A 57,076-nucleotide genomic window follows, 5' to 3' on the forward strand; every position below is an offset into this window, starting at 1 on the left:
CCGGACGCGTCGGCGCAGGGAAGCGGCGGTAACTTGTCGAACGGCAATACGGCGGCGCCGCCGCCCGCGACCCGCATGCAGGCGCCGCGCGGCACGGGTTCGCGCCGTCAACCGGACGTGCGCACCAAGCCCGGCGGCACGACCGGCGGCATGACAGGCGCCGGGACCGGCAGCATGGGCGGCGGCGCGACCGGCGGCACCGGAATGGGTAGCACAGGCAGCGGTACCGGTAGCACCGGAATGGGCACCCCCGGTACCGGCAGCACCGGTACGAGCGGTGCCGGCGGCAGCGCGGGCATGGGCGGTGCCGGTGCGGCCCCGGGCGGAACCGGCGCGGGCACCGGCACTAGCCGCTTGCCGGGGGCGACCGGCTCGGGCGGCGGCACGGGCAGCGCAGGTTCCAGCAGCTATTGACGATCACGGCGCCGCGCCGGCGCCCGGCGCGGCGCGCTGGCGGACGCCGCGCGCGAGGCCGGCCTGTCGCCACCACGCAGGAGGACAACATGCAATCGAATTCCCGGATCTCGCTCGACGACGATGCGCTGGACGCCGACGCCGCCGAGACCGAGGGTCTCGATACGACGGTTCATGTCGACGTCGCGACCGGCAGGATCATGTTTCATGCGGCGTGGGCGCTCGCGCCCGATGCGCCGCGCGATACCGCGCGGCACGCGGTCGTGCTCGCGCTCGACTGCGACACGATGGAGCGCTATGCGGACCTCGACGAGGCCGCGCGGATGCGCGTGCACGCGATGCTGCACGACAGCGTGCAGGCCACGCTCGACGCGCTGCCCGACGTCACCGAGGACCTGACGCTGACGATCGAGCTGACCGACGCGATGCTCGACGCCGCGCGGCACCTGCAGTGAGCGCGGGGCCGGCACCGGCCGGCGGCGGGTACGGCCCCGCATGCAGGCCACCGGGCGGCTGCCGCCAATAGTCGCGGGTATTGCCGGCGTCACGTTACATCCGTCGTTGAAATCTTTGCAGGCGCCGCGCGGCGCTGTCCAATAGGCGCACGCATCACGCCGCGACGCGCATGCGCGCCGCCGATCGCCGATCGCCGATCGCGGGTCGCGCCCCATCAAGGCGGCACCGCGCCGGCCGCCATCCCGACGGGCGCGGCACGCCCATTGCTGCGTCGATGGATACAGCAGGGTACGGCACACCCGGTGCCACAACACGAAAGGGAGCGATTCATGATCGGCAAGCTGGATCATTGCAAGGTAGCGATACTCGCGGTCGACGGCTTCGAGGAAGCCGAGCTCGTCGAACCGCAGCGGGCACTGACGGCGGAGGGCGCGCAGGTCGACGTGATTTCGCAGAAGCGCGGCGAGATCCAGGGGTTCAGGCACGTCGACAAGGGCGATCGCGTGAAGGTCGACCGCACGTTCGACGATGCGCGCGAAGGCGATTACGACGCGGTCGTGCTGCCGGGCGGCGTGGTCAACGGCGACGCGATCCGGATGCTGCCGGCCGCGCGCGAATTCGTGACCGCGGCCGTCGGCGCGGGCAAGCCAATTGCCGCGATCTGTCACGGCGGCTGGCTGCTCGTGTCGTCCGGGCTGGTGGACGGCCGCACGATGACGAGCTGGCCGAGCCTGCAGGACGACATCCGCAATGCGGGCGGCAAGTGGGTCGACCAGGAGGTCGTGCGCGACGGCAACCTGATCACGAGCCGCAAGCCGGCCGACCTGCCCGCATTCAACGGCGCGCTGGTGCAGTGCCTCGCGTCGCGGGGGCCATGAGCGATGCCGGCCGAACCCGTTCGCCACGTGACGCTGACCGACGCGCCGCCCGAGTTCGACGGCGCGGCGCTGCTGATGCGTTTCGTCGTCGAGGTCGACGGGAAGCCGCAAACCTGCACGATCACGGTCGAAGCGCTCGAGGATCATTTCGGCGCGCGCTCCGCGCTCGAAGCCGACTTGCGCGACGCGTTCGAGCGCGGCCGTGCGCGCATCGAGGCCGCGTGCGCGGACGTGCTGGTCGACGGCAAGGGCGGCGTGGAACTCCACAGCGGCTACTTCCGCGTGCGCGACAAGGCGGCGCGCAAAACGGCCCGCGCCGGAATGTTCCGTTCGCGGAAGTCGTGAGTCCGTGGGGCATGCGGCGCGTGCCGCTGCCGTGCCGCAGTGCGCCCGTGCCGTTCCATTCGCACCATTGGGCGCCATTACACGCCGTTGAAAACTTTGCAGCGGCCCCCGAGCGCCTTGAAGTGACACATCACGCCGCGCGCCGGCCGGGCGCCGGGCCGCTCCGTCCCAGATACTGGCACACTCCCTGCATGTCTCCTCAGATCGCGGCGCACGATTCGCGCCTGCGCCGGCGCGATGCCATCGTCGTATCGCGCCAAGCCGTCAAATGGGGGAGACAACATGCTGACCGCACATGAATTTGCCGCACTGTTCCTGGTCCATCGCGCGCCGGAACAGATCCAGGCCGACCGCGAAGATATCGTCGCGTTGGTGGAACAACACCTGATCGAGATGCGCGCCGACGCATCGGGCGCGAGCCGGCTCGCGCTGACGCCGGACGGGCTGTCGATCGTGCAGCGCATGCTGCGGCACGCCGGGCGCGAGTTCGGCAGTGCCGACGCGTGATGCCGAACCGCGCGGCTCAGTGCGCGATCGCGACCGGCGCGTTGACCTGCACGGCCGGCGTATCGCCGTCGAACGGCGGCGCGCACTGGAAGCGGTCGATCACACCCGGCTCGAACAGCAGGCAGCAGGTCGAGCCGCCGTACTGGAAATAGCCGATCTCGTCGCCCTTGTCGATCCGCTGCCCCGGCACGACCTCGATCACGCACGACGACACGTCGCCCATCCCGACGAACACCGCGGCGACCGTCCCGATCCCCGGGTCGTCGCAGTCGATCGAGACCACCGCGCGCGCGGCGACGGCCGTCATGTAGCCCTGCGAGTCGTTGAGCCCGGCCGGGTCCGGGCCTTCCGCTTCCGCGACCGAGTAGTAGGTGCCGTCGACCCGGTACGCGTGCGTGACGGTGCCGCGCACCGGCGCGTGCCAGCGGTGATAGTTGTACGCGCTCAGATACGCCTGGTAGAGGTCGCCGCCGACGAAGCGCTCGGCAAGCGGCAGCCGCGCGGGCGTGAAGATGTCGCGCAGCGAATACGGCTGCCCCTTGATCCAGAACCTGTCGCGGATCTTCACGCTGGATTCGGTGTGATACGGCGCGGCCTCGCACGCGCTGACGATCACGTGCGGATCGTCCGGCGCCGCGACCGGCCGCGCACCCGCGCGAAAGCGCCGCGTGAAGAAGTCGTTCCACGAGTCGAAGCCCCAGTACGGCTGGTCCTCGCGATACTGGAACTGCGACAGGCCGACGCGCGTGCGCGCGGCATCGCAGAACCAGCCGTCGGGCGGCGACGTGTCGAGATGCGCGCGCGAATGCGGGCCGCCGAGGAAGTCGCACCACACGTTCAGCACCTGCTTCAGGTGCGCGTTGACCGCCGCGTCGCGAAACACCGCGTGGCCCGACGGCATGCACATCGGCCAGTCGAGAAACGCGTTCAGCGGGCACACGACCAGGCTCGTTTCGCTGAACGGCGGCGTGTAGGTCATCAGGTGGTCGATCACGGTCATCAGTTCGCCGATCGATGCGTAGCCGAGCATGCGGCCCGCTTCGAGCGCCTCGTCGATCGCGCGGGTGAGGCTCATGCGCAGCACCGCGTTGTCGTCGAACAGCCGCGCGAGCGCCTGCACGGCCGGCGTGCGCAGCTGTTCGCCGGCCTGCGCGCGCGCTGCGTTCGCGATGTTCGCGCGGTACCCGGCCATCTGCGATTCCTCGCGGGCCATCCATTCGCCGAGACGGTGACGCGTTGCGGGCGGCGTGCTGCGGTCGATCGGCATGGTCGGCTCCGGAAAGGGTTGCGGTACGAAACGGGGGAGCAAGGCGCTTGCCCGACAGGCGGCACCCGAATTGCTGCGGGTTTCAACGAAGTCTCTTTCAATGAGCCGGGAGGGCACACATGAACGCAGCTTCGAATGCGCGACAGATCCAGGACGCGGCGTCGACCGACGAGCGCCGCGGCAGCGAACAGCGGACCGTCGCACCGACCCGCACGCGGGCGCGCGTGCGCGCGGCGACGTCCCGCGACACGCGGCGAAACGAACGCAGCAGCGGGAACGGGCCGGTGGCGCCGACCCGCAAGGAAGGGGCGGGCGAGCCGCAGTGGGAGGATGACGGCGGCGCGATGCCGCCCGAAGAATGGTCGTGACGGTGTGACGCGCGGCGGCGGGACGCGATGCATTCCTGCCTTCGTTTCCACATTTCGAGTATTATCGAAACATGGAAACGAACCAGACCATCACCGCGCTGGCGGCACTCGCGCATGAGTCGCGCCTCGCCGTCTTTCGCGCGCTCGTGCAGGCCGGCCCGTCGGGCTTGCCGGCCGGCCAAATCGCGACGCTGCTCGACGTGCCGCCGTCGTCGCTGTCGTTTCATCTGAAGGAACTGGCCCATGCGCAGCTCGTCACGAGCCGCCAGGAAGGCCGCTTCGTGTTCTATTGCGCGAACTTCGCGACGATGAACGGGCTGATCGGCTACCTCACCGAGAACTGCTGCGGCGGCAATCCGTGCACGCCGGCGTCCGCCTGTTCGACTTCCTGCTCCGACCAAACCTGAGCATGCATTCACCCGCCCGCCGATGACCACCAACGTCCTGATTCTCTGTACCCACAACTCCGCGCGCAGCGTGCTCGCGGAGGGAATGCTCAACCACTGGGCCGGGAAACTCGGCCGCGACGTGCGCGCCTACAGCGCCGGCAGCGCGCCGAGCGGCCGGCTCAATCCGTTCGCGCTGGATGCGCTCACGCGCGCCGGTGTCGACGTCACCGGATACCGCAGCAAGAGCTGGGACGAATTCGTCGGCGACGGCGCGCCGCACCTGCGCATCGTCATCACGGTATGCGACAGCGCGGCCGCGGAGGCCTGCCCGTACTGGCCCGGCAGCCCGGTGAAAGTGCATTGGGGCTACGCCGATCCGTCGAACGCCGAGGGCGGCGATGCCGGCAAGCGGCTCGCGTTCGAACTGACGCGCGAGGCGCTCGGCTACCGGATGCTGCAACTGCTGGCGCTGCCGCTCGAGCGCATGAGCGATGCCAAACTGCAGGCGGCGTTGACCGCCATCTCGCGAAACTGAGCACTCGCACGGCGGCGCGCGTGAAACGGCGTGCCGCGTGCGTTGCTCCCGCACGGAATTCTCTTCGATGAACACGTCCAACGCGATCCCGCCTCGCCATGCCATTGCGAAGCCCGCGATCAATTTCTTCGAACGCTACCTGACGGTCTGGGTCGCGCTGTGCATCGTCGCCGGCATCGCGCTCGGCCAGATGCTGCCCGGCGTGTTCCAGCAGATCGGCCGCATGGAGTACGCGCAGGTCAATCTGCCGGTCGGGCTGCTGATCTGGGTGATGATCATCCCGATGCTGGTCAAGGTCGACTTCGGGGCGTTGCATGAAGTGCGTCAGCACGTCAAAGGCATCGGCGTCACGCTCGTCGTGAACTGGCTGGTCAAGCCGTTCTCGATGGCGTTTCTCGGCTGGCTGTTCATCCGGCATCTGTTCGCGCCGATGCTGCCGGCGGACCAGCTCGACAGCTACATCGCCGGTTTGATCCTGCTGGCCGCCGCGCCGTGCACGGCGATGGTGTTCGTGTGGAGCCGGCTGACCGGCGGCGATCCGCTGTTCACGCTGTCGCAGGTCGCGCTGAACGACAGCATCATGGTGATCGCGTTCGCGCCGCTGGTCGGGCTGTTGCTGGGGATGTCCGCGATTACCGTGCCGTGGGCGACGCTGCTCACGTCGGTCGTGCTCTACATCGTGATTCCGGTGATCCTCGCGCAGATCTGGCGCAAGGTGTTGCTCGCGAACGGGCAAGCTGCGTTCGACGCCGCGATGACGAAAATCGGCCCGTGGTCGATCGCCGCGCTGCTGGCCACGCTCGTGCTGCTGTTCGCGTTCCAGGGCGAAGCGATCCTGAAGCAGCCGCTGGTGATCGCGCTGCTCGCGGTGCCGATCCTGATCCAGGTGTTCTTCAACGCCGCGCTCGCATACTGGCTCAATCGTGCCGTGGGCGAGAAGCACAACATTGCATGCCCGTCGGCGCTGATCGGCGCGTCCAACTTCTTCGAGCTGGCCGTCGCGGCCGCGATCAGCCTGTTCGGTTTCCATTCCGGCGCGGCGCTCGCGACCGTCGTCGGCGTGCTGATCGAAGTGCCGGTCATGCTGCTGGTGGTGCGCATCGTGAACCGGTCGAAGGGCTGGTACGAGCGCGCTTGAGCAAACCACGGAATCCATCCATGACCGACCGACTGACCGACCTGCCGCAACTCGACGCTGAACTCTTTCGCGTACCGGACGCGAGCCGCTTGCGGCCGGCGTCGCCGTCGACGCATCCGCCGCGTTTCCTGCTGCTTTACGGCTCGCTGCGCGAGCGTTCGTTCAGTCGCCTGCTGGTCGAGGAGGCCGAGCGCCTGCTCACGGCGATGGGCGCCGAGGTGCGCGTGTTCAATCCGAGCGGCCTGCCGCTGCCCGACGATGCGCCCGAAAGTCACCCGAAGGTGGTCGAATTGCGCGAGCTGGTGATGTGGTCGGAGGGGATGGTCTGGTGCTCGCCGGAACGACATGGCGCGATGACCGGCATCATGAAGTCGCAGATCGACTGGATTCCGCTGTCGGTCGGCGCGGTGCGGCCGACGCAGGGCAAGACGCTCGCGGTGATGCAGGTCAGCGGCGGATCGCAGTCGTTCAATGCGGTAAACCAGATGCGCGTGCTCGGACGCTGGATGCGCATGCTGACGATCCCGAACCAGTCGTCGGTGGCCAAGGCGTTCATGGAATTCGACGAAGCGGGGCGGATGAAGCCGTCGGCCTATTTCGATCGCGTCGTCGACGTGATGGAGGAACTGGTCAAGTTCACGCTGCTGACGCGCGACATCGGCCCGTATCTGGTCGACCGGTACAGCGAACGGAAGGAAAGCGCGGAGGCGTTGTCGAAGCGGGTGAATCAGCGGGGGATTTGAACCGTACGGGTACCGCTCATCCAATCGGGAATCGATGTCATGCAACTTCGTTCTGCAGTGTTATCCGACCTGGCCGCGATCGAGGCATTGCTTCGCGCGTCGAACCTGCCGACTGCGGGTGTCGTGGAGCATCTGGAAAACTTCATCGTGCTCGCCGATCCGCCCGCGTTGACCGGATGCGGCGGTATGGAATACCACGGAGACTTCGCGCTGATCCGGTCGATCGCCGTCGCACCGCGCGCGCAAGGGAGCGGCGTCGGCCGCGCGATCGTTGCGCGGCTGATCGCGACGTGCCGCGCACGCTCGGTCCATGCGATCGGGTTGCTGACGACGACCGCGGAGGACTATTTCGCCGGTTTTGGTTTCGTGCGCGTCGCCCGCGAGGATGTACCGCGCGCGTTGCTGGCGTCCAGCCAGTTTCAAGGCGTGTGTCCGGACGCTGCCACTGCCATGTTGTTGGCGTGTTGAGCGGAAATGCTGGAACGCGGGGAGATGGTTCACCTCGGGGCGCCGACCGTCTTTGCACAAATCCGATTACCGCTACCGGCTCATCGTATCGGCTGCCACCAGCGCCGCCACCGGCAACGCGGCAAGACAGCGATCGAGCCGCAGCATGCCGTCCGGCGCCTCGATTTCGCTCCCGCCGTTCAGCCAGTCGATCCACCGCTCGCTCGCGCCGCGCGGCAACACGATCGCGGTATCGCCCCATTCCGCAGGCGCGATGCGCGGCACCCCCGGCACTTCGCCGAGCAACCGGCATGCGAGCCGCGTCACGACGACCACGACCGTCGCCGTCGCATCGCAGCGCGCGAACGCGAGCGCATGCCGCCCGAGCCTGCCGCGCACGCGCAGCGGCACATATGCACCATCCGAGAACGTTGCCGGCCAGCGGGCGCGCAGCGCGAGCATCCGCTCGACAAGTGCGCGCTTCACGCGTGCGTCGGGCCAGTCCCGCAGGTACGCGGCGACCGGTTCGTCGACCCGCTCGGCCGCGAGCTGTGCGAACGGCACGTCGCGCCGGTTGTCCGGATCGACGAGCGAGTGATCCCATGACTCGGTACCTTGATACAGATCGGGCACACCCGGCGACGCGATCCGCAGCGCCGCCTGCGCGAGGCTGTTGACGACACCGGCCGGCGCGATCCGCGCGACGAACCCGTGCAGCCGGTGCACGAAATCGCCCGCGCCATGCGGCGTCAGGATCGCGCGGACGAACCGTTCGCAGTCGCGCTCGTAGTCCGCGTCGGGTGCGAGCCAGTCCGTATGCTGTTTCGCTTCGCGCAGCGCCTTCGTCTGCCAGCGCACCACGCGCTCGGCAAGCGTCGCCAGCCCGTCCGCATCGTCGGGCGCGAGCGCCGGCGGCCAGCAGCCGACGAGCGTCTGGTACAGCAGCGCTTCCGCAGCCGGCCCCGGCGCCCACGCGAGATCGCGATGCGCGCCGCCGCGCCGCGGCTGATTCAGCGCGGACCAGTCGAGCGACACCGCGCGCCACAGGTCCGGCACTTCGCTGAGCACCGCGAGCCGCGCGCGCGCATCTTCGCCGCGCTTGTGATCGTGGGTCGCGGTCGCGACGAGCGTATGCGGAACGGTGCGCGCGCGGCGGCGGTTGCGCGCATGGAACGCCCCGCGCGACAGACTGAAATCGCCCGCATCGGCGCCGACCTCGTTGCGCGACAGCAGCCGGCCGTAGCGATAGTTGGCGGTATCCTCGACGCCCTTCGCGGCGAGCGGCGCGGTGAGCTGCGCGAACGCGACGCGCGCCGCGTGCAGCGCCTCGGCATCCGCACGCGGCGCGCGCAGGCCCGGCAGCCCGAGCCAGCCGGCGACGCGATCGAGCGCGTAGCGGTCGGACGGATCGATCGTCGCGCACGCCGCGTCGTACGCGTGCGCCAGCACGCGACGATCGGCGCCGGTCGGCTCGTTGCCGGGTATCGGGTACATCCGGTACACGGGAAGGTGCACGGCGAGTTCGCCCAGCACGCGATGAATCGCGATCCGGCTGAGGTCGCGCGTCGCGGGTGCCGCGCGCGCAATGCGGTGCAACGCCCGCGCGACGCGTTCGTGCTCGCCGGCGAGCTGCCGCTTCAGCACGCGCCGCTTGCCGTCCACCGCCTCCTGCGCGAACGACCGCGCCGATCCCGACACGGCCGCCCAGTGCGCGGCGAGCGGCGCCGCGCCAGCCGGATCGTGCAGCAGCGCGGCGACGTCGTTCATGAAGTCGTAGCCGGTCGTGCCGTCGACGCGCCAGTCTTCACGCAGCGTCTCGCCCGGCGCGAGGATCTTCTCGACGACGAGATACGGCCGCTCGTCGCGCTGCGCGGCGAGCCGCGCCTGCAGGCGGCGGCAGTACGCGCCCGGGTCGGCGAGGCCGTCGACGTGATCGACGCGCAGGCCGTCGAGGCAGCCGGCCGCATGGAGCGCCAGCGGCAGCGCGTGCACCGCGTCGAACACCGCTTCGTCCTCGACGCGCACGGCCGCGAGGGTCGCGATGTCGAAGAAGCGCCGCCAGTTCAGCTCGTCGGCGGCCGTGCGCCACCACGCGAGCCGGTAGTGCTGGCGTTCGAGCAATCGATGCAGGCACGCGCGCGAGCGTGCGCGGCGCGGATCGGCGCCGCGCAGTATCGCGTCGAACGCATGCGGGCCCTGTGCGGCGGCGTATTCGCGCAGTGCCGTATGCGCGTCCGCGAGGCGCGTGCTGCCGCGCACCGGCGCGGCGGCGAACTGTTCGGCGAGCGCGTTCAGGTCCGCACGGTTGGCGATGCGCAGGATCTCGGCGTAGGTCGCGGCGGCGAGCGGCAGCGTCCTGCCCGGGCATGCGATGAAGAAACGCCCGCTCGACGGCTCGGCGCCGAGCGCGACGTCGCCTGCGGCGAGCGCGTCGCCGTAGGGCGCGCCGAGGCAGGGCAGCAGCACCTTGCCGTGGAGCGTCGCGTCAGGCGGATGCCAGTCGATGTCGAAGTAGCGCGCGTACGGGCTCGCCGGCCCCCATTCGAGCACGTCGTTCCACCAGCCGTTCGATGCGCCGCCGACGCCCATGTGGTTCGGCACGATGTCGGCGATCACGCCGAGGCCGCGCGCGCGCAACGCGTCGATGAGGCGGCGGAAGCCGGCTGCGCCGCCGAGTTCCGCGCTGATCGTGTGATGGTCGACGATGTCGTATCCGTGCAGCGAACCGGGCTCGGCCGTCGTGATCGGCGACAGGTACAGGTGGCTCACACCGAGCCGCGCGAAATAGTCGGCGTGCGCGGCCGCGTCGTCGAACGTGAAGCCGGCGTGCAGTTGCAGTCGCAGGGTCGCGCGCGGTGTCATGTGTCCTTCTCCCGGGCGCGGCGTGCGCGCTCGAGCGCCGCGATGCGTTTGCGTACGTCGGCGTCGAACAGCGCGTCGACCGCGCGCGGCAGCCGGCGCAGCCAGTTCGGATGGCCGCGCGGCGGGCCGGGAAGATTCGGTTGGGCGTCCAGTGCAAGCAGATCCTCGAGCGGCACGATCGCGAGCGGCGACGGGCTGCGCGCGACATACGCGAGGATTGCACCGACGGGTGGCGTGTCGGCAGGCGGTACCGGATCGCCGGGCGGCGCGCAGCCCGCTTGCTGCAACGCGCGCCATAGTGCCGCGCGCTCGGTCGCGCGTTCGGCCCGGGCCGCAGTGAGGGCGAGGTCAGGGGTGGGCGGCGGCGTGTCGCGATTGGCGGGCGCGCCGTGACCGACATCCTTGGCGGGATGCTCGTCACGCAAAGCAGGTTTGTTTCGTTCGTAACGTCCCGCTCCGTGTGCGGCCGCGGCGCGACCGATGTCGTCACCGACATTACGCGCACTCGCGGTGCGTTGCGTTTGGCCACTCCCGTCGTCGGTGCGTGCATCCTCGGAGGCATCTGCATCTGCATCTGCATCTGCATCTGCATCACCTAACCTCCGCCGCCACTCGAGATCGACACCACGCCACCAACCCGCCACGGTCGGCAGGTCGTGCGTCGACGTCATCGCGATCGTGTCGCGATCCCACGCCGACGGCGGCCGAAACGCGCCGTCCGCCTCACGCTCGAACCACAACACGCGCATTCCCGCGATCCCCCGCGCGCCGAGCCGCTCGCGAAACCCGGCCGGCACCGTGCCGAGATCCTCGCCGATCGCGACCGCGCGATGCCGTGCCGCCTCCAGCGCGACCAGCCGCACGAGATCGTCGAGCGGATAGTGCAAGTACGCGCCGTCGCGCGGCGATCCGCCGTCCGGCACGATCCACATCCGCGCGAAGCCGAGCACGTGGTCGATACGGACCCCGCCCGCCCGCGCGAAGGCGGCGCGCAACAGGTCGACGAACGGCGCGAAGCCGGTCGCGCGCAGCGCGGCGGGCGTCCACGTCGTCACGCCCCAGGCCTGGCCGTCCGCATTGAACAGGTCGGGCGGCGCGCCGACCGACACGCCGCGCAGCAGCGTCGTGCCGTGCGCCCACGCGTCGCTGCCCGCGCGATCGGCGCCGACCGCGAGATCGGCGATCAATCCGATCACCATCCCGGCCTCGCGCGCCGCATGCTGTGCGTTGCCGAGCGCGTCCGACGCGCACCATTGCAGGAACGCATGGAACGCGATCGTCTCGGCATGCGCGTGCGCGAACGCGTCGACCTCGGCCGAAGCCGGCATGCGCCACGGCGCGGGCCATTGCCGCCAGTCCGCGCCGATTCCGTGTTCGATGCAGAACGCCTGCAGCGCGTCGAAGCGCGCGTGTGCGTCGAGCGCCGCGCCGCCTGCCGTACGGAATTGCTCGAACGCGTCGCGCAACGGCCCGCCGTTCGCGCGCCACGCATCGAAGCACGCGCGCAAGCGGCGCAGCTTCAGCGGCAGCACGTGCGGCCAGTCGATCAGCGGCGTATCGGGTGCGGCAGTGCCATGTGCCGCCGCGCCATGCATTCGCCGCGCGATATCGGCGCCCGGCACCGCGTCGCAGTCGAGATACGCGACGTTGTGCCAGCGCCGCGACGACGGCGAATACGGGCTGTCGTGCTCGGGCAGTGCCGGATAGCCGGCATGCGTCGGGCTGATCGCGACCGCGTGCGCGCCGTGCCGCGCCGCATGCGCGGCGAGGCCGGCGAGCGCGGTGTAGTCGCCCGCGCCATCGTCGCCCGTGCGGCGCAGGCTGTACAACTGGGCCGCGATGCCCCAGCGGCGCTGCGCACCCGTCACGCCGTCGTCGGCGGTGAACGGCCGCGCACGCGGCGGCGCGATCGCGAGCCCGATGCGTTGCTCGCCGATCTCGAGCGCGTGATAGCCGGGCACCGCGAGCGGCGGCAGTGCGCCGGATTCACCCGCGTCGGCCACGCGAGCGTCGACGTGCTCGCCCGTTTCGAGCGCGATCCGCAAGCGCGCGCCCGGCGGCGCGACGCTGCGCGGGAGCGTCAGCGGCACGCCGGCGTCGCCGGTGACGACCTGCGGCGTTGCGTCCCGGCCATCGGTCAGCGCGGCCGCGCTGTCGACCCGCTCGATCGGCGTGCCGCATGGCCAGCCGAGTGCATCGACGAGCGCGACGAGCGCGTCGTCGCCCACCCGCCGCGCGACGCCGCCCGAGTCGATCCAGTCGGGCGCCAGCCCGGCCGCACGCGCGAGGTCGGCGATCGGCACGTCGGTCGTCATTGTCGTGTGTGCCCGTTCGTGCGGTGATGGAGCGCATCGCGGTTGACCGCACCGTCGCGCCATGCGATGCAGGTGCGCGCGGGCAGCCGCCGCTCGGCCAGCCGGTCGCGCGCGCGCGGCGGCGTCTCGAACACGATCTTGCCGACCGGCAGCATCGGCAGCAGCGCGTCGCGCGAGCCGGGATTGAATGCGAGCGTGAGCGTGCTGCCGTCGCCGAGCCGCCAGCGCGCGACGAGCGCCTCCGCGCTGCCGTCACCGTCGCGGTTGCCGCTGCCGGCGGCGGACAGCAGCTCGACGCCGAGCGCGCGGGCGCCCGGCAGGTGCGGCGTCACGAGCGCCGCGCGCACGGCCAGCGCGCTGCGGTAGAAGCGCCGCCACGCGTCGGCGTCGGGCCACGTGTCCGCACCGGCATGACCGGGCGACGAGCGCATGAACGTGCCGATGTCGTTCGGATCGGGAATCGCGTCGCGATGCGCGGGATCGGCGAACGCGGAAAACGCGGCGAACTCGCGGCGCCGGCCTTCGCGCACCGCGTCGGCGAGCGCGCCGCGATAGTCGGTGAAGAACTGGAACGGCTGCGTGCTGCCGACTTCCTCGCCCATGAACAGCAGCGGCACCTGCGGCGCGAGCAGCATCAGGGCGGTCGCCGCGCGCACCGCGTCGTCGTTCGCGAGCGCGCGCAGCCGCTCGCCGAAGGCGCGGTTGCCGATCTGGTCGTGGTTCTGCAGGAACGTGACGAACGCGGTCGGCGGCAGGTGCGCGCTCGGCTCGCCGCGCGGCGCGCCGTCGTGCAGCGGCGACGGCTCGCCCTGGTACGCGAACCCTTCGCCGAGCGTGCGCGCGAGATGGCGCAGCGGCGCATCGGCGTACGCGCGGTAGTAGCCTTCGCGCTCGCCGGTGAGCAGCACGTGCGCGCTGTTGTGGAAGTCGTCGTTCCACTGCGCGTCGAAACCGCCGGGGCCGAGCAGGTTCGCCCGATTGCGCTCGTCCTCGAGCACCAGATGCACGTGGCGCGCGTCGCCCGCATACGCGCGCACGCGGCGGGCGAGCTCGCGCAGCCATGCATCGTCGTCGATCGCATGCGCGGCGTCGATGCGCAGGCCGTCGAAGCGGAATTCGTCGAGCCAGTACAGCGCGTTGTCGATGAAGAACGCGCTCGTCTGCGCACACGAGAAGTCGATCGCGGGCCCCCAGGCGGTCTGCCGGTCCGCGCGGAAAAATCCCGGTGCATAGCGCGGCAGCAGGTTACCTTCGGGGCCGAAGTGGTTGTAGACGACGTCGAGCAACACCTGCAGCCCGAGCCCGTGCGCGGCGTCGACGAGTGCCTTCAGTTCCTCGGGCCGTCCGTACGACGCAGCGGGCGCGAACGGCAGCACGCCGTCGTAGCCCCAGTTGCGCGCGCCCGGGAACGCATTGACGGGCATCAGCTCGATCGCGGTCACGCCGAGCGCGGCAAGCTCGGCCAGGCGCCGCTCGACGTTCGCATAGCCGCCGCATGCGCCGACGTGCAGTTCGTACAGCACCGTCTCGTGCCACGGCCGCCCGCGCCACGCGTCGTTGCGCCAGCGGTACGCGGCCGGGTCGACGACCTGGCTCGGGCCGTGCACGTCATGCGGCTGGAAGCGCGATGCGGGATCGGGTGCCACGAGACCGTCGTCGAGCAGGAAGCGGTACAGCGTGCCGGGACCGCACGGCGCGACGACCTCGAACCAGCCGTCCCCGGCCGGCAGCATCGCGACGCGCCGTTCGCCGTGCAGTTCGACCGCGGCCGTGCGGCTCGCGGGCGCCCACAACCGGAAGCGCGTGTGTTCCGTGTCGAGGCAGGTCGCGCCGAACGACGACGCGAATGCGTGCGTGCCGGGCGGATGGGCGGTGCGTGACGTCATGGCGGCTCCTCACGAGTGCGGGGCGGGTGGCACGGCCGCGACGGCGATCACGGCCGCGTGCGCGGCGACGTCGAGGCCGGCGTCGGGCCAGCCGCGCGGGCCGCCGTCGGGCGACGCGGTGTCGAGCAGCACGCGATAGTCGAGCACGGGGGCGGGCAGCTTGAACGTGACGACGTGGGCCGACGCATTCAGCATCACGAGCAACGCCTCGGTGCGCCCGGTGCGGCCGGTGCCGACGCGCCGCATCGTCAGCGCGCGACGCTCGCCGTCCTCCCACGCGGGCACGCTCAGCGGGTCGCCGCGCTCGTCGAACCAGTCGATCTCGCGCATGCCCGGCGCACCGTCGCGGTCGCCGGACGGATAGCGCGGCGCCGACATCAGCGGATACATGCGGCGCAGCGCGGCGAGCCGCGACACGAAGCGCGTCATCTGCGCGCCTTCGTCGCTGCGCGCGAGATCCCAGTCGAGCCAGGACAGTTCGTTGTCCTGGCAATATGCGTTGTTGTTGCCGTGCTGCGTCCTGCCGAATTCGTCGCCGGCCACGATCATCGGCGTGCCGAGCGCGGTAAACAGCGTGGCGAGCATCGAGCGGGCGACCCGCGCGCGCAGGTCGCGGATCGACGCGTCGTCGGTGGCGCCTTCGACGCCCCAGTTCGCGCTGCAGTTGTCGCCGTGGCCGTCGTGGTTGTCCTCGCCGTTCGCTTCGTTGTGCTTGTCCGCATACGACACGAGATCGGCGAGCGTGAAGCCGTCGTGCGCGGTGATGAAGTTGACCGACGCCCACGTGCGGCGCCGGTGATGATTGAACAGGTCGGCCGAGCCCGCGAGCCGCGCGGCGAGTTCCGGGCGCTGCCCGGCGTCGCCGCGCCAGAAGCGCCGCACGGTGTCGCGAAAGCGGTCGTTCCATTCGGCGAAGCCGGGCGGGTGGCGGCCCAGCTGATAGCCGCCGGGGCCGAGATCCCACGGCTCGGTGATCAGCTTGCGCTGCGCGAGCAGCGGGTCCTGCCGCAGCGCGTCGAAGAATCCCGCGCCCGGCTCGAAGCCGTGATCCTCGCGGCCGAGCGTCACGCCGAGATCGAAGCGAAAGCCGTCGACGTTGAACGCGCTCGCCCAGTAGCGCAGCGAATCCATCACCATCTGCACGACGCGCGGATGCGACAGGTTCAGCGTGTTGCCGCAGCCGGTCTCGTCGACGTGGTAGCGCGGGTCGTCCGGCCGCAGCCGGTAGTAGCTCGCGTTGTCGAGGCCGCGCCACGACAGCGTCGGGCCGAGCTCGTTGCCTTCGCACGTGTGGTTGTAGACGACGTCGAGCACGACTTCGATGCCGGCCGCGTGCAGCTGCCGGATCGCGATGCGCATCTCGTCGAGCCGCCGCGTCGACAGGTAGGCCGGCTCCGGCGCGAAGAACGCGGCCGTGTCGTAGCCCCAGTAGTTGCGCAGCCCGCGGTTCACGAGCGCACGCTGCTGCAGGAACGCGTGCACCGGCAGCAGCTCGACCGTCGTCACGCCGATCGACAGCAGGTGATCGATGAACGCCGGATGCGCGAGCGACGCGAACGTGCCGCGCTCCGGCGCGCGCAACCCGGCGCGGCGCATCGACGCGCCGCGCACGTGGGTCTCGTAGATCACGGTGCTGCGCCACGGCACGTCGGGGCGCCGGTCCATGCTCCAGTCGAACGCCTCGTCGACCACCACGGCCTTCGGCATCGCGGGCGCCGAGTCGCGGCGATCCATCGACAGGTCCGCGCGGTTCGAATGCACGCGATAGCCGAACAGCGCGTCGGACCAGCGAAAGTGACCGACCAGCTTGCGCGCGTACGGGTCGAGCAGGAGCTTGGTCGGATTGAAGCGATGGCCGTGCTGCGGCTGATACGGGCCGTCCGCGCGAAAGCCGTACACGGTGCCCGGATGCGCGTTCGGCAGGTAGCCGTGCCATACCTCGTCGGTGCATTCGGGCAGGTCGAGGCGCGCGAGCTCCTTGCGGCCGGTCGGGTCGAACACGCACAGCTGGATACGCTGCGCATGCGCGGAAAACACCGCGAAGTTGGTGCCGAGGCCGTCCCAGGCCGCGCCGAGCGGATGGCAGCGGCCGGGTTCGAGACGGGCGGGCAGGGCGGTCGGCATGGGGATCGTCTCCGTGTCGAGGGCGCCGGGTGTCAGGCCGGGCTCAGCCACAGCGTCGCGAGCGGCGGCAGGCGCAAGGTGGCCGACCACGACTCGCCGTGCGCGGGGATCGGCTCCGTCGACACGGTGCCGTCGTTGCCGGCATTCGTGCCGCCGTACACGGCGGCATCGGTGTTCATCAGTTCACGCCACTGCCCGGGCGCGGGCAACCCGACGCGATAGCCGGCACGCGGCACCGGCGTGAAGTTGCAGACCGCGACGACGAGACGCCCGGTGTCGTCGCGGCGCGCGAACGCGAACACGCTGTTGTCGCGATCGTCGCCGATCAGCCACGCGAAGCCGGCCGCATGGCAATCGAGCGCATGCAGCGCCGGTTCGGCCGCGTACGCGCGGTTCAGGTCGCGCACGAGCCGCTGCACGCCGCGATGCGCGGGCGCGTCGAGCAGGTCCCAGTGCGGCGTCGCGTCGTGCGCGAACTCGGCCCATTGCGCGAATTCGCTGCCCATGAACAGCAGCTTCTTGCCCGGATGCGCCCACATGAAACCGAAGTACGCGCGCAGCGTCGCGAGCCGCTGCCACGCGTCGCCGGGCATCTTCGCGGCGAGCGAACCCTTGCCGTGCACGACCTCGTCGTGCGACAGCGGCAGCACGAAGCGCTCGGAGAACGCATACACGAGCCCGAACGTCATCCGGTCGTGGTGATAGCGGCGATGGATCGGATCCTCGCGCAGATACGCGAGCGTGTCGTGCATCCAGCCCATGTTCCACTTGAAGTCGAAGCCGAGCCCGCCTTCCCCGGTCGCCGCGGTGACGCCCGGCCACGCGGTCGATTCCTCCGCGAAGGTGACGATGCCGGGCGGCGCGAGCGTACCGTGCAGCGTGTCGTTCAGCGTGCGCAGGAACGCGACCGCTTCGAGGTTCTCGCGCCCGCCGTGGATGTTCGGCACCCATTCGCCTTCCCTGCGCGAGTAGTCGCGGTACAGCATCGACGCGACCGCGTCGACGCGGATCCCGTCGACGTGGTAGCGGCGCGCCCACGCGAGCGCCGACGCGACGAGGAACGCGCCGACCTCGGTGCGCCCGAGGTTGAACACGCAGGTGTTCCAGTCGGGATGCATGCCCTCGCGCGGATCGGCGTGCTCGTACAGCGCGCTGCCGTCGAACTGTGCGAGGCCGTGCGGATCGTTCGGGAAATGCGCGGGCACCCAGTCGACGATCACGCCGATGCCGGCCGCGTGCGCGCGGTCGACGAAGCGCGCGAAGCCGTCGACCGGCCCGAAGCGCGCCGACGGCGCGAACTGCGCGAGCGGCTGGTAGCCCCACGAGCCGCCGAACGGGTACTCGGAAATCGGCATGAACTCGACGTGCGTGAAGCCCATGCCGCGCACGTACGGGATCAGCCGCTCGGCGAGTTCGTCCCAGGTCGAACTGCGGTCCATTTCCTCGGGCACGCGCTGCCACGATTCCGGATGCACCTCGTAGATCGACCACGGCACCCGAAAGCGGCGCTCCGGATGCGGCCGCGCGTGGATCCAGTTGTCGTCGTGCCATGCGAACGCGTCGAGTGCCGCCGTGTCGGCGACGACCGATGCAGTGCGCGGCGGCGCTTCGGTCGCGCGCGCGCACGGATCGGCCTTGTGCGGCAGCACGCGGCCGTCGCTCGCGCACAGCTCGTACTTGTAGTGCGCGCCGGCGCCGATGTCCGGCACGAACAGTTCCCACACGCCCCACGGGCGCCGCAGCCGCATCGGATGACGGCGGCCGTCCCAGGTGTTGAAGTCGCCGACCACCGATACGCGCTGCGCGTTCGGCGCCCATACCGCGAAGCGCACGCCGTCGATGCCGTCGACGCGCGTGGGCGTTGCCCCGAGGCACTCGAGCACGGCGGCCGGGTCGCCGGCCGCGAACCGCGCGAGCGCCGCGTCGTCGAGCAGCGTGCCGAACGCATACGCGTCGTCGGTCACCTGCCGCGTATCGGGCCACTCGATCGCGAGCCGGTAGTGGCCGTCGCGCGCGATCGTCCCGGCGAAGCAGCCGGCTTCGTCGACGCACGCGAGCGTGCCGAGTTCGTCGCCGTCGGGCGTCACCGCGCGCACGCGCCGCGCGCCGGGCAGCAGCGCGCGCACGACGGTCCGCCCGGCATCCCGGTGCGGGCCGAGGCACGCGAACGGGTCCGGATGGCGCCCGGCGAGCAGCGCATCGATATCGTGGCGGTCGAACAGCGTGTCGGTCATCGGGTGCCTCCGTCGTCGGGTTCGCCGTGCGTGTCGAGCAGGCGTTCGACGAGCGCGGCGAGCCCGCCGACCGGCACGCCGAGCCAGTCGGGGCGGTTCGCGGCTTCGTAGCACAGCTCGTACGACGCCTTGTCGATCAGGAACAGCGCGAGCAGGCGATCGGCATAACGCGGGTCGACGAAGCGTTCGGGCGCCTGCTCGGCGGCCGCGCGATAGCATTCGACGAAGCGGTCGGCGGCGGCCTGCCCGAAGCGGTCGAACAGCGCGCGCTTGCGGCCGGCCGCCTGCGGCGGCGCCTTCTCGATCACGAACTGCGCGGCCGCGCTCACGTACGACAGCGAGCGCAGGAAGCCGGCCACGTCGCGCAGCGGATGCGACTTCGCGCGGCGCCGCTCCAGCGGGCGCGCGGGCTCGCCCTCGAAGTCGATCAGCAGCGCATCGCCCTGCACGTCGAGCACCTGGCCGAGATGGAAATCGCCGTGGATCCGCGTGCATTGCGCGTCGAGGGTGCGCGGCACCAGTTCGCCGAGCGCCCGCACGGCCGCGTCGCGCGACGCGAGCAGTGTGTCGGCCGCGGCCCGCTCGGCGGGGGCCAGCGTATCGAGCCGCGTGCCCAGCACGTCGAGCGCGTGCTCGAACGACGCGATCGCATCGCTGCGCCAGTGATCGACGTGTGCCGGGGTCGCGCGCTCCGGCGCGAACGCCGGGTCGTCGGAGGGCTGCGCGAGCGCGACGTGCAACTGACCGAGCCGCGTGCCGACGATCCCGGCGAACGCCGCGTAGCCGAGCAGCGCGTCCGGTTCCTCGCCGGACTCCGTCGCGTCGCCTTCGTCGACGGCCGGCAGCGCGAGTTCGTCGACCGCACGTCTCAGGAAGTCGAACGAACGCGTCCACGCGTCGCCCTGGTTGTCGACGTAGCGCTGCAGGATCGCGACCGTATGCGGCGTGCCGTCCGGATCGACGTGCACGACTTCGCCGGCGAGCGTCGCGGTGTTCGCATAGCCGATCCGCGTCAGGTGGCGGCTCATCTCCGCTTCCGGATGGATCCCGTGCGCGACCTTGCGCACCAGCTTCAGCACGATCGCATCGCCGATCACGAGTGAGCTGTTGCTCTGCTCGGCCGCGAGCCAGCGCACTTCGGCGTCGTCGCCGGGATCGAGCGCGGCGAGCGCCTGCTCGGGCAGGAAGTCGAGGCGGCCGCCGTCGGAAGTCGGCACCGTCGCGCCGTCGCGCAGCTTGCGCAGCATCCCGCGCGCGAACGACGGCAGCGCGAACGCGTCGGTGAGGTAACCGACGGTATGGCCGCGCCGCACGCGCGCGAGCGCGAGCTGCGCGAACAGCGGCTGCGACGTCTCGCCGCCCCACGCGGCGGCCAGCGGCACGACGTAGCGTTCGACCCCGCCGTCGCTCGCGGATACCCATGCTTCCGCGTACTGGAACGGCTCGTCCGGCATCGGCGTGACGACGTTCAGCCACGCGTCGCCGATCTTGCGGTCCTTCGACGCGAACCAGCGCCGCCGTGCGAGCCACGACGCGAGCGCATCGTGCGCGAGCGCATGCAGCTGGCCGACGTCCGGCCGCGCGTCGCCGCGCCGCATCACGATCGTCACGTACTCGGGCAGCGGCTGCGCGTGCGGCTGCCGCCACGACGGCTCGCGGCCATGCTCGGACAGCACGAACCACAGGAACCCGTACGGCGGGAAGGTGAGGAGATACGGGAGCTGGCCGACCGGCGGAAACGGCGAATCCGACGTCATTTCGATCGGCACGCGGCCCGCGAATTCGGACAGGTCGAGTTCGACGGCCTGCGACGCGCGCGACAGGTTCGCGACGCACAGCACCGTCTCGTGGCCTTCGAGTTCGCGCAGGTAGGCGAGCACCTTGCGGTTCTCCGGGCGCAGGAAGCGGATCGTGCCGCGCCCGAACGACTGCGTCGCGCGGCGCGTCGACAGGATGCGGCGCGTCCAGTTCAGCAACGAATGCGGGTCGCGCGTCTGGGCTTCCACGTTGATCGCGTCGTAGCCGTACAGCGAGCCCATCACGGGTGGCAGCACCAGCAGTTCCGGGTCCGCGCGCGAGAAGCCGCCGTTGCGATCCGACGACCATTGCATCGGCGTGCGCACGCCGTCGCGGTCGCCGAGGTGGATGTTGTCGCCCATCCCGAGCTCGTCGCCGTAGTAGATCACCGGCGTGCCGGGCATCGACAACAGCAGCGAGTTGATCAGTTCGATGCGGCGCCGGTCGCGCTCCATCAGCGGCGCGAGGCGGCGCCGGATGCCGAGATTGATCCGCGCGCGCCGGTCGCTCGCATAGGTCTGCCACAGCAGGTCGCGCTCCGAATCGGTGACCATCTCGAGCGTCAGCTCGTCGTGATTGCGCAGGAACACGGCCCACTGGTTGCTCGGCGCGAGCGCCGGCGTCTGCCGCATGATGTCGACGATCGGGAAGCGGTCCTCGCTCGCGATCGACATGTAGATGCGCGGCATCAGCGGAAAGTGGAACGCCATGTGGCATTCGTCCTCGTTGCCGAAGTATTCCTGCACGTCTTCCGGCCACTGGTTCGCCTCCGCGAGCAGCATCCGGTTCGGGTACTCGGCGTCGATCGTCGCGCGGATCCGCTTCAGGATCGCATGCGTCTCGGGCAGGTTCTCGTTGTTGGTGCCTTCGCGCTCGACCAGGTACGGCACCGCGTCGAGCCGCAGCCCGTCGATGCCGAGATCGAGCCAGAAGCGCATCACCTGGATCACCTCGCGCACCACGGCCGGGTTGTCGAAGTTCAGGTCCGGCTGGTGCGAGTAGAAGCGGTGCCAGTAGTACTGGCCGGCGATCGGGTCGTGGGTCCAGTTCGACGTTTCGGTATCGAGGAAGATGATCCGCGTGCCCGCGTATTTCGTGTCGGTGTCGGACCACACGTAGTAGTCGCGATGCATCGAGCCGGGTTTCGCGCGCCGCGCGCGCTGGAACCACGGGTGCTGGTCCGACGTGTGGTTGATCACCAGCTCGGCGATCACGCGGATGCCGCGTGCGTGCGCTTCGCGAATGAAGCGCCGCACGTCGGCGAGCGTGCCGTAGTCGGGATGCACGTCGCGGTAGTCGGCGATGTCGTAGCCGTCGTCGCGGCGCGGCGACGGGTAGAACGGCAGCAGCCAGATGGTATCGACGCCGAGCTCGGCGATGTAGTCGAGCTTCGCGATCAGGCCGGGGAAGTCGCCGATCCCGTCGTTGTTCGAGTCGTAGAACGACTTCACGTGCACCTGGTAGATGATCGCGTCCTTGTACCACAGCGGATCGTCCGCGCAGAGCGCGGGCGCGCGGCGCCGTGCACGGCGCCGGCGCGGCGTGCCGGCCGGGGCGAGCGACGGGAACTGCGCGCGCCGCACGTCGTCGAGGGAGTCTTCGCGTTTCATCATGCGTGTGCTCCGGAAGGGCCCCGGGCACCGCCCGGGTCGGGCGCCGCCGCTCGCGCGGCACCGGGAGACGGCGCGAGCCGCCAGATCGCATAAGGCCGCACGTGCGGGTCGAGCGACACGTACTGGCGATGCCCGCGCCAGGTTTCGGCGCGCGCGGCGTCCTGTTCGAGCGCGTCGAGCGGTTCGCCGTCGACGAGCCCGAGGCCGCGCCACAGCGACGCATCGAGCATGAAGTTCGTGGCCTGCGGATGCCACGGGTCGAGGCTGATCGCAACCGCGACGACGCTGTCGTGCGCGGGCGTCGCCTTCACGAACACGAGCACCTGGTCGTTGTCCGCGTCGGCGAACGTGAGGCCGAGGTGGGTCTGCAGCGCCGGATGCTCGCGCCGCGCGCGGTTCAGCCGCGCGACCTCGCCGCCGATGTGCACGGCCTTGGCCCAGTCGCGCGCGCGCAGCTCGTATTTCTCCGCGTCCGCGTATTCCTCGCTGTCGGGCAGCGGTGCCGATTCGCCGATCTCGAAGCCCGAGTACAGGCCCCACGAGCCGGCGAGCGTCGCCGCGAGCGCCGCGCGGATCACGAACTGCGAGCGCGGCGCGTTCTGCAGGTGGCGCGGATTGATGTCGGGCGTGTTCACGAAGAAGTTCGGCCGGAAGAACTCGCGCGCGGGGCCGGCGCTCAGCTCGGTCAGGTAGTCGATGAATTCGTGCTTCGTCTCGCGCCACGTGAAGTACGTATACGACTGCGAGAAGCCGATCTTCGCGAGCCGGTACATCATTCCGGGCCGCGTGAACGCCTCCGACAGGAACACGACGTCCGGATACCTGCCGCGCACGTCCGCGATCATCCACGCCCAGAACGGCAGCGGCTTCGTGTGCGGGTTGTCGACGCGGAAGATCCGCACGCCGGCTTCGACCCAGAACAGCACCACGTCGCGCAGCGCGAGCCACAGGTCGGGCAGCGCGTCGGGCGCATAGAAGTCGGGATTCACGATGTCCTGGTAGCGCTTCGGCGGATTTTCCGCATAGCGCAGCGAGCCGTCGGGCCGCCACGCGAACCAGCCCGGATGGGCGGCGAGCCACGGATGGTCGGGCGAGCACTGGATCGCGAAATCCAGCGCGATTTCGAGCCCCTGCGCGCGCGCCGCATCGACCAGCGCGCGGAACGACGCGAGCGTGCCGAGCTGCGGATGCACGGCCGTGTGGCCGCCGTCCGGCGAGCCGATCGCGTACGGGCTGCCGACGTCGTCGGGGCCGGCCTTCAGCGTGTTGTTGCGGCCCTTGCGCGCGCTCGTGCCGATCGGGTGGATCGGCGGGAAATACAGCACGTCGAAGCCCATGTCGCGAATGCGCGGCAGTTGCGCGATCACGTCGTCGAACGTGCCGTGCCGGTGCGGGTCGTTGCTCGCCGAGCGCGGAAACAGCTCGTACCAGCTGGAAAAGCGTGCGGCGCGGCGCTCGACCTCGACCGGGTAGACGGTCTCGTCGTGCGTGACGAACGGCCGGTAGCGCAGCGCCGCGTAGGCGTCGGCGAGCGCGGGTTCGCCGATCAGTGCGAGACGGTGTTCGTGCGACGCGTCGTCGAAGTCGGCCGCCAGCCGTTCCATCTGCCGGACCGCGTGCCGAGCGTCCGGCGCGGCGCGCTTCAGCGCGGTCGCGAGCAGCAGCTGCGCCTCGCGCACCTCCAGCGTCACGTCCTGGCCGGCCGCGCGCTTCTTCGCGATGTCGGTGACGAGCGAGGCCCAGTCGTCGCGCCACGCGATCACGCGGAACGCGTGGCGGCCGAGCCGGTCGAGCGCGATGCGCGCGTGCCAGCGGTCGTTCGGTTCCGCGACGAACGGCACTTCGCGCCAGTCGTCTTCGTCGTCCGCGCGCCACTGCAGCGCGGCCGCGAGATGCGCATGGCCGTCGGTGAAGATCGATGCGTGCACAACCAGCGTTTCGCCGATCACGCGCTTGATCGCGAAGCGGCCGCCGTCGACCGCCGGCTCGACGCGTTCGATCGCGATCCGGTCGGCCGCGAGCGCGGCGGACAGCGCGGCGCGCTCGTCCGCGGCGCCGGCGCGCGTGGTCGCGGGCGGCGCGCGTCGCGCGTCGAGCAGCGCGTAGCCGCCGGGTTCGAGCGTGAACGCGGCCAGCGCGACCGGTGCATGCGTGTGCGTGCCCGCCGGCGTCGCGACCTGCGTGAAGCCGCCCGGCACACCGGGCAGGATCGTCGCGGGATCGACCGGCGCGTCGGCATCGAGAGCGGGATTCAGCGCGATCAGCAGTGCCGTGTCGTCGTGCTCGAGCGACGGGCCCATGCCGCGCAGCAGCGCGGTCGCGGCCGCGCCGGGCGCGCTCAGTTGCGCGATTTCGCCGCGCCCGGCCGCAAGCGGCGTCGCGCGGCGCCACGCATTCGCGTCGGCAATCGCGCCGGACAGGTCGAAGCGCGCGACGTCGAACGCGGCGCGATAGCGCGCGGCGTCCGCATCGCGCACCATCAGCGGCAGCGCGACGCCGCGCTCGAAGCCCATCGGCACGAGCCAGCCGGTGCCGAGCGCAGCCGCGGTCCACAGCGCGCGGTGGTACGCGCGGGCGAGCGTCTCGTCCGGCGCGTCGTGCCAGTCGTCGGCAAGACGCGGGCCGTCGAAGGCGTCGGGAAACGCGATCGGCGAGCCGATGCGGCGCAGCAGCCGGTGCTCGTCCGCAAACCACGGCGAGCGCAGATCCCACCAGCGTACCGACGAGAACACCGCGTCGAAGCCGGCCCCCTCGAGTTGCGCGAGCGCGTCGCGTGCATGGCCGGGCACGCCGGCCAGCACCGCGACGTCCGGGCGCGCGCGCCGCAGCGTCGCGCGCCAGCCGGGCCACCACGCGGCCGGCAGGTGATGCGGCGCGTCGATCAGGAAGCCGGCCGCGCCGGCGTCCGCGAACGCGGCGAGATGCGCGCACCACCACGCGGCGAGCGCGTCGTGCGTCGCGTCGTCGCCGACCCGCGCATGGGCGACGTCGAGTTCATGCGCGCCGCAGCGCGGATCGATCAGCGCGTCGTCGTGCGCACGCTCGGCGTACCAGTCCGGATGCTCGGCGCGCAGCGGATTGTCGCGCGCGATGCGGTCGGGCACGACTTCGAGCAGCACGCGCAGCCCGTGGCCGTGCGCGAGCTGGGCGAGCCGCGAGAAGGTTTCGAGCGCGCCGGCGCGCGTCGCGAACGTCGCGGCCGGCCGGTGGAAGTCGGCGACGTGGCGCGGAAAACCCGCGACGCTGGCGGCCCAGAAGCCGCCGATCAGCACGTGATCGAAGCCCATGCCGGCGATGTGCGCGAACGTGTCGGGCCACGCGTCGAGCGGGCCGACGAGGCGCGCGTCGCAGAAGTAGAGGTGGGGAGCGAAGGGCGGGGTGGCGTTCATGGGATGGCGGGTCCGGGCGGCGGCGAACGGTAACGGCCGTGCGCCGCAACCCGCGTGCCCGCGACGCGGCCCCCGGCGCGGCCCCCGGCGCGGCAACGTGCGGGCGCGATGCCGGGGGCGGCACCCTGTCCTTTTTACATGAACGCGGGAGGGTCACTGCATCGCGCGCATGGCCCATGCCTGGGCCTCCGGCGTCGTTACATGCGCGGAATCGAGCGAATGTCCGAACTGTCGCCGGTGGCCGGATCGTCGTCCGCTTCGGGAAGCGGCGCACCGGGGTCGTAGCGCACCGGCGCGCCGCGCTCGATCCGGTGCGGAAACGGCGGAGGGGCATCGACGTCGTCGCCGAAGCGCGCGCGCACGAACGCGCGCAGCAACGCAGTGCGCGCGTCGGGCGCGCGTGCCGCGCAGGTCGACGGGCCGTCGATGAAGCACGCATCGCATTCGACGCCGTCGCCGCGCCGCGCGATCCGCAGATCGCCGACCCGATCGAGCACCGCCCCCGCGTCGGCCCACGACGCCGACGGCGCGAAATGCGCGTCGAGGCGCCGCAACGCATCGCACGCGGCGGTCACGATCACCTGCGGCTCGACGGCCGTGAAGTACAGCGTGTTTTCGTCGTCCGCGCATAGTGCGCGCGCGCACCAGTAGTCGAGGGCCGTTCCGTCGAGTTCGTCGGTTCGCATGGGCTTGCTCCGTCAGGTTTCGTCGGCGCGGTGCGCGTCGCGCGCGGGCGGCGTGCCGGGCGCGGAGCGCGCACGCATGCGCGCGACGAGCGGGTAATGATCCGACGCGCGCCGGGCCAGCATGCTGCGATGCACGGTCACGTCGACCAGCAACTCGCCCGGATGGATCCAGATCCGGTCGAGCGAGAACATCGGGTACAGCGTCGGGAACGTGCGCGGCGCCGGCGCGCGGCGGAACCGCGTGACCAGCGCCTGCAGCGCGCGGCCGCGCACGAACCATTCGTTGATGTCGCCCATCAGGATCACCGGCATCGCACCGGTGTCGAAAGCGGCGAGCAGCCGCTGCACCTGCGCGCTGCGTTCGTTCGCCGACAGCCCGAGATGGGTCGCGACCACGCGCAGCGTGCCGGCGCCGCAGTCGATGTCCGCATCGAGCGCGCCGCGCGGCTCGCGCGGGTGGAACGACAGGTCGAGCGTGCGCGCGGCGCGGATCGGGCAGCGCGACAGTACCGCGTTGCCGTAGCGGCGCTCCGGCGTGTCGATGGTCGGGCCGGCCACCGCGTGCATGCCGGTCGCGTCGCGCAGGTGCGCGAGCACGTCGGGCGCGCGCGTGCCGCCGAGCGGCACTTCCTGCAGCGCGATCACGTCCGCGTCGAGCTCGTGGATCACCGCCGCGATTCGATCGGCCGCGCGCGCGGGCCACGCACCGTAGCCGCCGCGGATGTTGTACGTCGCGATGCGCAGGTCGCGTCCGCCCGGCGCGGCGGCGGGCGCGCCGTCCGACGTGACGATGTCCGGCGGCGGGGCCGGCTGCCGGCTCAGCGCCATCGTCGCAGCACCCTGACGAGCAGCACCGACACGCCGACCAGCGCGACACCGATCGCCGCGAGCCACGCGAATGCGCCAGGGCCCGGATGGCGGAACGCGGCGGTCAGCTGGTGCGCGAACGTGACCGTCAGCAAGATGCCCGGCAGCATCCCGATCGCGGTGCCGACCAGGAAGTCGCGCAGGCCGATGTGCGAGGCGCCGGCGACCAGGTTCACGATCGTAAACGGCGCGATCGGCAACAGCCGCAGCACGGCCATCGCGACCACGCCGCGCCGGCCGATGTGTTCGCTGAGCCGGTTCGCCCGCGCGCCGGCGAATCGGCGCACCGCGTCGCGCCCGAGCCAGCGGCCGATCCCGTAGGTCGCGGCGGCTGCCGTCAGCGAGCCGACGGCCGCGTAAGCGAAGCCCGGCCACGCACCGAACACGAGCCCCGTCGCGGCGATCAGCAGCGTGATCGGCACCGACAGCGTCGCCGCGACCACGTAGCCGGCCAGCAGCAGGGCGGGCGCGCCCGGCAGTGCCGCGGCGCGGGCCGCCGCCTGCGCAAGCGCCGCGACGTTCAGCGCCTTGCCGAGCGGCGAGAAGCGCCACGCGAACGCGAGCGCGGCGACCAGCAGCACGGCCGCGCCGAGCGCGAGGAAGCGCGCGGTCAGCGGGCGATGCTGCTCGCGCGGCAGGAATTCGCGGACGAACCGGTCCGGCTCGATCGGCTGCTCGGGGTCGAGCCGCGCGCTGACCGGCACCAACGCGTCGAGCTGCGGCGTCACGACCGGGTCGAGCACGCGCAGCGTGCGGCCCGGTTTCGCGCGCAGCCGGTCGAGCGCGGCGTTCGGCCGCTCGCCTTGCGCGAACGCAGCGGCGACCGTGGCCGGCGGCGTGCCGAGATGTTCGGCCAGCAGGCGCTCGCGCAGGCCGGCGATCGCGGCGCGGATGCGCGGCTCGCCCGCCGCGACGAGCGCGATGCAGCATTCGGTGTCGAGCACCATCGACCGGTTGTTCAGGTTCGCGCTGCCGATCACGATGCATTCGTCGTCGACGATCTGGATCTTGCTGTGCACGTTCACGCACGCGTCGCCGAGGCCGTCGACGTGCGGGTACAGCAGCCGGTAGCGGCCGAAGCGGTCGGCGGACTTGAGCGTGTCGTGCAGCCGCGCGCGCAGCACGCCCATCGTCGCTTCCTGCAGCCAGCCGCTCTGCACGCGGGGTGCCACGACCGTCACGTCCGGCCCGTGCGGGTCGGCCAGTCGCGCGGACAACGTTTCGCGCACCACGGCCGCGGTGAAATACTGGTTCTCGATGTACAGGTGGCGCCGCGCGGCGCGAATCGTGTCCTCGACGAGCGCGCGCACCTGTCGCACCGGCTCGCGGTCGCGGTGGCGCGGCGCCGTGTACGCGATGCCGAGCCGCACGTGGCTTACGTCGACGCGCGCGCCGGGCGGCCACGGATCGACGTCTTCGTCGCGCTCGAGATGGCGCTGCGCGCGGATCGCGATCGGACGCCCGCATGCATTGCGCCAGCGCGTGCGCGCCTGCTCGCCGATCGCGGCGGCCGCGTCGCCGTCGAACATCGCCTGCACGTCGTGAAACGGGCCGTACGGCATGCCGCGGGCGTCACGGCGGCGCGGATCGTCGGCCGCGTGCGCGGGCGTATCCCAGCGCTCGCGCGTCAGGTCGAGCCCGCCGACGAACGCGAGCCGGTCGTCGATCACGACGAGTTTCTGGTGATGCGACGCGCCGCGCGGATGGGTGTCGTCGAGGCGGAACCGGATGCCGCGATGCGCGCGCCATGCGGCGCGATAGACGGGCGGCCAGTCGCGCTCCAGCGCGTAGATCATCGCGAAGTCCCACGCGAGCACGTAGATGCGCAGGTTGTGGCGCGCGGCCGCGAGCGCGTGCAGGAACGCGCCGAGCGTGTCGGGCAGCCCGTCGCCGGCGGCGTCGGCCGGCGCGAGGCGCATCCGGCTGTCGACGTCCCAGCCGACGATGAACACCGTATGGCGCGCCCGCCGCAGCGCGGCGCGCAGCGTCGCGAAATACGCGGCGCCGTCCACCAGCATCGCGAAGCGGTCCGCGCTGCGGATCGTGTCGCAGTTGCGTCCGCATTCGAGCAGGCCGTGTCGCACCGGTTCGTCCGTGCGCGAGGGGGCGGCCGCCGCCTCGTCGGGGCCCGCCGTCGCGACGGCGGCGCGCGGCTTGCGGTCCGGCGCGATCATCGGGTGTCGACGTCCAGGCCGCCGTCGATGCGTTGCAGCAGCGCGTCGCAACGTGCGCGCAGCGCCTGCAGTTCCGGCGAACCGGCGTCGAGCCGGACGCGTTCGCCGTGCTCGGGTTCGCCGTACGCGGCCGCGATGTCGTAGATGCGTTGCGCGATCGTCGCGGACGCGTTCGCGATCCGGATCCGGTCGAGCCAGCCGCATTCGGCGTGATGACACGCGAGCCACGCGCGCAGCGCGCCGACCACCTGGCTGGTGGTGAGCCAGGTGCCGCCGCGCATGCGCGCGGCCAGCTGGCTCGACACGAGATAGGAAAGCAGGTCGGTCTGGGTCACGCGAAACTCCTTGACGAGGTGTCGGGACTGCAGGTCCGCACGCCGGCGATGCCTTGCAGGGATTCGCAGATCGCCGCAAATTCCGCGCCGCTCGTGCGCGAGAACGATATCGAGATGTCGTCGGTCTCGGGATCGTCGTCGGACTGCTGGACGATGAACCGCTTCACGCGCACGCGGCCCGCGCCGAGCGTGTCGTGCAGGACGCCGAGCGTCAGGCCGCCGCGCTCGACGACGAGCCGCAGCGTGCGCTGCTGCCGCTGCGCGATGAAGCGGCGCTCGAGCGGCTTCACGCCCGCCAGGATCGCGAGCACGATCGCCGTCGCGCCGATCGACGCGACGTACATGCCGCCGCCGGCGGCGAGGCCGACGCCGGCCACCGCCCACAGGCTCGCGGCCGTCGTCAGCCCGCGCACGACTTCGCCGCGCAGCAGGATCGAGCCGGCGCCGAGAAAGCCGATGCCCGAGACCACCTGGGCCGCGACCCGCGACGGATCGAGCACGACGCCGTATTGCCCGCGCACGTCCTCGAAGCCGAAGGTGGAGACGAGCATCACGAGGGCCGAGCCGACGCACACCAGCATGTGCGTGCGCAAGCCGGCGGCCCAGTTCAGCCGTTCGCGTTCGAGCCCGATCACGCTGCCGAGCAGCGCGGCGAGCAGCAGGCGTCCGACGAGTTCGATATGGCCGATCATCGCGGCCTCCTTGTTGTCTGGCGGACCGGAGCGGTTCGATACCGGGCACGAACGCAAGACACGTGCCGGGGCGGCCGATAGCGGGCACGGCGCGTGCGCGCGGGGCCGACGGCGCGCGCGGCGGCCATGCGGCGCGCATTTTTTGCATCGCCATCGCAGATAAGTACAGGAGGCCAGGATGCAGCATCAACAGGACGCACAGGTTCGCGACCCGTATCGCGGCCACGAGATACGCGTATGGGCGCGGCGCAACGCACGCGGCGCGTGGGACGACGAGGTGCAGGTGTATGTCGACGGTGCCCGCATCGAGCTGGTCGTGCCGGAGCCGGCCGGCTCCGAATGGTCGACGCAGGAGGAGGCGCTGCGCGCGGGCGTCGAGCGCGGGCGTTATCTGATCGACAAGCGGGTCGATGACGATTGATTCGGGGCGAATCGAATCGAATCGATTCGACCGACCCGACCCGACCCGATTCGATCAACAGGGCGCGTGTGCGCGGCTCGGCGCTTTCGTGACTGCATGCCGACGCCGCGCGCGCCGGGCGACGCGTCCTAAATGCCGCGCGCGACCGGATCCGCTAACGCGAACGGTCTATGGCCGTGCCGCGATCTCGTCGAGATGCCACAGCAGATCCGCCGGATCGTCGTACACGCGCAGCGCCCCCGCGCGTTCCAGCTCGTCGCTGCCGTAGCCGCCCGACAGCAGCCCGACGCCCAGCGCGCGGCAGCGGCTAGCGGCGAGCATGTCCCAGATGCTGTCGCCGACCACCACCGTGTGCTCGATCGGCACGTTCAGCTTCGCGGCGGCCGTCAGGAACAGGTCGGGATCCGGCTTCGCGTACTTGACCTGGTCGCGCGTGACGACCACGTTCTTCGCCGGATCGACGCCGAGCGCCTCGAGGTTGATGGCGGCCGTTTCCATCCGCCCGCTGGTCGCGATCGCCCAGCGGATGCCCGCGTTCGACAGCGCGGCCAGCAGCTCGCGCGCGCCCGGCAGCGGCCGGACCTGCGCGCGCAGCCGCTGGTACGCGGCCGCGTGCAGCCGCGCGAGACGCTCGACGCGCTCGGCGTCGATGTCGCCGGCCGTTTCGCGCAGCAGCTGGTTCAGGAACAGGCCGCCGCTCATCCCGATCTTGCGGTGGATGCGCCATACCGACAGCTCGATGCCTTCGGCATCGAGCGCTTCCTTCCACGCGAGCACGTGCTGATAGACGCTGTCGACGAGCGTGCCGTCGAGATCGAACAGAAACGACGTTTCAATGCGCATGTGAATCTCCCGGCCCGATGACGTTCGGGCAAATCGTTCGCGAAATATCCTTCGACGCATTATCGGCGCGCGGCCGTGTCATCGCCATGTCCCGGCGGCGCGGCCCGCCGCGGCATGTCATGTGCCGCTGGTACAATCGCGCCGATGCGCCGGGCCGGCTGCCCGCGCCGCACGCGCCCCCAACCTTCGTCGAATTCCCGTATGGCAACCCCGGACGCCGTCAGTTCCGAACAGTCGTGGTGGGGCGTTCTGGCCCTGGCCCTTGCTGCCTTCATCTTCAATACCACCGAGTTCGTGCCTGTCGCGCTGCTGAGCGCGATCGGCGACAGCCTGCGGATGCAGCCGACCGACGTCGGCCTGATGCTGACGATCTACGCGTGGGCCGTCGCCGTCGTGTCGCTGCCGCTCACGTTCGTCACGCGCCACGTCGAGCGTCGCAAGCTGCTGAGTTGCGCGCTGCTGGTGTTCATCGGCAGCCATGTCGTGACTGGCGTCGCGTGGAATTTCACGGTGCTGATGATCGGCCGGCTCGGCATCGCGTGCGCGCACGCGGTGTTCTGGTCGATCTCCGTTCCGCTGGCCGTGCGGCTCGCGCCGAGCGACCGGAAAAGCCGCGCGCTCAGCCTGCTCGCGATGGGCACGGCGATCGCGATGGTCGCCGGCATTCCGCTCGGGCGCGTGATCGGCGAGGCGCTCGGCTGGCGCGTGACGTTCCTCGTGATCGGCGGCGCGGCGGCCGTCGCGCTGCTGATGCTGCGCATGACGCTGCCGGTGCTGCCGAGCCAGGGCGCCGGATCGCTTTCCAGCATCGGCGCGTTTCTCAGGAAGCCGGCGCTCGTGGCGCTGTATGCGATCACCGTGCTGGTCGTATCCGCGCACTTCACGTCGTACACGTACATCGAGCCGTTCGTGCAGAGCGTCAATCATGCGAGCAGCAGCCGGATTACCTACGTGCTGATCCTGTTCGGCGTGGCCGGCATGCCGGCCGCGCTCTGCTTCAATCGCGTGTTTCCGGAACGGCCGGCCGATTTTTTGCTTGCGTCGATCATCGCGCTGTCGGCCTGTCTGCTGATCCTGTTCCCGAGCGCGCTGAACATCGTCACGCTGTCGGTTCACACGCTGGTGTGGGGCGGGGCGATCGTCTGCTTCGGTCTCGCGATGCAGGCGTGGGTATTGAAGCTGGCGCCCGAGGCGACCGATCTCGCGGTGTCGATCTTTTCCGGGCTGTACAACGTCGGGATCGGTGCCGGTGCGTTGCTCGGCAACCATATCGCCGGGGATTTCGGCCTGCCGTGGATCGGCACGTTCGGCGGCGTGGTCGGGATCTTCTCGGCCGGGATTGCGTGGGCCGCGTTGCGGCTGCATGAGCGGCGGGCGTTGGCGTAGCCGCCGCTGGGCCGGCGGGGGCGGCGATCGTGCCGCCGGCGCGTTGCACTGATCGCTGCAAGCCGCGTCAATGCACAGGATGTTTACCGGCATGCGACGCGGCCGGTCACGACGCCGCGCCCGCTGGACGCCTTCAGCCTCAAACTCGATCGTTGTCCGACTTCAGGCGCGCGTGCTTGGCATGCGTGATTTCGCGTGGCGCCGCACGTGCACGCCGATCTGCCTCCATGCGTTCCCTGATGCTGCGATGCGTGAGCGGAAAATCGCGCGGTTGTGGCGCGCCTCGCTGAAGAGAGCGATTTCGTTGAGATCCTTTCCACGCTGAGGTAATGGGTCGGGGGAGGTTAGCTGTCGGATATATCGTGGAAACTCGAGCAGCGAGGCTCGAGCGCAAGTCAATCAGTCACGTCTGAAATTCGAAATTTGAGTCTCGTTTCGAAGCGTTTGACAATTGTTGACTCGCCAGTGCGAGACGCGCGGTTGTGTTCTGCGAGATGATGTGGTCATCAAATAATCGGTTGTACGCGGGTGTGCGATTTTCGAGTAGACCACAATAATGAACCAAAATAACTATCGGTTGGTGTTCAGCCGCGTGCGCGGCATGCTGATCGCTGTCGAAGAAACCGCCACCGCGTCGGGCAAGGTCGGCGGGGGCGAAGGCCCTGCCGTAGCGCGTGTGTCGCGTGGATTTGCACGATTTGCGTTGCGTCACGCGGCATTTGCCGTACTGGTCGCGGCAGGCGCGACACCCATGTGGGCGAATGCGCAGATTGTCGGCGGCGGTGCGCACGCGCCTTCGGTAGGATTCGGAAAGAAATGAGCAATCTAACTGAAACGCAAAGGGAAGTGTGCGAGCGCTTCAATGCTCCATTTTTCGGCTGCGACATGAATCTAAAGGTCGGCATATCGCGAAATGTAAAAGAGGGAATCCGTCCTTTGAACGGGCTTCGCCTTGAGCCGGATAGCACGACGTGCGGCTGGTACATTTGGGCGGGTGAAGAGTTTTCAGAATCACCGGATTTTTTTGTGCCGCTTCATGCATTGCACCTTTCAGATTGGGCGCCATTGGTAATTCCTTACTTGGGGTTGCCGCCCGGTTGGCGCTTTTTAATTACTGAAGAATATGAAGACGTTTGGGAAGACAGCGATCTTCTTAAAGATTAATAAATTTATTTATTTTAGTGTGTGCGTATGAATAGAATCCCTCCGCGACTGGCGACGTTGTCGCTTGTACTCGCCGTACCGGTTGCGGTCCACGCACAGCAAACGCCGACGCCCGAAGATCGGGCCGCCGCCGCCCGCGCGAACGCGGAACAGAATCGACAAGCGCAGCAGCAACGCGACGCGCAGCAGCGTGACGCGGCGTTGCGCAACCCCTTCCGTCCGGTCGGATGTACCGCGCGCCGAGACGTATCCGCCGTTGCCGAGCGAACAGCCGTGTTTCCGTATCGACCGCTTCGCGCTCGACGTGCCGGATTCACTGCCCGATGCCGCGAAGTCAGCCGGAGCGTCCGCGCTGCCGATGGATCGCTTCGCCTTCGCGCGTGAATGGCTCGGCCACTACGCGGGCCAGTGTGTCGGTAAGCAAGGCGTCGATACGATCGTCAAGGCGTTGTCTCGGGAAATCTTGGCGCGCGGTTACATCACGACGCGCGTAATGCTGCCGGAACAGGATTTGGCAACCGGTACGCTGAAGGTCGCATTGATTCCGGGCATGATTCGGCACGTTCGTTTCGCCGACGAGAAATTGCGCGGCACGTGGAAGACCGCGTTCCCAACCGGTGACGGCGAAGTGCTGAACTTGCGCGACCTCGAACAAGGTCTAGAGCAAATGAAGCGCGTCACCAGTCAGGACGTGTCGATGCAAATCGTCCCCGCTGATCAGCCGGGCGAAAGCGATGTGGTGCTGGACGTGAAGCGCGGCAAGCCGTGGACCGTCGTCGCGTCGATCGACAATTCAGGCACACGCGCAACAGGCAGACTGCAGGGCAATCTGTCGATCGGCATCGACAACCCGCTTGGCTTGAACGACGTGTTCAACGTCGGCGTCAGTCAAGACCTCGAATTCGGCGACAAGCGACTCGGGTCGCACGGCTGGAACGGCTTCTATTCGATTCCGTGGGGCTACTGGACCGCCACGGTTGCGGCGTACACGAACACCTACTATCAACAGATTGCCGGCGTGAACCAGACGTTCGTCGCGAGCGGCAATTCGAAGACGCTGGATTTCAAATTGGCGCGCGTGCTGCTGCGCAGTCAGAACGATGTGTTCGGTGGGTATGTCCGCCTGTCGCGTCGCTTCGGCGAACGCTTCATCGAAGACACGGAAATCACGCAACAACGCCGCAACACAACCGTCATCGAATTCGGCCTGACCGACCGTCACTACTTCGATGGCGCGCAGTTCGACGGCACGCTCGCTTATCGCCAGGGTGTCGGCGGCCTCGGCGCGCGGGACGACATACTCGCGGCCGGTGGTGGCCCGACCTACCGCTACCAGATGGCGGTGGTGGATGCGAATCTGTCGGTGCCGTTTGCGATCGCCAAGCAGCCGTTCCGCTATGTGACGAGCATTCACGGCCAGTACACGGGTAATACGCTGTATTACATCGATGACTTGACCATCGCTAGCCGCTACACGCTGCTTCGGGCATCCGTGGGCGAAGTGGGCCACACTCTATAGTATGGTCAAGGTCGCAAAATCGATCGACGTTCCCGTATGACAACATTAAACCAGTTCACAAATCGAATCGCAGTCGCGCTCGTGGCCTTCTCGGTAGGGATGGCCGCGTGCTCGAAGAGTAATCCGTCGGAGTTGCCTATGACCACCCCCGTGATGCATGACACCCGCCCGTGGTGTATTGGCCGTTTCGTTGTCGATCTTCCCCATGATGCAGAGGTGTACAACCAAGAATATAAGTACATGGGGTACTCGATCGATGTAGCGAAGAACGTAGGTCAACAGGAATTCGTACGGAGAGTAGAGGCGCGCGAGCACGAGCTGAAGACCAAGCTGCGGGTTGATCCGCATAATTCCTTCTCGCCGACGAAGACACCGTGGCTCCATCAGGCGGTACAGCCCAATGACTACTCGCGTCTCTTTGTTTTCGGGCGATACGACGTCCCGCCCGCCGAGCTCTCATACGACGTGGAAGGGTACGCGTGGTCGCACGACACGCAATTCACCTTGAAGAACAAGTTCGGCGATGGCTATGACCAGAGCGCGGTCCAGAATGCGTCCGAGATCCTGCGAAATATTCGTCCGCGTGATGAAGGGGACGTGCCGAACGATGGTGCATTTTGCTTTACCGGCGGCTTGATCGGCGGCAAGCAACTTCCGGCTTTCGATGCCACCGTCGCGGCCGGTCTTGTTCCGGGGCGACCGTCTAATCTGATCGTGAAGCTGCGCGAATCTGTTGCTGCCGATCAGAAGGCGTCGCTGTTGAGCGGGCTTTCGGAATTTGAGGCTCAGCTGAAGCCGTACGCGGGGCACTATAAGGTATTGCGAAAGGGCAAGCGTCAAGTCGCCGGCATTCAAGCCGAGGAAATTCTCGTCGACATCCATGAAGATGGCGTCCAGAAGTACCAGTTCTATCTGTTGGCGGCTGGGGTAGAGGGAGATCCATCAAAACCGCACACCGCCATTCAATTGTTGTTCGGCGCGGAACCTGACGCGGTGAATCCCGCCTCCGTGACGACGTCACCAGTGAACGAGGAACAGGCCGTCCAGGCGTGGGATACGGTCCTGAACAGCTTCCACTATCGTGGTGCCCCGAAGTAAGGAGGACGTGGAGGAATGCCGCGCTATGACATTGTGAAGGGCGATCTGACAACCGTTGGCGGAGTGGTGCAGGGCGGGGATGGGGCAGACCTGATAAACGGTCGCGAGCAAGCCTACGAACATGATCCCGTCTTTTGTCCAGTCTGCAAAACCGTCGGGAAAATCGCGTGCGATGGCCCGCGGATTTCCACCACCGGTCCCGATGGCCGGCAGGCAGCGCTCAGCGACGATCTTTGCATCTGTCTTTGTGCTCCGCCACCACGTCTGGTCGCCTCGCAGACGACGTCGTGTAGCGACACTTAACGTACCGCAAAAGACATGAATCTGATCACTCAACTCCCCGACCGCACCACTCATGACCTGCGGCGGGATTTTGTAGCCATTCAGGCAGTGAGTCTCGCGTCGATATTATCGGAATCCAGCCAGGCTAGACGGACCGTGGCCGGCGGTTGGTAGCGATGAGCGCTGTGGGGCCGGCGCTCGTTATAGAACTGCCGCCAGCGTTCGATGATCACCTTGGCCTCGGCGCGGCTGCGGAGCCATTCGCCGTTTAGCAATTCGTCTCGCAGTTCGCCGTTGAAGCTTTCGACGAATCCGTTTTGCCATGGACTGCCAGGCGCAATGAAGGCCGGACCGATTGCAGCGTCTCGCAGCCAACGCATGACCTTGGCAGCGGTAAATTCGGCGCTGTTGCCCTCGCCGAGTTCGCTGCCGTACTGGCTCAACGTCCCGACTGCGAGCGCTTCGTGCGCCCGTTGAGCGATCCCGCACAGCAGGATTTGGTGGCTCTAGTCACCCGGCGACGCCAGCTCGTGGCCATGCAACTCTCCGAGCGTCAGCGCCTGCGCCTGGCTCGCCCGGTCACGCACCCGAGCATCCAGAGGCTGCTCGAGGCGATCGCTTGTCAGCTTGAGGATGTCGACGCCAAGATGCTCAGTCACATTGAGCGGCACCGCGCCGTCATGTCCGAGCTATTGCAAGACGTGCCTGACATCGGTCGCGTCTCCGCGACGACCATGATTGCCGAATTGCCTGAACTGGGTCATCTCAATCGACGCCAAATCTGTGCTCTGGTCGGCGTGGCACCCTATGCGAAGGATTCTGGCTCCAGCAGGGACCGTAGGCGCATCGCCGGCAGGCGCTTCGAGGTGCGGCGCGCGCTATACATGGCAACCCTCACCGCGACTCGTTTCAACCCGGCCGTTCGCGCTTTCTACGAACGTTTGGTGGCCGCTGGCAAATTTAAGAAGGTGGCCTTGATCGCCTGTATGCGCAAGCTCATCACCCACCTCAATGCCATCGTCCGTTACCACCTAAATGCTCAAAATCCACCCCTCACTGGTTGACATTCAACACGGTTACTCAGGTCACTACGAGGGGCGGTCGTTCCGAGACACATACGTTGACTTCTAACGTATGTGCGTACGCCATATAAATGGGATTTCTCTACAGGACTACGCCAAAGCCGATGGCAGCGAGCTTCCGTCCTCGAATGTTCCGAGAAGCCTGCGCGCTTCTTTCAATAGGCGCTCAATTTGGACGAAAGGTAAATTTTTCTCAAATAGGGAAACCTCCAGCGAATTTTTGGCATCGCTGCGAAATACTTCGGCAACAACCTCTCCATTGTCGTTCAAGAGTTCGAGTCCGAGTCCGTCGCGCAAGACGTCTGATGCCGTTTGAAGTCGAAATTCCCTACTTACATTTCCGGTCATGAGGACTGGTCCTTAAAGTGTCGACGACGTGGGACGTGCCGTCCAACGGCCGCTTCGGGCCGTACATGGAAATTCGCCCATCAGCCCGATTGAAGGTTGGCTACGCAATCGTTGAACGCCTGTGCGAAATGCGGATTGGATAAATCGATACCGACACGCGCTAGCGAAAGCAACAATTGTTCGACGCCTTCAACGACCCTACGATGCGTCCGTTTTCAATGGGATCGCTGAAGCTGGGGAGCGCTTCCGGCAAGTCGGAGTCGATACTTGCGATTCCGTCTTCAACCCTGAGATCGATTCCGAACGGTAGCAAGAACTCTCGAGTCTTGTTCATATCTGGATCTCCACGTCGTCTGCTGCCTCATTGTCGACGATCTCGGGACCCCCGTCGACTGACCGTGGTTGGCCGATTGCGGGCGTGTGCCGATATCAGAGAAAACTTGCGCTGTCGTCGGTTGCGCTCTTGGCCGCTCGGTCCCGTCAAGGAGCTTGCTTGCGATCAGAGTCGCACCTTGCCTTCGGCTTGCCACACGCCGCAAACAGAGAGTTAGTGAGCGTCGAGTGCTTCCTGCCGGAAATTCTTGAGCAAGCCGGGCCACGCGGTTCGCGCAACCCCTCGTGCTCATGCTGACGTCCTTAGGCAACGCGACACCTGAATGCCGCGGCATCGCGCCTCCTGCAGCAGCTACGGCGTGTACTGTCAGCTTCTGATGGATGAGGGGCCTCTGCATCGGGCGTCGATATCCGCGTACCGATGTTTTTCGTTCGTCCGCAGAAGCCGACGCCGAAGCCGAATACCGGACGGCAAACCTCGCGTGTTTCCCCTCAGGAAAACCCTGATCGGCTCAGGCAGCCCACCGGTTTTCAGCCGATTTCCCCCCACCGAAAGCAGCCGCACCGCACCCCGCCCAAGCAACACCCCGGACACGCAAGACCGCGCTCCAGCAAGCCTCCCAGCCCGTACACCTAGCCAAAAAAGGTATGGCGCACCGCAATATTCCGCATCTTCAAGCGATTTTCAATACCTCCCAGGTATCAAAAAGCGAGACCAAAAGTATTGGACGCTCCATTTCCCCGCCGCGTATAAATCCGTCCCATGAACTCCCCACACGCAGCGTGCCCCATGTCCCCAGTCACCATCGAACGCATTGAAACCCGCCTCGTCGACCTGCCGACGATCCGTCCGCACAAGCTGTCGGTCGCCACGATGCGCGGCCAGACGCTGATGCTGGTGAAGGTGACGTGCAGCGACGGCGTGACGGGCCTCGGCGAAGGCACGACGATCGCCGGGATGGCCTACGGCCCGGAAAGCCCGGAGGCGATGAAGCTCGCGATCGACGCGTATCTCGCACCGGCGATCATCGGCAAGGATGCGACGCGCATCCAGACGCTGATGGCGTTCCTCGGCAAGCTCGCGAAGGTCAATCATTTCGCGAAGAGCGCGCTCGAAACCGCGCTGCTCGACGCGCACGGCAAGCGCCTCGGCGTGCCGGTCAGCGAACTGCTCGGCGGCCGCCGGCGCGATCGCCTGCCGGTCGCGTGGACGCTCGCATCGGGCAACACCGCGACCGATATCGCCGAAGCCGAACGGATGCTCGACCTGCGCCGCCACAACGTGTTCAAGCTGAAGATCGGCGCGAAGGCGCTCGACGCGGACATCCGGCACGTGGCCGAGATCAAGCGGGCAGTGGGCGAGCGTGCCTCGGTGCGCGTCGACGTGAACATGGCATGGAGCGAAACGCAGGCCGCGCGCGCGATTCCGGCGCTGGCCGATGCCGGCTGCGAACTGGTCGAGCAGCCGGTCGCGTCGGCCGCGGCGCTCGCACGGCTGATGCGCCGCTTCCCGGTCGCGCTGATGGCCGACGAAATCCTGCAGGGCCCGGACAGCGCGTTCGAGATCGCGAAGCAGCACGGCGCGGACGTGTTCGCGATCAAGATCGAGCAAAGCGGCGGCCTGTTCGCGGCGCAACGCGTCGCGGCGATCGCGGACGCGGCCGGCATCGAGCTGTACGGCGGCACGATGCTCGAAGGCGCGTTCAGCACGGTCGCGTCCGCGCATCTGTTCGCGAGCTTCGCGAACCTGCAGTGGGGCACCGAACTGTTCGGACCGCTACTGATCACCGAAGAGATTCTCGCGACCCCGCTCGACTACAGCGATTTCGAGCTGACCGTGCCGAGCGGCCCGGGCCTCGGCATCGAACTCGACGAAGCGAAGGTCGCGCGCTTCACCCGCGACGGGCTGACGAAAGTCGCCCGCTGACTCGCTAATACCCGCGACAACCCGCTCACGTACCAGGACATCACGATGCTTTTCCACGTACGCATGGACGTCAACCTCCCGGCCGACCTGCCGGCCGCGGTGGCCGACGAGATCAAGACCCGCGAGAAGGCGTACTCGCAGGAGCTGCAACGCAGCGGCAAGTGGCGCCACATCTGGCGCATCGCCGGCGAATACGCGAACTACAGCGTGTTCGACGTGTCGGGCAACGCCGAGCTGCACGAGATCCTGACCGGCCTGCCGCTGTTCCCGTACATGAAGATTTCGGTGACGCCGTTGTGTCGCCACCCGTCGTCGATACACGACGGCGACGTTTGAGCCACGGAGCCGCCGCTTCCGCAACGGCGAGCACCCCGGGTCACCTTTCCCCAAATACACGTGGAGACACCATCATGAGCGTCAAAGTTTTCGAAACCAAGGAAGTGCAGGATCTGCTGAAGGCCGCGTCGAACGCGGGCGCGAACGGCGCGAACGGCGGCGACGCGCGCACGCAGCAGATCGTGCTGCGGCTGCTCGGCGACCTGTTCAAGGCGATCGACGACCTCGACATCACGCCCGACGAAGTGTGGGCCGGCGTGAACTACCTGAACAAGCTCGGCCAGGACGGCGAAGCGGCGCTGCTCGCGGCCGGCCTCGGCCTCGAGAAGTATCTCGACATCCGGATGGACGCCGAGGACGAGGCGATCGGCCTCGACGGCGGCACGCCGCGCACGATCGAAGGCCCGCTGTACGTCGCCGGCGCGCCGGTGCGCGACGGCGTCGCGAAGATCGACCTTGATGCGGACGCAGGCGCGGGCCCGCTCGTGATCCACGGCACCGTGAAGGATCTCGACGGCAAGCCGGTGGCCGGCGCGCTGGTCGAGTGCTGGCACGCGAACTCGCACGGCTTCTATTCGCACTTCGACCCGACCAGCGCGCAGAGCGAGTTCAACCTGCGCGGCGCGGTGAAGACGGGCGCGGACGGCAAGTACGAGTTCCGCACGCTGATGCCGGTCGGCTACGGCTGCCCGCCGCAGGGCGCGACGCAGCAGCTGCTCGACCGCCTCGGCCGCCACGGCAACCGCCCGGCGCACGTGCACTTCTTCGTGACGAGCGACGGCCACCGCAAGCTGACGACCCAGTTCAACATCGACGGCGACCCGCTGATCTGGGACGACTTCGCGTATGCGACCCGCGAGGAGCTGATCCCGCCCGTCACCGGCAAGACCGGCGGCGCCGCGCTCGGGTTGAAGGCCGACGCGTACCAGGACATCGAGTTCAACTTCGTCCTGACGCCGCGCGTCGAGGGCAAGGACAACCAGATCGTCGAACGCCTGCGCGCTTCCGCCACGGCATAACCGCCCGACGGCCCGGCGGCGCGCAGGCGCCGCTGCCGGCCGGGCTCCCGCGAGATTCAATCGATACCGATGCGAGCGTGCTTGCAGGACCCGGCACGCGCACAGGAGGAACCAACATGTCCGCCACGATCGACCCCACCACCGAACTGGACCACCTGCTCGCCACCGCCGTGCAGGACGACAAGGAGGCCGGCATCTTCCGCTGCCGCCGTGACATCTTCACGAACGAGGCGCTGTACGAGCTCGAGATGAAGCACATCTTCGAGCGCAACTGGGTGTACCTCGCGCACGAAAGCCAGATCCCGAACAACAACGATTACTACACGACGTGGATCGGCCGCCAGCCGGTCGTCATCACGCGCGACAAGACCGGCGAGCTGCACGCGGTGATCAATGCATGCGCGCACAAGGGCGCGATGCTGTGCCGCCGCAAGCACGGCAACAAGGGCAGCTTCACGTGCCCGTTCCACGGCTGGACCTTCTCGAACACCGGCAAGCTGCTGAAGGTGAAGGACGAGAAGACGACCGAGTATCCGGTGCAGTTCAACACGCACGGCTCGCACGACCTGAAGAAGGTCGCGCGCTTCCAGAACTATCGCGGCTTCCTGTTCGGCAGCCTCAGCGACGACGTGCTGCCGCTCGAGGACTACCTCGGCGAGGCGCGCGTGATCATCGACCAGATCGTCGACCAGGCGCCGAACGGTCTCGAAGTGCTGCGCGGCAACTCCTCCTACATCTACGAAGGCAACTGGAAGATGCAGATGGAGAACGGCTGCGACGGCTATCACGTGAGCACCGTGCACTGGAACTACGCGGCGACGATGGGCCGCCGCAAGGAGGACGGCACCAAGGCCGTCGACGCGAACAGCTGGAGCAAGTCGGTCGCGGGCGTATACGGATTCGACAACGGCCACATCCTGCTGTGGACGAAGACGATGAACCCCGAAGTGCGGCCCGTGTACCAGCACCGCGACGAGATCAAGGCGCGCGTGGGCGAAGTGCAGGCCGATTTCATCGTGAACCAGACGCGCAACCTGTGCGTGTACCCGAACGTGTTCCTGATGGACCAGTTCAGCACGCAGATCCGCGTGGTGCGCCCACTCGGCGTCGACAAGACCGAAGTCAGCATCTTCTGCTTCGCGCCGAAGGGCGAGAGCGACGCCGACCGCGAGACGCGGATCCGCCAGTACGAGGACTTCTTCAACGTGAGCGGCATGGGCACGGCCGACGACCTCGAGGAGTTCCGCGCGTGCCAGGCCGGCTACGCGGGCATCACGGCGATGTGGAACGACCTGTCGCGCGGCGCGCCGCTGTGGATCCACGGGCCGGACGAGAACGCGAAACGGATGGGGCTGAACCCGCGCATGTCGGGCGAGCGCAGCGAGGACGAAGGGCTGTTCGTGTGCCAGCACGAACACTGGGTGCACGTGATGCGCGATGCACTGAAGCAGGAACGCGGGGAGGTGGAAGCATGAACATCGATTACCGGACCATCTGCGCGGCGCTGTATCGCGAAGCGCGCCTGCTCGACGACCGCGAGTGGGACGCGTGGCTCACCTGCTACACGGAAGACGTCACGTACTGGATGCCCGCGTGGGACGACGACGACCGGCCGACCGACGATCCGCACAGCCAGATCTCGCTGATGTACTACGCGGATCGCGGCGGCCTCGAGGATCGCGTGTTCCGGATCAAGACCGAGCGCAGCGGCGCGTCGACGCCCGAGCCGCGCACCAGCCACAACGTGACGAACGTCGAGGTGCTGGCCGAGCGCGACGGCGAGGTGGACGTGCGCTACAACTTCCACACGCTGAACCACCGCTACCGCGTGACCGATCATTTCTTCGGCACGATGTTCGTCACGTTGCGCCAGGTGGGCGACGCGCTGCTGATCTCGAACAAGAAGATCGTGCTGAAGAACGACTACATCCGGCAGGTGCTCGACGTGTACCACGTCTGACGCCGATTGTTTCGACCAGTAACACAGGGAGACGAGGTCATGTCCACCTACAAGATTGCACTGAACTTCGAGGACGGGGTCACCCGCTTCATCGACTGCAAGGCCGGCGAGAAGGTGCTCGACGCCGCGTTCCGCGCGAAGATCAACCTTCCGATGGACTGCTCCGACGGCGTGTGCGGCACCTGCAAGTGCCGCGCCGAAAGCGGCAGCTACGACCTCGGCGACGACTACATCGACGACGCGCTCACCGAGGACGAGAAGGACGGCGGCCTCGTGCTGACGTGCCAGATGGTGCCGGAGAGCGACTGCGTGATCGCGGTGCCGAGCTCGTCGGTCGCGTGCAAGACCGGCCACAGCGCGTTCGCCGCGACCGTGACGAAGGTCGACCAGCACAACGACGCGGCGATTGTGCTCGAACTCGACGTCGACGCGGCCGCACCGGTGTTCCTGCCGGGCCAGTACGTGAACATCGGCGTGCCGGGCAGCGGCCAGCACCGCTCGTACTCGTTCTCGTCCGCGCCGGGCGACACGAAGGTCGGATTCCTGATCAAGAAGATTCCGGGCGGCGTGATGAGCACGTGGCTCGAATCGGCCAAACCGGGCGACACGCTCGAACTGAACGGGCCGCTCGGCAGCTTCTACCTGCGCGACGTCGCTCGGCCGCTGCTGTTCCTCGCGGGCGGCACGGGTCTCGCGCCGTTCCTGTCGATGCTCGAGGTGCTCGCGCGCAGCGGTTCGCAGCAGAAGGTGCACCTGATCTACGGCGTGACGCGCGATCTCGACCTCGTGCTGGTCGACGCGATCGAAGCGTATGCGGCGAAGCTGCCGAACTTCAGCTTTGCGACGGTCGTCGCCGATGCGGCGTCGAGCCACGAACGCAAGGGCTGGGTCACGCAGCACATTCCGGCCGATGCGCTGAACGACGGCGACGTGGACGTCTATCTGTGCGGCCCGCCGCCGATGGTCGACGCGGTGCGCCAGTACTTCGACGATCAAGGCGTGAAGCCCAACAGCTTCCACTACGAGAAGTTCACCCCGAACGTGACGGCAAAGGCGGCATGACCATGCAACGATTCTCCGGAAAGGTCGTCGTCGTCACCGGCGCGGCGCAGGGCATCGGCCGCGGCGTCGCGCTGCGCGCGGCGGCCGAGGGCGGCCAGGTGCTGTTCGTCGACCGCGCGGACTTCGTGGCCGAGGTGGCCGCCGAAGCACCTGGCGGCAACACGGCCGGCTTCATCGCCGATCTCGAGACCTACGACGGCGCGCGCGCGGCGATGGCGTGCGCGGTCGCGACGTTCGGCCGGATCGACGTGCTGATCAACGGCGTCGGCGGCGCGATCCGGATGCGGCCGTTCGCCGAGTTCGAGCCCGAGCAGATCGACGCGGAGATCCGCCGCTCGCTGATGCCGACGCTCTACAGCTGCCACGCGGTGCTGCCGCACTTGCTGGCCGCGGGCGGCGGCACGATCGTCAACGTATCGTCGAACGCGACGCGTGGGATTCGCCGCGTGCCGTATTCGGCGGCGAAAGGCGGCGTCAATGCGCTGACAGCGGCGCTCGCGATGGAATACGCGGAGCACAACGTCCGCGTGGTCGCGACCGCGCCGGGCGGCACCACGGCGCCGCCGCGCCGCGTGCCGCGCAATGCGGCCGGCGACAACGCGCAGGAGCAGGCGTGGATGGCCGAAGCGGTGCGGCAGGTGACCGATTCGACGTTCTTCAAACGCTACGGCAGCCTCGACGAGCAGATCGCGCCGATCCTGTTCCTCGCGTCGGACGAGGCGAGCTACATCACCGGCACGGTGCTGCCGGTCGCGGGTGGCGATACGGGTTGAGCGGCGCGCTTCTTCCGACACGTGCGCGCCGCAGTCCGGCATGCGCGCGAACGACCATCCAGCAACCATCCAACAACCGGCCGGCGCCGACACGCCGGCCCCGGAGACACTCATGCCCAAACGCGAAGCGATCATCCCCGCCGGAATGGAAGCCGTGTACGAAAAAATCGGCTACGCGCCGGCGGTCAAGGTCGGAGATACCGTCTATGTATCCGGCCAGATCGGCCGCGATGCCGCGATGCAGCTCGTCGAAGGCCGCGAGGCGCAAATCGTGCAGGCGTTCGAGAACCTGAAGCGGGTGCTCGAGGCGGCCGGCGCATCGCTCGACGACGTGGTCGACCTGACGACCTTCCACACCGACATGCGCGACCTGCCGCTGTTCATGGAGGTACGCGACCGCTATCTGCATGCGCATCCGCGGCCCGCGTGGACCGCGGTCGGCGCGCACATGCTCGGCGGCTCGCCCGGTTACATCGTCGAGATCAAGGCCGTCGCGGTGCAGGCGAACTGATACGCGACCCCTTCACGCCGTAATTCAAAAACGATAAACGGATCGCCCCGCAACGACGGGTCGATCCTGGAGACGCTTTCATGACTGCTGCTTCCGTTCGCTCGATTCCCGCGCTGATCGACGACGCGCCGCTCGGCGCGTTGCAGATTCGCGTACTCGCGCTGTGCGTGCTGATCGCGCTGCTCGACGGCTTCGACACGCAGGCGATCGCGTTTACCGGCCCGGCGATCCTCGCGTCGTTCCAGCTGCCGGCGGGCGCGCTCGCCCCGATCCTGACCGCCGGGATCGTCGGCATGACGATCGGCGCGATGACGCTCGGCCTCGTCGGCGACCGCATCGGCCGCCGGCCGGCGATCATGATCGGCCTTGCTCTGTTCGGCAGCGCGACGCTCGCCACGGCGTGGGCCGGTGACCCGCGCCACATCCTCGCGCTGCGCTTCGTCGCGGGGCTCGGGATGGGCGGCTGCACGCCGGTGCTGCTCGCGCTCGCGGCCGAATACTGTCCGGCCCGGCTGCGCGGCGCGGTGATGACGGGCGTGCTGCTCGGCCTGCCCGCCGGCGCGATGCTCGGCGGGCTGCTCGCCGCGCGCATGCTGCCGGTGATCGGCTGGCCGAGGATCTTCGTCGTGGGCGGCGCGGCGCCGCTCGCGGTGCTCGGCCTCGTCACGCTGCTGCTGCCGGAGTCGCTGTTTTATCTGGCGTCGCGTGACGACGCACGCGCGCAGCAGCGGGTGCGGGCGACGCTGTCGAAGATCGTCGCACAGGCGCTGCCGTCCGACGCGCGCCTGTCCGTGCCCGAAGAGGCGACGACGAAAGCGAGCGTCGCCGCGCTGTTCCGCGACGGCCACGCGGGCAACACGCTCGGCATCTGGGCGATCTACCTGCTGAACTGGATCGCATGGTTCATGCTGCTGTCGTGGCTGCCGACGGTGCTGAAGGCGGCCGGCCTGACCGCGCAGCAGGCGCCGGTCGGCACCGTGATCGTCAATGCGGTGTTCATCGTCTGCGCGATCCCGCTGTCGATCGTGCTGCCGCGCGTGAATACGCGCAACCTGCTCGGCGCGATGTTCGCGTCCGGCATCGCGATCGCGCTCGCCCTCGGCTACGCCGGCACGAACTGGGCGCTGGTGTTCGCGCTCGTCGGCGCGGCCGGGTTCGGCATCGGCGGGCAGCAGATCGCGCTGAACTACCTGATCGTCGGCGCGTATCCGACCGCGCTGCGCGCGACCGCGACCGGCTGGGCGATCGGGATGGGCCGCGCGGGCGCGATCGCCGGCTCGGCCGTCGGCGGCACGTTCCTGGCGTGGGGCGGGCCGTCCGGATTCTTCCTCGCGCTGGCCGTGCCGCTCGCGGGCGCCGCGCTTGCCACGCTCTGCCTGCGCCCGGGCCGGTCCGACGTCGAAGCGGCGCCGGCGATGCCGCACTGAGCGCGTGAACCGGCCGGTCCGGTTCGTACGGTTCGATTAGTCATACATGTCGATCGCGACGGGGGTTCAGCGGTGAATCGCCGCCCGCAACCGTCTCACATCCTGCTCCGACACCGGTGCGGCGCGATTGCCCCACGCGCCGCGCACATAGCTGACCACTGCGGCGATCTCGCTGCTGGTCAGCACACCGCGCATCGCCGGCATCCGCTGCACGGGCCCGTGCGTGCCGGGCGCCGGCCGTGCGCCTTCGACGACGATCCGGATCGCGCTGGTCGGATCGGCCGCGAGCACGGCGGAATTGCCGGCGAGCGGCGGCCCGCGCTCGGGCACGCCCGCGCCGTCGGCGCCGTGGCAACGCGCACAGAATCCTGCATATACGCCGGCTCCCGGCGCCTGCTGGCCGCCTTCCGGCCGCGGCCCGGCGGCCGTCAGCCGCGGGACGCCGACGCCGAGCGGATTCGTCGCGGCGGTCGGTTGCGCGGGCAACGACTTCAGGTACACGGCGATCGCGTGGCGGTCCGCATCCGTCAGCCGCGCGGTGCTCTCGGCGACGACCGGTGCCATCGCGCCGAACACGGCACCGCGCACCGCGTGGCCGCTGCGCAGGAACGCCGCGAGGTCGTCGGTGGTCCAGCGCCCGAGGCCGTCCGCATCCGCGCCGGTCAGGTTCGGCGCGAACCAGTGATCGTTGATGCCGCCCGTCAGGAACGCGGGACTGCGTTCGTCGTAGCCGCGCTCGTTGTAGGCTGGGCCGCGCGGCGTATGGCATGCGCCGCAGTGGCCGAGCCCCTGCACGAGATACGCGCCGCGATTCCATTCCGGCGATTGCGACGGCTGCGGCGCGTAGCGGTCGCGGTTCGCGAACGCGAGGCTCCATAGCGCGAGCGCCCAGCGCTGGTTGAACGGAAACGGCAGTTGCGTGCGCTTCGCAGCGTTCGCGGACGGCGCGACGCCGCGCATGAAATACGCATACAGCGCGCGCACGTCATCGTCGGTCATGCGCGCGAACGACGGGTACGGCATCGCCGGATAGAGCCGGCTGCCGTCCGCGCGCACGCCGCGCCGCAACGCGTCGTCGAACTGCCGCAGCGTGTAGTCGCCGATGCCGTGCGCCGTGTCCGGCGTGATGTTCGGCGCATAGATCGGTCCGAACGGGGAATTCACCGGCTGGCCGCCCGCGTACGGTGTGTGGTCGGCCGCGTCGTGGCAGGCCGCGCAGTCGCCGGCGAACGCGAGATAGCGGCCGCGCGCGATGGTGGCGGCATCGGCGCTCGCGGCGGCGGCGGCTACGACCGGGCGACGGGCGGCGTCCGCCGCGGATGGCGCATTGCGCGGCGTGGCGGACGCCCCCGACGATGCCGAATCCGACGCCGTCGCATCGCGCGACCGCGACAGCCGCCGGTCGCTTTCCACCCGCGCCGACATCGATGCCCCGGCATCGGCTGCCGCGCGAATCTTCACGAACCGCCAGCCCGACGCGGGCTCGGCTGCTTCGGCCGCCGACGCGGCGTCGGCCGTATCGCCGGCGGACATCGCGTGGTCGTCGCGCTGCATGTCGCATGCGGCGAGCGCGGCGCACGCGGCGAGCGCAACGCCGGCGCGGCGCCGCGGAACGAGACGCGCCGAGAGCGAAACGATCGAAACGATCGAAGCGAGCGCAGCGAACGAGATCAGCGCCATGGACTGCACGGCCCCAGGAAAGCGGTGACGATCCCCGTGAACACGAGACCGATCACGAACCCGAGCGCGGCGAGCATCCCGCAGCGCGCGAGGAATCGCGTGCTGTCGTCGCGCGTCGCGGCCTGCACATCGGCGTCATGCCGGCGTTGCCAGGTGCGCACGAGCCACGTGGCGAAGACGGCCGCCAGCGCGAACGCGCACGCGGCGATCAGCGCGAGCCAAACGCCGACGTGCGCCCAGCGCGGCACCGCCTGCGCGACGCCGAGCGGATAGCACGCGGTCGACGCGAGCGTTTCGGACGCGAGCATCTGCGCGAACCACAGCGCGGGCGCGCCCACCAGGCCGGCCGCGATCGCGAGCAAGGGCGTCCACGAGCGTCGCGCGCCGTTCATCCCGGGCTCCTGAGCCAGTACGGCGACACGTACAGCGCGGTGAAGATGAACAGCCACACGATGTCGACGAAGTGCCAGTAGAGCCCGCCGACCGTCAGCGCGACGCGTCGCTCGCGGCCGAAGAAGCCTGCGGCGGTCCACCCGGCGAGCAGCGCGAGGATCACGAGGCCGGCCACCACGTGTGCGAGGTGGAAGCCGGTGATCGTGAAGTACAGGCTGCCGTACAGATGCGCGGTCGGGCCGTACGGATGGTCGCGCCACTCGTGCAGTTGCACGAGCGCGAACGCGGCGCCGAGCGCCAGCGCGACGGCGAGCGCGGCCACCGCGCGGGTTTGCCTGCCGGCTCGCACCGCGCGCTCGGCGAGCCACACGAACCCGCTGCTCGACAGCAGCACGACCGTGTTGCCGGCCGCGAGCCCGAGCTTCGGCATCCCTTCGGGCGGCCACGGCGCGGCCGCTTGCGACTGCAGGTAGAAATAGCAGAACAGCAGGTAGCCGAACAGTCCGGCCTCGGTCACGATCAGCGTGATGACGCCCCACCAGCCGCCCGCGCGTTCGCCGTAACTGCCGACCGGCAACGGCTCGACGCACGCGGCCGGCGCGCCGGGCGGCACCGCGGCCGACGGCGGCTGCGCCGGATCCAGCCCGGCCGCTGCCGACGGTGCCTGCGTGGTATCGCGGGCCGGCAGGCGCGCGCGCTGCCCGAGCGTGCGGCGCGGCCACCGCCACACGGCGGTCCCGATCGCGCAGCCGGCGACGGCCGCGCACACGAGCGTCGGCGAGCGCGCCAGCAGTGCGGCGCACGCGGCGGTCGCGAGCAGCGCGAGCACGAACGGCACGCTGCTGTCTTCGGGCATCTTCAGGATCGCGCTCGGCGTCGCCGCGAGCGGCGTGACGGCGAGCGCCTCGCGCCCGTCGGCGAGCCGGTAGCCGACCTGCACGCTGGTGCGCTTCGCGTCGTCGCGCGTTTCCCACAGCGGGTGCCGCGACGCCACGAGCGGCAGCACCGCGAAGTTGTACACGGGCGCGGGCGACGCGACCGACCATTCGAGCCCGGCCGCGCCCCACGGATTGCCGCCGGCGCGCGCGCCGCGCCGCGCGCTGACCAGCGCGTTGACGACGAACATCACGATCCCGATGCCGAACACGAACGAGCCGATCGTCGTCAGCAGGTTCGACGTGTCCCAGCCCATTCCGGACGGATAGGTATAGATGCGGCGCGGCATCCCGAGCAGCCCGGAGACGTGCATCGGGAAGAAGCCGAGGTTGAAGCCGACCAGCACGACCCAGAACGTCAGGCATCCGAAGCGCTCGTTCATCATCCGCCCGGTGAATTTCGGGAACCAGTACGTGAGCCCGCCGAGCACCGGGAACACGTTGATGCCGAGCAGCACGTAATGCAGGTGTGCGACGACGAAATACGTGTCGGTCAGCTGCCAGTCGAGCGGCACCGCGGCCGTCATCACGCCGGACACGCCGCCGATCACGAACATCAGCACGAAGCCCGCGAAATACAGGAACGGTGTGCGGAACACCGGGCGGCCTGTCCAGATCGTCGCGAGCCATGCGAACACCGCGACCGCGCTCGGGATCGAGATCAGCATGCTCGCCGCGCCGAAGAACGCGAGCGCGAGCGGCGCGATGCCGGTCGCGAACATGTGGTGGACCCACACCTCGAAGCCGATCAGCATCGTCGCCACCGTCGATACCGCGACGGCCTCGTAGGCGACGAGCGGCCGGCGGCAGAAGGTCGGCAGCGCGTCCGACACGATCCCCATCGCGGGCAGCACGACCACGTACACCCACGGGTGCGCGAACATCCAGAACAGGTGCTGCCACAACAGCGGCCGCCCGCCGTTCGCGACATCGAAGAAGTGCGTGCCGGCATTGCGGTCGAGCCACAGCAGCAGGAACGCGAGGCTCACGGACGGCACCGCGACGAGGTTCGCGACCGATGCGGTGAGCGTGCCCCACACGATGATCGGCAGCCGGTCGATCGACATCCCGTGCGCGCGCATCCGCAGCAGCGTGACGACGAAGTTCGCGGCGCCGCCGGTCGTCGAGATGCCGAGCAGGATCATGCCGAGCGCATAGATGTCGATGTTCGCGCCGGCGCTGTAGTCGAGCGACGTGAGCGGCACGTAATTGAACCAGCCGCCGTCCGGCACCGCGCCGAGCGGGAAGCTCGCATACAGGAACAGCCCGGCGAACAGGAACGCCCAGTACGAGAATGCGTTCAGGCGCGGGAACGCCATGTCGCGCGAGCCGAGCATCAGCGGCCACAGATAGTTCGCGAAGCCGGACAGCACCGGCAGCGCGTACAGGAAGATCATCGTGACGCCGTGCATCGTGAACAGCGCGTCGTATTGCGCAGGCGTGAGCACCGTCGCATCCGGCCGCGCGAGCTGGATGCGCATCACGAGCGCCTCGACGCCGCCGAGCAACAGGAATGCGAACGCGGTGACGATGTAGCGCAGCCCGATGCGCTTGTGGTCGACCGTGCCGAGCCAGCCGCGCCAGCCGGGTTCCGATTCCCACAGGCCGGCCAGTTCGCGCTCGTGCGCGGATCCGGGCGGCGCTTCGCCGAGGTCCGGCACGCGGCTGAGCGGGGCGGGCGGGTCGCGGGCAACGGCCATCGTCATCCTCCGTTCAGTGCAGCGTCGCGAGATACGCGGCGAGATCGTCGGCGTCGCGCGGCGCGAGCGCGAACGACGGCATCAGCGTCTCCGGCTTGATCTGCTGCGCCTGCGCGAGCCAGCGCCGCAGGTTGTCGGGCGTGTTGTCCAGCGTGCCGGCCGCGAGCAGCCGGCGCGACCCGAGATGCGACAGGTCGGGGCCCGCGTCGCCGGCCGCGTCGGTGCCACGTACGGCATGGCAGCCCGCGCAGCGCGCGGCGAACAGGCGCTGGCCGCGCTGCTCGGTGCCGGCCGCCGGGGCAGGCGCCGGCTGCCGCTGCGCGGCGAGCCACGCGCGAAACGCATCGGGCGGTTCGGCCACGACCTCGAACGCCATGTGCGCGTGCTGCGCGCCGCAGTATTGCGAGCACTGTCCGCGATAGACCCCCGGCCGGTCGGCCTGCAGCCACTGGTGATTCGTCTGGCCCGGGATCGTCTGCGTCTTGCCGGCCAGTTGCGGGACCCAGAACGCATGGATCACGTCCGCACTCTTCAGTTCGACCGCGACGGGTTCGCCGACCGGGATGTGGATCTCGTTCGCGGTGACGAACGCGGCGCCGCCCGCGTCGTCCGGATAGCGGACGGCCCACCACCAGTCGTGCGCGGTCACGACGATCGTGAGCGTGGGCGGACGCGGCGGCGCTGCGACCGCGCCGAGCACGCGCAGCATGTAGACCAGCGCGCCGAACAGCAGCGCGATCGAGATCGCGGAGCCGACCGTCACGATCGCGAGCCCGCTGCCGTGACCGCCGCCCGCCTGAGCGCGGCGGCGAAACATCGCGATCAACAGCAGCACCGCGATCGCCGCGCAGACGAACGTGCACAGCGCGAGCAAGGCCCAGCCGAGCACGAGCACCGGATCTGCAGCGGGGCCGGCAGCATGCGCGACGTACGCGAGCGGCAGCGGGCCGGCGGGTGACGCAGAAGCGTCGGCCGCACGCGCTGCCCGCGGCGCGACGATGCACGCGGCCGCGGCGATGCCGGCAATACCGGCGGTATCGGCAATACGGCACGCATTCATGAACGGCGGGACGAGCAACGGCGACTCCTTGCCGGATCCGGCGGCGTGACGACAAACCGTTCGCGGCGGAGCAAGTTCCGTGCGCGTCCGGCGCGTAGGCGAGGCGCCCGGCGTTGTGCACGCAACGTGCAGCGCGTTACAGCCGGCTTGTAAATCGGGCGACGGTCCATCGTTCGGGGGCAGGGTGCCGCGGCCCGTGCGATATCCGGCACGCAGTTTGCTACGCCGATCGTGTTATGGCCGGCAACCCCGGGAATGTCTCGGCGGCGTGCCGGCCACCGCGAATAAACAGGAGGAATCGACCGTGAGGACCGTCGCGATCACGAGTGCGAGTGCCGGGGGCGGCCGGGCCGCCACTCATGCGTTCGTGCGACGCGGTGCCAACGTTGCGGTGCCCGCCCGCGATCCGCGCGCGCTGCACGACATCGCGTGCGAAGTGCACGCGTATGGCGTCGAGGCGCCGCCGATCGCCGTCGACGTCGGCGACGCCGCCGCGCGCAAGCTGAACCGGTGAGCGCGATGCTAATCGAGGACTACGCGCTGATCGGCGACGGCCGCAGTGCCGCACTCGTCGCGCTCGACGGCAGCATCGACTGGCTGTGCTGGCCGGACTTCGACTCGCCGCCATGCTTTGCAGCACTCGTCGGCACGCCGGACAACGGCCGCTTCCGCATCGGGCCGCGCGAGCCGGGAGCCCGCGCGACACGCCGCTACCTGCCCGGCAGCGCGGTGCTCGAAACGACGTTCGAGACGTCGTCCGGCTGCGTCGTCGTGATCGACTGGATGAACTGGGCGGCGCCCGACCCGTGCCTGATCCGCAGCGTGCGCGGCGAGCGCGGCACGGTCGAACTCGACGTCGATCTCGGCGTGCGCTTCGACTATGGCCACGCGCTGCCGTGGTGCCGGCGGCTCGGCCGGCGCTGGCGGATGATGACGGGCGGCGACGCGATGTGGCTCGATACCGACGCGCACCTCGACGTGCGGGACGACCGGCTCGTCGGCACGCAGCGGATCGCCGCGGGCGAGCGCGCGGATTTCTGCATCAGCTACGCGCGTTCATATGACCGGCCGCCGTCCTTGCCGGATGCGTACGCGTCGCTGCGCGACACGCTCGCGTCGTGGCGCGCCTGGTCGACGTGCAATACGGCGCAAGGCCCGTATCGCGACGCGATCGAGCGCGCGCTGATCACGGTGAAGCTGCTGTCGAGCGTGCGCACCGGCGGCATCGTCGCGGCGCCGACGAGCTCGCTGCCCGAATCCTTCGGCGGCATGCGCAACTGGGACTACCGGTACTGCTGGCTGCGCGACGCGAGCTTCACGCTGCGCGCGCTGGTGCGCTGCGGCTACCGCGACGAGGCGGCGCGCTGGCGCGACTGGCTGGTGCGCGCGATCGCCGATCATCCGGCGCAATTGCAGGTGCTGTACGCGGCCGACGGCGGCCGGCGGGCGGACGAATGGGAAGCCGCGCACCTGGCCGGTTACGAAGGCGCGCGGCCGGTGCGCTTCGGCAACGCGGCGGCCGAACAACTGCAGCTCGACGTGTACGGCGAAGTGCTGGCCGCGCTTTACCAGGCGCGCCGGCACGGGCTGCCGCCCGACGACGACGCATGGATGCTCGAGCGGCGGCTGCTCGAGCATCTCGCGACGATCTGGCGCGAGCCGGACGAGGGGATCTGGGAAGTGCGCAGCGGCCGGCACCCGTTCACGTCGTCGAAGGTGATGGTATGGGCGGCCGTCGAAAGCGCGTGCCGTTCCGCGCACGCGTTCGATCATCACGCGCCGCTCGACGCGTGGCGACGCTGGGCCGATACCGTGCATGCGGACGTCCTCGCGCACGGCTACCACGCGAAACTCGGTCGCTTCGTCGACCGCTACGACGGTGACGGGCTCGACGTGAGCCTGCTGCTGATTCCGCTGACGGGGATGCTCGACGCGTCCGACCCGCGCGTCGCGGCGACGGTCGCCGCGATCGAGCGCGAGCTGGTCGAGGACGGCCTGCCGTTCCGTTATCGCCCGCCACGCTTCGACGATGGTTGCGAGGGCAACGAGGGGGCGTTCGTCGCGGCCGGTTTCTGGCTGGTGCAGGTGTACCGGATGCAGGGACGCGACGCCGACGCGCACGCGCTGTTCGAGCGGCTGCTGCGCCTGCGCAACGACGTCGGTCTGCTGGCCGAGGAGTACGACGTGAAGGCGCGGCGCATGTGCGGGAATTTCCCGTTCGCGCTCGCGCAGGTCGGCCTGGTCAACGCGGCGCTCGCGCTGCAGGACGGCGGCGACGAAGTCGACATCGGCTGACCCACCGCGCTGCGCCGCGCCGCACGCGACGGGGCGGCACGACACGCGCACCGCGCCGTGTCGCCCGTGATGCGCTACGACCGGCTTGTCCCGCCCTTGCCACCGTGTTCGCCGTTGCCCGGCAGCACGGCCGACAGAACCTGCCGAGCGGTCTCGACGATCACGTTCGCCTCGCGCGCGTCGCCCTTCACCAGCGTTTGCGCGAAGTGCTTCGCCTGCTGCAGCGTCACGTGCGGCGGCAGCGGCGGCACTTCCGGATCGCTCTTGACCTCGAGCACGACCGGACGGTCGCACGCGAGCGCCTCGTCCCACGCGGCGCCGAGCTGCTCCGGGTCGTCGACGTAGATGCCCTTCAACCCGAGCAGCGTCGCGAAGCGGTAGTACGGCACATCCGGAATCTGCTGCGATGCGTCGAACTTCGGGTCGCCTTCCATCACGCGCTGCTCCCACGTGACCTGGTTCAGGTCCTCGTTGTTCAGCACCATGCAGATCCAGCGCGGATCGGGCCATTGCCGCCAGTACTTCGCGACGGTGATCAGCTCGGCCATGTTGTTCATCTGCATCGCGCCGTCGCCGACCATCGCGATCACGGGGCGCGCCGGGTGCGCGAACTTGGCGGCGATCGCATACGGCACGGCGGCGCCCATCGACGCAAGCCCGCCGGACAGCGAGCCCATCATCCCGCGCCGCATCATCAGGTCGCGCGCATACCAGTTTGCGCAGGAGCCCGAATCGCTCGTCAGGATCACGTCGCCGGGCAGCCGTGGCGACAGTTCGGTGAACGCGCGCTGCGGATTCACGCCGCGACCGGGGCTCGCCTTCGCGGTCGCGCGTGCCGCGAGCGTGTCGCGCCAGTCCGTATTCCATTTCACGATCCGGTCGCGCCAGCCGGTGTCGTCCCGTTCCTTCAGCAGGGGCAGCAGCGCGCGCAACGTCTCGGCGCTGTCGCCGACGAGGTTGACCTCCATCGGGTAGCGCAGGCTCAGCATGTCGGCCTTCAGGTCGATCTGCACGCCGCGCGCCTCGCCTTCCTTCGGCAGGAATTCCGAATAAGGGAAACC

Annotated in this window: 47 protein-coding genes and 4 pseudogenes (2 of these 51 cut by a window edge); 30 read left to right on the forward strand and 21 right to left on the reverse strand. The window is 69.1% G+C overall.

Translation table 11 applies throughout. From position 1 onward, the window contains the following. The 5 genes from U4Z31_RS05060 to U4Z31_RS05080 form a co-directional block, all read left to right on the forward strand. Positions 1-414: the 3' portion of a hypothetical protein gene (locus tag U4Z31_RS05060; protein ID WP_321809626.1), read on the forward strand. Its footprint begins 144 nt before the window's first position; 414 of the gene's 558 nt are visible here — the last part of the coding sequence; the start codon falls outside the window, past its left edge; the stop codon is at positions 412-414. Between the two features lie 89 nt (positions 415-503). Next, the gene (locus tag U4Z31_RS05065) at positions 504-869 is read left to right on the forward strand and encodes a DUF3022 domain-containing protein (protein ID WP_321809627.1); all 366 of its coding nucleotides are present in this window, start codon (positions 504-506) and stop codon (positions 867-869) included. 330 nt (positions 870-1,199) lie between these two features. Then, complete coding sequence (locus U4Z31_RS05070) at positions 1,200-1,748, forward strand: type 1 glutamine amidotransferase domain-containing protein (RefSeq protein ID WP_044843395.1); 549 nt, start codon at positions 1,200-1,202, stop codon at positions 1,746-1,748. Between the two features lie 3 nt (positions 1,749-1,751). After that, a complete protein-coding gene (locus tag U4Z31_RS05075) occupies positions 1,752-2,093 on the forward strand; it encodes a DUF1488 domain-containing protein (RefSeq protein ID WP_321809628.1) in 342 nt (113 codons plus the stop codon). 282 nt (positions 2,094-2,375) lie between these two features. Further along, entirely contained in the window at positions 2,376-2,600 is a 225-nt protein-coding gene (locus U4Z31_RS05080; RefSeq protein WP_321797431.1) for a hypothetical protein, read from the forward strand. A gap of 16 nt (positions 2,601-2,616) precedes the next feature. Here U4Z31_RS05080 and U4Z31_RS05085 read toward each other — a convergent pair whose 3' ends face one another. Further along, positions 2,617-3,867 carry a phosphatidylserine decarboxylase family protein gene (locus U4Z31_RS05085; protein WP_321809629.1) on the reverse strand — a complete coding sequence of 417 codons (1,251 nt, stop codon included), beginning with the start codon at positions 3,865-3,867 and terminating at the stop codon, positions 2,617-2,619. A 119-nt stretch (positions 3,868-3,986) separates the two neighbouring features. On the opposite strand from U4Z31_RS05085, the gene U4Z31_RS05090 reads away from it, so the two are divergent. The 6 genes from U4Z31_RS05090 to arsN2 all read left to right on the forward strand — a co-directional run bounded on the left by U4Z31_RS05090 (position 3,987) and on the right by arsN2 (position 7,508). Further along, complete coding sequence (locus U4Z31_RS05090) at positions 3,987-4,235, forward strand: hypothetical protein (RefSeq protein WP_321797425.1); 249 nt, start codon at positions 3,987-3,989, stop codon at positions 4,233-4,235. Between the two features lie 71 nt (positions 4,236-4,306). Next, the gene (locus U4Z31_RS05095; RefSeq protein WP_321809630.1) at positions 4,307-4,642 is read left to right on the forward strand and encodes a metalloregulator ArsR/SmtB family transcription factor; all 336 of its coding nucleotides are present in this window, start codon (positions 4,307-4,309) and stop codon (positions 4,640-4,642) included. A 22-nt stretch (positions 4,643-4,664) separates the two neighbouring features. Then, a complete protein-coding gene (locus U4Z31_RS05100) occupies positions 4,665-5,159 on the forward strand; it encodes an arsenate reductase ArsC (protein ID WP_321809631.1) in 495 nt (164 codons plus the stop codon). 67 nt (positions 5,160-5,226) lie between these two features. Beyond that, a complete protein-coding gene (gene arsB, locus U4Z31_RS05105; RefSeq protein ID WP_124891846.1) occupies positions 5,227-6,297 on the forward strand; it encodes an ACR3 family arsenite efflux transporter in 1,071 nt (356 codons plus the stop codon). Between the two features lie 20 nt (positions 6,298-6,317). Further along, positions 6,318-7,040: an arsenical resistance protein ArsH gene (gene arsH / locus U4Z31_RS05110; RefSeq protein ID WP_124528718.1), complete on the forward strand. Its 723-nt coding sequence runs from the start codon at positions 6,318-6,320 to the stop codon at positions 7,038-7,040. 123 nt (positions 7,041-7,163) lie between these two features. Beyond that, on the forward strand, positions 7,164-7,508 hold the full coding sequence (gene arsN2, locus U4Z31_RS05115; RefSeq protein ID WP_321809632.1) for an arsenic resistance N-acetyltransferase ArsN2: 345 nt from the start codon (positions 7,164-7,166) through the stop codon (positions 7,506-7,508). A 72-nt stretch (positions 7,509-7,580) separates the two neighbouring features. On the opposite strand, the gene treY is transcribed toward arsN2, so the two are convergent. The 12 genes from treY to U4Z31_RS05175 form a co-directional block, all read right to left on the reverse strand. Then, on the reverse strand, positions 7,581-10,349 hold the full coding sequence (treY, locus tag U4Z31_RS05120) for a malto-oligosyltrehalose synthase (protein ID WP_321809633.1): 2,769 nt from the start codon (positions 10,347-10,349) through the stop codon (positions 7,581-7,583). Continuing rightward, positions 10,346-12,664: a 4-alpha-glucanotransferase gene (malQ, locus tag U4Z31_RS05125; RefSeq protein WP_321809634.1), complete on the reverse strand. Its 2,319-nt coding sequence runs from the start codon at positions 12,662-12,664 to the stop codon at positions 10,346-10,348. The genes treY and malQ overlap by 4 nt, the downstream gene beginning before the upstream one ends. Next, positions 12,661-14,550, reverse strand: coding sequence for a malto-oligosyltrehalose trehalohydrolase (gene treZ, locus U4Z31_RS05130; RefSeq protein WP_321809635.1), 1,890 nt, complete (start codon positions 14,548-14,550; stop codon positions 12,661-12,663). The genes malQ and treZ overlap by 4 nt, the downstream gene beginning before the upstream one ends. 9 nt (positions 14,551-14,559) lie before the next feature. Next, the gene (gene glgX, locus U4Z31_RS05135; protein WP_321809636.1) at positions 14,560-16,674 is read right to left on the reverse strand and encodes a glycogen debranching protein GlgX; all 2,115 of its coding nucleotides are present in this window, start codon (positions 16,672-16,674) and stop codon (positions 14,560-14,562) included. 32 nt (positions 16,675-16,706) lie between these two features. Next, positions 16,707-18,908: a 1,4-alpha-glucan branching protein GlgB gene (gene glgB, locus U4Z31_RS05140; RefSeq protein WP_321809637.1), complete on the reverse strand. Its 2,202-nt coding sequence runs from the start codon at positions 18,906-18,908 to the stop codon at positions 16,707-16,709. Then, on the reverse strand, positions 18,905-22,315 hold the full coding sequence (gene treS / locus U4Z31_RS05145; protein WP_124521782.1) for a maltose alpha-D-glucosyltransferase: 3,411 nt from the start codon (positions 22,313-22,315) through the stop codon (positions 18,905-18,907). The genes glgB and treS overlap by 4 nt, the downstream gene beginning before the upstream one ends. Next, entirely contained in the window at positions 22,315-25,707 is a 3,393-nt protein-coding gene (locus U4Z31_RS05150) for a maltotransferase domain-containing protein (protein ID WP_321809638.1), read from the reverse strand. The genes treS and U4Z31_RS05150 overlap by 1 nt, the downstream gene beginning before the upstream one ends. A 197-nt stretch (positions 25,708-25,904) precedes the next feature. Next, positions 25,905-26,393, reverse strand: coding sequence for a phage protein NinX family protein (locus U4Z31_RS05155; protein ID WP_321809639.1), 489 nt, complete (start codon positions 26,391-26,393; stop codon positions 25,905-25,907). Positions 26,394-26,405: 12 nt separating this feature from the next. After that, on the reverse strand, positions 26,406-27,221 hold the full coding sequence (locus tag U4Z31_RS05160) for an endonuclease/exonuclease/phosphatase family protein (protein ID WP_321797399.1): 816 nt from the start codon (positions 27,219-27,221) through the stop codon (positions 26,406-26,408). Further along, on the reverse strand, positions 27,212-29,434 hold the full coding sequence (locus U4Z31_RS05165) for a VTT domain-containing protein (RefSeq protein WP_321809640.1): 2,223 nt from the start codon (positions 29,432-29,434) through the stop codon (positions 27,212-27,214). The genes U4Z31_RS05160 and U4Z31_RS05165 overlap by 10 nt, the downstream gene beginning before the upstream one ends. Continuing rightward, positions 29,431-29,769 (reverse strand): hypothetical protein, encoded by a 339-nt coding sequence (locus U4Z31_RS05170; protein ID WP_321809641.1) that lies wholly within the window; start codon positions 29,767-29,769, stop codon positions 29,431-29,433. Before U4Z31_RS05170 ends, U4Z31_RS05165 begins: the two co-directional genes overlap by 4 nt. Next, entirely contained in the window at positions 29,766-30,461 is a 696-nt protein-coding gene (locus tag U4Z31_RS05175) for an MgtC/SapB family protein (protein ID WP_124528698.1), read from the reverse strand. The genes U4Z31_RS05170 and U4Z31_RS05175 overlap by 4 nt, the downstream gene beginning before the upstream one ends. A gap of 178 nt (positions 30,462-30,639) precedes the next feature. Between U4Z31_RS05175 and U4Z31_RS05180 the strand changes: the two genes are divergently transcribed. Continuing rightward, positions 30,640-30,882 (forward strand): DUF6566 family protein, encoded by a 243-nt coding sequence (locus U4Z31_RS05180; RefSeq protein ID WP_321809642.1) that lies wholly within the window; start codon positions 30,640-30,642, stop codon positions 30,880-30,882. Between the two features lie 168 nt (positions 30,883-31,050). Here U4Z31_RS05180 and U4Z31_RS05185 read toward each other — a convergent pair whose 3' ends face one another. Then, positions 31,051-31,725 (reverse strand): HAD family hydrolase, encoded by a 675-nt coding sequence (locus U4Z31_RS05185; RefSeq protein ID WP_044843419.1) that lies wholly within the window; start codon positions 31,723-31,725, stop codon positions 31,051-31,053. Between the two features lie 201 nt (positions 31,726-31,926). Here U4Z31_RS05185 and U4Z31_RS05190 point away from each other — a divergent pair, with 201 nt between their 5' ends. The 6 genes and pseudogenes from U4Z31_RS05190 (at position 31,927) to U4Z31_RS05215 (ending at position 37,195) form a co-directional block, all read left to right on the forward strand. Beyond that, complete coding sequence (locus U4Z31_RS05190) at positions 31,927-33,111, forward strand: sugar transporter (protein ID WP_321809643.1); 1,185 nt, start codon at positions 31,927-31,929, stop codon at positions 33,109-33,111. 556 nt (positions 33,112-33,667) lie between these two features. Then, positions 33,668-33,913 (forward strand): annotated as a pseudogene (locus tag U4Z31_RS05195) (ESPR-type extended signal peptide-containing protein); the annotation flags it as partial. 14 nt (positions 33,914-33,927) lie between these two features. Beyond that, positions 33,928-34,275 carry a hypothetical protein gene (locus U4Z31_RS05200; RefSeq protein ID WP_321809645.1) on the forward strand — a complete coding sequence of 116 codons (348 nt, stop codon included), beginning with the start codon at positions 33,928-33,930 and terminating at the stop codon, positions 34,273-34,275. Positions 34,276-34,302: 27 nt separating this feature from the next. After that, positions 34,303-35,755, forward strand: a pseudogene (locus tag U4Z31_RS05205) (ShlB/FhaC/HecB family hemolysin secretion/activation protein); the annotation flags it as partial. A gap of 177 nt (positions 35,756-35,932) precedes the next feature. Continuing rightward, positions 35,933-36,892 (forward strand): T6SS immunity protein Tli4 family protein, encoded by a 960-nt coding sequence (locus U4Z31_RS05210; RefSeq protein WP_321809646.1) that lies wholly within the window; start codon positions 35,933-35,935, stop codon positions 36,890-36,892. Positions 36,893-36,907: 15 nt separating this feature from the next. Continuing rightward, positions 36,908-37,195, forward strand: a complete 288-nt coding sequence (locus U4Z31_RS05215; RefSeq protein ID WP_080957741.1) for a PAAR domain-containing protein — start codon at positions 36,908-36,910, stop codon at positions 37,193-37,195. Positions 37,196-37,275: 80 nt separating this feature from the next. Here U4Z31_RS05215 and U4Z31_RS05220 read toward each other — a convergent pair. Continuing rightward, positions 37,276-37,584, reverse strand: a pseudogene (locus tag U4Z31_RS05220) (integrase core domain-containing protein); the annotation flags it as partial. Between U4Z31_RS05220 and U4Z31_RS05225 the strand changes: the two are divergent. Then, positions 37,579-38,238 (forward strand): annotated as a pseudogene (locus U4Z31_RS05225) (transposase); the annotation flags it as partial. The pseudogenes U4Z31_RS05220 and U4Z31_RS05225 overlap by 6 nt on opposite strands. Positions 38,239-38,346: 108 nt before the next feature. Here U4Z31_RS05225 and U4Z31_RS05230 read toward each other — a convergent pair. Next, on the reverse strand, positions 38,347-38,604 hold the full coding sequence (locus U4Z31_RS05230) for a hypothetical protein (protein WP_082088430.1): 258 nt from the start codon (positions 38,602-38,604) through the stop codon (positions 38,347-38,349). A 1,123-nt stretch (positions 38,605-39,727) separates the two neighbouring features. On the opposite strand from U4Z31_RS05230, the gene U4Z31_RS05235 reads away from it, so the two are divergent. The 9 genes from U4Z31_RS05235 (at position 39,728) to U4Z31_RS05275 (ending at position 47,952) form a co-directional block, all read left to right on the forward strand. Further along, complete coding sequence (locus U4Z31_RS05235) at positions 39,728-40,864, forward strand: muconate/chloromuconate family cycloisomerase (protein WP_321809647.1); 1,137 nt, start codon at positions 39,728-39,730, stop codon at positions 40,862-40,864. A 45-nt stretch (positions 40,865-40,909) separates the two neighbouring features. Further along, on the forward strand, positions 40,910-41,200 hold the full coding sequence (gene catC, locus U4Z31_RS05240) for a muconolactone Delta-isomerase (RefSeq protein ID WP_044843427.1): 291 nt from the start codon (positions 40,910-40,912) through the stop codon (positions 41,198-41,200). Positions 41,201-41,274: 74 nt separating this feature from the next. Further along, positions 41,275-42,219, forward strand: coding sequence for a catechol 1,2-dioxygenase (catA, locus tag U4Z31_RS05245; protein ID WP_321809648.1), 945 nt, complete (start codon positions 41,275-41,277; stop codon positions 42,217-42,219). A gap of 116 nt (positions 42,220-42,335) precedes the next feature. Further along, positions 42,336-43,694: a Rieske 2Fe-2S domain-containing protein gene (locus tag U4Z31_RS05250; protein WP_321809649.1), complete on the forward strand. Its 1,359-nt coding sequence runs from the start codon at positions 42,336-42,338 to the stop codon at positions 43,692-43,694. Next, positions 43,691-44,179: a benzoate 1,2-dioxygenase small subunit gene (benB, locus tag U4Z31_RS05255; RefSeq protein ID WP_044843430.1), complete on the forward strand. Its 489-nt coding sequence runs from the start codon at positions 43,691-43,693 to the stop codon at positions 44,177-44,179. Before U4Z31_RS05250 ends, benB begins: the two co-directional genes overlap by 4 nt. 39 nt (positions 44,180-44,218) lie before the next feature. Further along, entirely contained in the window at positions 44,219-45,241 is a 1,023-nt protein-coding gene (gene benC / locus U4Z31_RS05260) for a benzoate 1,2-dioxygenase electron transfer component BenC (RefSeq protein ID WP_321809650.1), read from the forward strand. After that, the gene (benD, locus tag U4Z31_RS05265; protein WP_124521064.1) at positions 45,238-46,014 is read left to right on the forward strand and encodes a benzoate diol dehydrogenase BenD; all 777 of its coding nucleotides are present in this window, start codon (positions 45,238-45,240) and stop codon (positions 46,012-46,014) included. The genes benC and benD overlap by 4 nt, the downstream gene beginning before the upstream one ends. A gap of 112 nt (positions 46,015-46,126) precedes the next feature. Next, positions 46,127-46,525, forward strand: a complete 399-nt coding sequence (locus U4Z31_RS05270) for a RidA family protein (RefSeq protein WP_321809651.1) — start codon at positions 46,127-46,129, stop codon at positions 46,523-46,525. Between the two features lie 80 nt (positions 46,526-46,605). After that, positions 46,606-47,952 carry an MFS transporter gene (locus U4Z31_RS05275; protein ID WP_321809652.1) on the forward strand — a complete coding sequence of 449 codons (1,347 nt, stop codon included), beginning with the start codon at positions 46,606-46,608 and terminating at the stop codon, positions 47,950-47,952. A 66-nt stretch (positions 47,953-48,018) separates the two neighbouring features. On the opposite strand, the gene U4Z31_RS05280 is transcribed toward U4Z31_RS05275, so the two are convergent. Genes U4Z31_RS05280 through coxB form a run of 4 tightly spaced genes read right to left on the reverse strand, consistent with a single transcriptional unit; the run spans position 48,019 to position 53,720 of the window. Beyond that, a complete protein-coding gene (locus U4Z31_RS05280; RefSeq protein WP_321809653.1) occupies positions 48,019-49,632 on the reverse strand; it encodes a cytochrome c in 1,614 nt (537 codons plus the stop codon). Continuing rightward, complete coding sequence (locus U4Z31_RS05285; RefSeq protein WP_321797346.1) at positions 49,623-50,024, reverse strand: cytochrome C oxidase subunit I; 402 nt, start codon at positions 50,022-50,024, stop codon at positions 49,623-49,625. The genes U4Z31_RS05280 and U4Z31_RS05285 overlap by 10 nt, the downstream gene beginning before the upstream one ends. Continuing rightward, positions 50,021-52,660, reverse strand: a complete 2,640-nt coding sequence (gene ctaD / locus U4Z31_RS05290) for a cytochrome c oxidase subunit I (protein WP_321809654.1) — start codon at positions 52,658-52,660, stop codon at positions 50,021-50,023. Before ctaD ends, U4Z31_RS05285 begins: the two co-directional genes overlap by 4 nt. Positions 52,661-52,673: 13 nt before the next feature. Further along, entirely contained in the window at positions 52,674-53,720 is a 1,047-nt protein-coding gene (gene coxB, locus U4Z31_RS05295) for a cytochrome c oxidase subunit II (protein ID WP_321809745.1), read from the reverse strand. 304 nt (positions 53,721-54,024) lie between these two features. Between coxB and U4Z31_RS05300 the strand changes: the two genes are divergently transcribed. Continuing rightward, a complete protein-coding gene (locus tag U4Z31_RS05300) occupies positions 54,025-54,234 on the forward strand; it encodes an SDR family NAD(P)-dependent oxidoreductase (protein WP_321809655.1) in 210 nt (69 codons plus the stop codon). Between the two features lie 5 nt (positions 54,235-54,239). Next, entirely contained in the window at positions 54,240-56,015 is a 1,776-nt protein-coding gene (locus tag U4Z31_RS05305; protein ID WP_321809656.1) for a glycoside hydrolase family 15 protein, read from the forward strand. A gap of 74 nt (positions 56,016-56,089) precedes the next feature. Here U4Z31_RS05305 and U4Z31_RS05310 read toward each other — a convergent pair whose 3' ends face one another. Next, on the reverse strand, positions 56,090-57,076 hold the 3' portion of the coding sequence (locus tag U4Z31_RS05310) for a thiamine pyrophosphate-requiring protein (protein WP_321809657.1). Its footprint extends 840 nt past the window's final position; the window shows 987 of its 1,827 coding nt (coding positions 841-1,827); the start codon falls outside the window, past its right edge — the gene reads right to left on this strand; it ends in the stop codon at positions 56,090-56,092.

The sequence above is a fragment of the Burkholderia sp. BCC1985 genome (assembly GCF_905339915.1).
Lineage (GTDB): Bacteria > Pseudomonadota > Gammaproteobacteria > Burkholderiales > Burkholderiaceae > Burkholderia.

Excerpts from the sequence above, each read along its gene's own strand:
- U4Z31_RS05160 (WP_321797399.1), bottom strand. The coding sequence starts at position 27,221 with ATGGCGCTGAGCCGGCAGCCGGCCCCGCCGCCGGACATCGTCACGTCG.
- U4Z31_RS05155 (WP_321809639.1), bottom strand. The coding sequence starts at position 26,393 with ATGCGAACCGACGAACTCGACGGAACGGCCCTCGACTACTGGTGCGCG.
- U4Z31_RS05175 (WP_124528698.1), bottom strand. The coding sequence starts at position 30,461 with ATGATCGGCCATATCGAACTCGTCGGACGCCTGCTGCTCGCCGCGCTG.
- U4Z31_RS05095 (WP_321809630.1), top strand. The coding sequence starts at position 4,307 with ATGGAAACGAACCAGACCATCACCGCGCTGGCGGCACTCGCGCATGAG.
- malQ (WP_321809634.1), bottom strand. The coding sequence starts at position 12,664 with ATGACGACCGACGTGCCGATCGCCGACCTCGCGCGTGCGGCCGGGCTG.
- U4Z31_RS05270 (WP_321809651.1), top strand. The coding sequence starts at position 46,127 with ATGCCCAAACGCGAAGCGATCATCCCCGCCGGAATGGAAGCCGTGTAC.
- U4Z31_RS05150 (WP_321809638.1), bottom strand. The coding sequence starts at position 25,707 with ATGAACGCCACCCCGCCCTTCGCTCCCCACCTCTACTTCTGCGACGCG.
- U4Z31_RS05275 (WP_321809652.1), top strand. The coding sequence starts at position 46,606 with ATGACTGCTGCTTCCGTTCGCTCGATTCCCGCGCTGATCGACGACGCG.
- arsB (WP_124891846.1), top strand. The coding sequence starts at position 5,227 with ATGAACACGTCCAACGCGATCCCGCCTCGCCATGCCATTGCGAAGCCC.
- U4Z31_RS05085 (WP_321809629.1), bottom strand. The coding sequence starts at position 3,867 with ATGCCGATCGACCGCAGCACGCCGCCCGCAACGCGTCACCGTCTCGGC.
- U4Z31_RS05215 (WP_080957741.1), top strand. The coding sequence starts at position 36,908 with ATGCCGCGCTATGACATTGTGAAGGGCGATCTGACAACCGTTGGCGGA.
- U4Z31_RS05075 (WP_321809628.1), top strand. The coding sequence starts at position 1,752 with ATGCCGGCCGAACCCGTTCGCCACGTGACGCTGACCGACGCGCCGCCC.
- U4Z31_RS05210 (WP_321809646.1), top strand. The coding sequence starts at position 35,933 with ATGACCACCCCCGTGATGCATGACACCCGCCCGTGGTGTATTGGCCGT.
- U4Z31_RS05180 (WP_321809642.1), top strand. The coding sequence starts at position 30,640 with ATGCAGCATCAACAGGACGCACAGGTTCGCGACCCGTATCGCGGCCAC.
- treZ (WP_321809635.1), bottom strand. The coding sequence starts at position 14,550 with ATGACGTCACGCACCGCCCATCCGCCCGGCACGCACGCATTCGCGTCG.
- U4Z31_RS05080 (WP_321797431.1), top strand. The coding sequence starts at position 2,376 with ATGCTGACCGCACATGAATTTGCCGCACTGTTCCTGGTCCATCGCGCG.
- U4Z31_RS05250 (WP_321809649.1), top strand. The coding sequence starts at position 42,336 with ATGTCCGCCACGATCGACCCCACCACCGAACTGGACCACCTGCTCGCC.
- U4Z31_RS05185 (WP_044843419.1), bottom strand. The coding sequence starts at position 31,725 with ATGCGCATTGAAACGTCGTTTCTGTTCGATCTCGACGGCACGCTCGTC.
- benC (WP_321809650.1), top strand. The coding sequence starts at position 44,219 with ATGTCCACCTACAAGATTGCACTGAACTTCGAGGACGGGGTCACCCGC.
- U4Z31_RS05235 (WP_321809647.1), top strand. The coding sequence starts at position 39,728 with ATGTCCCCAGTCACCATCGAACGCATTGAAACCCGCCTCGTCGACCTG.
- coxB (WP_321809745.1), bottom strand. The coding sequence starts at position 53,720 with ATGAATGCGTGCCGTATTGCCGATACCGCCGGTATTGCCGGCATCGCC.
- treS (WP_124521782.1), bottom strand. The coding sequence starts at position 22,315 with ATGAAACGCGAAGACTCCCTCGACGACGTGCGGCGCGCGCAGTTCCCG.
- U4Z31_RS05100 (WP_321809631.1), top strand. The coding sequence starts at position 4,665 with ATGACCACCAACGTCCTGATTCTCTGTACCCACAACTCCGCGCGCAGC.
- U4Z31_RS05165 (WP_321809640.1), bottom strand. The coding sequence starts at position 29,434 with ATGATCGCGCCGGACCGCAAGCCGCGCGCCGCCGTCGCGACGGCGGGC.
- catC (WP_044843427.1), top strand. The coding sequence starts at position 40,910 with ATGCTTTTCCACGTACGCATGGACGTCAACCTCCCGGCCGACCTGCCG.
- U4Z31_RS05285 (WP_321797346.1), bottom strand. The coding sequence starts at position 50,024 with ATGAACGGCGCGCGACGCTCGTGGACGCCCTTGCTCGCGATCGCGGCC.
- U4Z31_RS05190 (WP_321809643.1), top strand. The coding sequence starts at position 31,927 with ATGGCAACCCCGGACGCCGTCAGTTCCGAACAGTCGTGGTGGGGCGTT.
- U4Z31_RS05280 (WP_321809653.1), bottom strand. The coding sequence starts at position 49,632 with ATGGCGCTGATCTCGTTCGCTGCGCTCGCTTCGATCGTTTCGATCGTT.
- U4Z31_RS05070 (WP_044843395.1), top strand. The coding sequence starts at position 1,200 with ATGATCGGCAAGCTGGATCATTGCAAGGTAGCGATACTCGCGGTCGAC.
- U4Z31_RS05200 (WP_321809645.1), top strand. The coding sequence starts at position 33,928 with ATGAGCAATCTAACTGAAACGCAAAGGGAAGTGTGCGAGCGCTTCAAT.
- benD (WP_124521064.1), top strand. The coding sequence starts at position 45,238 with ATGACCATGCAACGATTCTCCGGAAAGGTCGTCGTCGTCACCGGCGCG.
- ctaD (WP_321809654.1), bottom strand. The coding sequence starts at position 52,660 with ATGGCCGTTGCCCGCGACCCGCCCGCCCCGCTCAGCCGCGTGCCGGAC.
- U4Z31_RS05090 (WP_321797425.1), top strand. The coding sequence starts at position 3,987 with ATGAACGCAGCTTCGAATGCGCGACAGATCCAGGACGCGGCGTCGACC.
- U4Z31_RS05065 (WP_321809627.1), top strand. The coding sequence starts at position 504 with ATGCAATCGAATTCCCGGATCTCGCTCGACGACGATGCGCTGGACGCC.
- glgX (WP_321809636.1), bottom strand. The coding sequence starts at position 16,674 with ATGCCGACCGCCCTGCCCGCCCGTCTCGAACCCGGCCGCTGCCATCCG.
- U4Z31_RS05305 (WP_321809656.1), top strand. The coding sequence starts at position 54,240 with ATGCTAATCGAGGACTACGCGCTGATCGGCGACGGCCGCAGTGCCGCA.
- U4Z31_RS05230 (WP_082088430.1), bottom strand. The coding sequence starts at position 38,604 with ATGACCGGAAATGTAAGTAGGGAATTTCGACTTCAAACGGCATCAGAC.
- catA (WP_321809648.1), top strand. The coding sequence starts at position 41,275 with ATGAGCGTCAAAGTTTTCGAAACCAAGGAAGTGCAGGATCTGCTGAAG.
- benB (WP_044843430.1), top strand. The coding sequence starts at position 43,691 with ATGAACATCGATTACCGGACCATCTGCGCGGCGCTGTATCGCGAAGCG.
- treY (WP_321809633.1), bottom strand. The coding sequence starts at position 10,349 with ATGACACCGCGCGCGACCCTGCGACTGCAACTGCACGCCGGCTTCACG.
- glgB (WP_321809637.1), bottom strand. The coding sequence starts at position 18,908 with ATGACCGACACGCTGTTCGACCGCCACGATATCGATGCGCTGCTCGCC.
- arsH (WP_124528718.1), top strand. The coding sequence starts at position 6,318 with ATGACCGACCGACTGACCGACCTGCCGCAACTCGACGCTGAACTCTTT.